We start from the raw sequence: 57,000 nt of genomic DNA, 5'->3' as shown, positions 1-57,000 counted from the left end.
GTCGCCTGCATCACAGGGGGCAAGATGAGGATTAACGATGCCCGCAGGTAGCATTCTCGTAGCTGATGACGATACCGCCATCCGCACCGTTCTCAATCAGGCACTGTCCCGCGCCGGCTACGAAGTGCGGCTCACCGGCAATGCCGCAACCTTATGGCGTTGGGTCAGCCAGGGAGAGGGCGATCTCGTCATCACCGACGTGGTGATGCCCGACGAGAACGCTTTCGACCTCTTGCCGCGGATCAAGAAGATGCGGCCCAATCTGCCCGTCATCGTCATGAGCGCACAGAACACGTTCATGACGGCGATCCGCGCCTCCGAGCGCGGCGCCTATGAATATCTGCCGAAGCCCTTCGACCTGAAGGAGCTGATCGCCATCGTCGGCCGCGCGCTCGCCGAACCGAAGGAGCGGGTCTCGACGCCGGACGACGACGCCGAAATGGAGGCGATCCCGCTGGTCGGCCGCTCGCCGGCGATGCAGGAGATCTATCGCGTGCTGGCGCGCCTGATGCAGACCGACCTCACCGTAATGATCACGGGCGAGTCCGGCACTGGCAAGGAATTGGTGGCACGCGCGCTGCACGATTACGGCAAGCGGCGCAACGGCCCCTTCGTCGCCGTCAACATGGCGGCGATCCCGCGCGACCTCATCGAATCCGAGCTGTTCGGCCATGAGCGCGGCGCCTTCACCGGCGCCAACACCCGCGCCTCGGGCCGGTTCGAGCAGGCCGAGGGCGGCACGCTGTTCCTCGACGAAATCGGCGACATGCCGATGGAGGCGCAGACCCGCCTGTTGCGCGTGCTCCAGCAGGGCGAATACACCACCGTCGGCGGCCGCACCCCGATCAAGACCGACGTGCGGATCGTCGCGGCTTCCAACAAGGATCTGCGCGTCCTGATCCAGCAGGGCCTGTTCCGCGAAGACCTGTTCTTCCGCCTCAACGTCGTGCCGCTGCGGCTGCCGCCGCTTCGCGAGCGTATCGAGGACCTGCCGGATCTGGTGCGGCACTTCTTCACGCTGGCTGAGAAGGACGGATTGCCGCCGAAGAAGCTCGACGCGCTGGCGCTGGAGCGGATGAAGCAGCACCGCTGGCCGGGCAATGTGCGCGAGCTCGAAAACCTCGCCCGGCGCCTGGCCGCGCTCTATCCGCAGGACGTGATCACGGCCTCGGTCATCGACGGCGAGCTCGCGCCGCCTTCGGTCAGCCCGGGTGCGGCGGTCCAGCAGGGCGTCGACAATCTGGGCGGCGCGGTGGAGGCCTATCTCTCCTCGCACTTCCAGGGCTTCCCGAACGGCGTGCCGCCGCCGGGTCTCTATCACCGCATCCTGAAGGAGATCGAAGTGCCGCTGCTCACCGCCGCGCTCGCGGCCACCCGCGGCAATCAGATCCGCGCCGCAGACCTGCTCGGCCTCAACCGCAACACGCTACGCAAGAAGATCCGGGATCTGGACATCCAGGTCTACCGCAGCGGCGCATAGTCGTGCTGGACGGACGGTGGCTGAGCTCCCCCTACCAAGGCAGAGCTGAGCCTGTCCGGATCGCGCTGGCCGTTGTGGCTGACGCGGTGGGCAGAAGTCCGCATCGGACTGAAATGTTCCGCTCGCACGTACAAATTGGTCATTCGGCCGCAACGCGCTGCATCATCTACCTGACAAGTCGGCTGGATGCCGGCGTCACGCTGGCGACATTCACCAGCGGCTGCTGAAGGCCGAGCCCGTTGACCAGGAGGTCGGCGGCCACGATCAGCAGAAGCACGGCCGAGACCATCGTCGCGAGAAAAAATCTATCCATCCCCGTCAAGCCGGGACGGCGGGAATCCGTTCCCGTCCAAGCGGAATCTGCTTGTGGATGTGCCGTCCGTCGCGGCGGAGACGCCGCGGAATTGTCGCAATTCGGCAACAATGTGGTACGAATACATCAGTATCCGCGCGCCCGCGGACCCGTTTTTCAGCAACCCATTGCCGGAATGACCAGCGCAGATACCTCGGCCGCATCCTTTGACACGGCCCCAGCCGAAGAGCCCAAGCGCTGGTCGCTGCGGCGCTGGCTGGCACCCTTCGCCGTGGCCCTGGCGCTGCTGTCGGCCCTCCTGACGTTCCTGGTTCTGACCGGCCTCACCAAGATCGAGCCGACGCCGGAGGTGGTCCGCTCGTTCTATCTGATCAATGCGGCCACGATCCTGCTCCTGGTCGGGATCATCGTCCGGGAACTCTGGCAACTGATCCTGGCGCGACGGCGGGGCAGGGCGGCAGCGCGCCTCCATGTCCAGATCGTCAGCCTGTTCTCGATCGTGGCGGTGCTGCCGGCGGTGCTGGTCGCCGTGGTCGCCAACGTCACCATCGAGCGCGGCCTCGACCGGCTATTCTCGGGGCCGACCAAGGAGGTGATCCAGAATTCGCTGACGATCGCGCGGGCCTACATGCAGGACCATGCGCAGCTGATCCGCGGCGACATTCTCGGCATGGCAAACGACATCGCGCACGCCCGGCCGCTCTACGACCAGGACCGCCGCTCGTTCCGCGAGATGCTGACCGCCAGCGCCGGCTCCCGCAATTTGCCGGGCGCGATGATCATCGACAAGAACACCAACATTCTGGAATCCGCCGACACCGGCATGCGGCTCGCCTATTCGCCGCCGGCGCCCGACTTTCTCAGCAACGTCAACGAGTCCGAGCCTGAGATCGCGGTGCTGCCGGACGCGAGCTTCGTCGCCGCGGTGATCCGCCTGCGAGCCTTCAGCGACACGTTCCTCTACGTCGCCCGGCCACTCGATCCGAACGTCGTCAACCAGCTCAAGCAGACCGAGGTCAGCGTCGCCGAATACGCTCAGATCGAGTCGCGACGGCTCGGTATCCAGGTCGCGTTTGCGCTGATGTTTGCGGTGATCGCGCTGACCATCCTGATGGCCTCGGTGCTGATCGGCCTCAACTTCGCCAACTCGCTGGTCTCGCCAATCCGACGGCTGATGAATGCAGCCCACACGGTCTCGACCGGCGATCTGCATGTCCAGGTGCCCGTGCACCAGTCGGAAGGCGATCTTGCCCAGCTCGGTGAGACCTTCAACAAGATGACGCAGGAATTGCGCAGCCAGCGCGACGAGCTCGTCAACGCCAGCGACCTCATCGACAGCCGCCGCCGCTTCATCGAGGCCGTGCTGTCATCGGCAAGCGCCGGCATCATCGGCGTCGACACCTCCGGCAGCGTCGGCATCCTCAACCGTTCCGCCGAGAAGCTGATCGGGCACTCCGAAGCGGAGACGCTCGGCCACCCGCTCTCCGACGTGCTGCCCGAGCTCGACGAAATGATGAAGACGGCACGGGAAGGGACCCAGCGCCTGGTGCAGGGCCAGATCACGATCACCCGCGACGGCACCGAGCGCAATCTCTCGGTCCGCGTCAGCGCCGAGAAGACCAGCCAGCCGCGCGACAGCTACATCATCACGCTCGACGACATCACCGAGCTCGTGTCGGCGCAGCGCACCTCGGCCTGGGGCGACGTGGCGCGCCGCATCGCCCACGAGATCAAGAACCCGCTGACGCCGATCCAGCTCTCGGCCGAGCGCATCCGCCGCAAGTTCGGCAAGACCATCACAGAGGACAAGGACAAGCAGGTCTTCGACCAGTGCACCGACACCATCGTGCGCCAGGTCGACGACATCAGGCGCATGGTCGACGAGTTCTCCCGCTTCGCGCGGATGCCGAAGCCGGTGATGGAAGGCGAGGACGTCGCCGACACCGTGCGGCAGGCGGTATTCCTGATGAAGGTCGCCCATCCCGAGATCGACATCGAGGCCGAGTTCAAGGAGGATCCGCTGCGCGCCCAGTTCGACCGGCGACTGATCTCCCAGGCGGTCACCAACATCGTCAAGAACGCAACCGAGGCGATCGAGCAGGTCCCGCCGGAGGAGCTCGGCAAGGAAAACGGAAAGGGCCGCATCGACGTCGTGGTGTCGCGCGAGGGCGAGGACGTGCTGATCGACGTCATCGACAACGGCATCGGCCTGCCCAAGGTCGCGCGCTCGCGGTTGCTCGAGCCCTACGTCACGACGCGCGCCAAGGGCACCGGCCTGGGGCTGGCGATCGTCGGCCGCGTGCTGGAAGACCACGGCGGACGCATCGAGCTGAAGGACGCTTCCGACTTCCGCGAAGGCCAGCGCGGCGCCTGGATGCGGTTGCGCTTTGCGATCTCCGGACAACCCGCGAAGTCCGAGACGGCCGAGCCGGCGGCCGCGGCCAAGGAAGCAACCAAGCCGGACAACAAGCAAGCCGTTACGGAATCCATCAAGGACCCGGAAACGAAAGAGCCGGCCGCCGGAACCAAAAAGCCGACTGAAAAGACCAATGATTCAACGAAAATCGAAGCCTCAACAGGTAGCTGACAAGGCAGGCGCGACCCATGGCAAGTGAAATTCTGATTGTCGATGATGAGGCCGATATTCGGGACCTCGTTGCCGGCATACTCGAAGACGAGGGGTTCGTCACAAGGACTGCGCGCGACAGCGATACGGCCCTGGCCGAGATCGCCAACCGCAGACCGCATCTGGTGTTCCTCGACATCTGGCTCCAGGGCTCCAAGCTCGACGGCTTGCAGCTCCTGGAGCAGGTCAAGAAGGACAACGCCGATCTGCCGGTCGTGATGATCTCCGGCCACGGCAACATCGAGACCGCGGTCGCAGCGATCAAGCGCGGCGCCTATGACTTCATCGAGAAGCCGTTCAAGGCCGACCGGCTGATCCTGGTCGCGACCCGAGCGCTGGAGAACTCGCGCCTCAAGCGCGAGGTCAAGGAGCTGAAGCAGCTCGCGCCGAGCGCCAGCCAGCTCGTCGGCCGCTCGCCGAGCATGAACCAGCTGCGCCAGACCATCGAGCGCGCGGCCAAGGCCAACAGCCGTATCCTGATCGTCGGCCCCGCCGGCGCCGGCAAGGAGCTGACGGCGCGCACGTTGCACATGGCCTCGGGCCGCGCCGACGGACCCTTCGTCGTCATCAATGCAGCCGCTATCACGCCCGAGCGGATGGAGCATGAGCTGTTCGGCGTCGAGCAGTCCAACGGCGAACAGCCGCGCAAGGCCGGTGCGCTCGAGGAAGCCCATGGCGGCACGCTGTTCATTGACGAAATTGCCGACATGCCGCGCGAGACCCAGAACAAGATTCTGCGCGTGCTGGTCGAGCAGTCGTTCCAGCGCGTCGGCGGCACCGCCAAGGTGCAGGTCGACGTCCGCATCATCTCCTCCACCGCGCGCAATCTCGAAGAGGAGATCGCGGCCGGTCATTTCCGCGAGGACCTCTATCATCGGCTCTCGGTGGTGCCGATCCGGGTGCCCGCGCTGTCGGAGCGGCGCGAGGACATTCCGGAATTGATCGATTACTTCATGGAGCAGATCTCGGCCGGCAGCGGCCTGCCGAAGCGTCAGATCGGGCAGGATGCGATGGCGGTGCTGCAATCGCACGTCTGGCCGGGCAATGTGCGCCAGCTCCGCAACAATGTTGAGAGAGTCATGATTCTGGCTGCGGGCGGGCCCGAAGTCATCATCACGGCCGACATGTTGCCGCAGGACGTCGGCTCCATGGTGCCGGCGATGCCGACCAGCAACAATGGCGAGCACATCATGGGGCTGCCGCTGCGCGAGGCGCGCGAAGTATTCGAGCGCGACTATTTGATTGCACAGATCAGCCGTTTCTCGGGAAATATTTCTCGCACGGCCGAGTTTGTTGGCATGGAACGTTCAGCGCTGCACCGGAAGCTGAAGGCGCTTGGTGTCGGCTAGCGCGGCCAGGTGGCGGTCAGAGATCAAAGATAAGCGAGGAAAATCATCGATTTCCGTAGTTTTTCGGGGCAATACGGCTGGGGCTGCCGCGTGAAGCGGCTTGCCTAATAGGCCCACCTGTCCTCTAATTGCACAGCTGTTCCTTCCGAGGGGGATCTCATGAGGCACGGCAACCGGAAGAGGCTCCGAATTTCAAAAGAGGGCCGCAACCGGCGCAATAAAAAGAAACTCAAAGCGAGATAAAAACAATGGCGGCAGACCGCGCACAAAACCTGCAGGACACCTTCCTTAATCACGTTCGCAAAACCAAGACGCCACTGACGATCTTTCTGGTCAACGGAGTGAAGCTCCAGGGCATCGTGACCTGGTTCGACAATTTCTGTCTGCTGCTTCGGCGCGACGGTCACTCGCAGCTTGTCTACAAGCATGCGATATCGACCATCATGCCGGGTGCGCCGATCCAGTTGTTCGAAGGCGGCGAGGATCAGCCGGCTTGAGAGTGATCTGATTGGAACCCCGAAATTTCGACGGGGATGCCGACCGTCCGCGGCCGGCAGGGGCTAAGCAGACGGGGCGGGTGCTTGTCATCGGCCCCTACTTGCGTGTGCGCGCGGGCAGTGCCGACGTGCAATCGGAAAACCATGGCTTGTCTAATCAAGTCCTGCGTAACGCCGAGGCCCGGCTCGATGAAGCCGCGGGCCTCGCGCGCGCGATCGATCTCGTCATTGCCGACGCCATTATCGCGCCGATCAGCCAGATCAGGCCGGCGACCTATATCGGCAAGGGCAAGGTCGAGGAGATCGCGGGGCTGATCAAAAGCCTCGATGTCGAGCTCGTGGTAATGGATTGCGCGCTGGCGCCGATCCAGCAGCGCAATCTCGAGAAGGAGCTGCACGCCAAGGTGCTCGACCGCACCGGGCTTATTCTGGAAATCTTCGGCCGCCGCGCCAAGACCAGGGAAGGCTCGCTCCAGGTCGAACTCGCCCATCTCAACTATCAGCGCTCGCGCCTGGTGCGCTCATGGACCCATCTCGAACGCCAGCGCGGCGGTTTCGGATTCATGGGCGGTCCCGGCGAGACGCAGATCGAAGCCGACCGCCGCCTGATCCAGGAGCGCATCTCCAAGCTGGAGGGCGAACTGAAGAAGGTGCAGGCGACGCGCCGCCTGCACCGGGCCGGGCGCCAGCGCGTCCCGTATCGCGTCGTCGCGCTGGTCGGCTACACCAATGCCGGCAAATCGACGCTGTTCAATCGCCTGACGCGCGCCGACGTGCAGGCCGCCGACATGCTGTTCGCGACGCTCGACCCGACCCTGCGGGCGCTGAACCTGCCGCACGGCGGCAAGGCGATGCTGTCCGACACGGTCGGCTTCATTTCCAATCTGCCGACACAGCTCGTCGCCGCCTTCCGCGCCACGCTGGAGGAGGTGTTGGAGGCGGACGTCATCCTGCATGTCCGCGACATCTCGCATGAGGATGCCGAAGCGCAGCAGAGCGACGTCGACGCGGTGCTGCGCCAGCTCGGCATCAACCCTGATGATTCCGGCCGCATCATCGAAGTCTGGAACAAGATCGATCGTTACGATGCCGAACAGCGCGAAGAGCTTTTGAACATCGCCGCACGCAGGCCGGAGGACCATCCGGCGATGCTGGTCTCCGCCGTGTCGGGCGAAGGGGTGGAAGCACTGCTCGCCGCGATCGAGCAACGGCTCGCGGCCAAACGCACCACGCTGGATCTCTCCATCGACGCCGCCGACGGCGCCGGCATCTCCTGGCTGCATCGCAATTCCGAGGTGCTGTCCAAGAAGCTGCACGACGGCCGCTTCGACATGACCGTGCGGGTCGACGAGACCAAGCGGGATATCGTGGTGTCTAGGTTCGATGCGGTGCCGCATCTCTCAGCGTAGACGCTGTCGTCCCGGATCTGCGCGCGCTTGAGGCGCGCTTGTCCAGGACGACATTTTGGTTAACGGCGAACTTCTTTGCGTCCCTCCGACGCCGGCTTTTCGTCGACCTTCGCCTCGTTCCATAGCGCATCCATTTCCGCGAGCGAGGCCTGCTCCAGCGTGCGCCCCTGCGCCTCCAGCGCGCGTTCGATATAGGCGAAGCGCCGCTCGAATTTTGCATTCGTCGCCCGCAAGGCGCTTTCCGGATCGGCATCGACATGGCGGGCGAGGTTGACGAGGGCGAACATCAGGTCGCCCGTCTCCTCCGCTAATTCCTGCTTGTCGTTGCGGTCGAGCGCGGCCTCGATCTCGTCGGCTTCCTCGCGGATCTTTTGCAAGACCGCGCGCGGATCGTTCCAGTCGAAGCCGACGGTGGAGGCCGTGCGCTGAAGCTCCATGGCGCGTGTCAGTGCGGGCTGGCCGGCCTTCACGCCCGACAGCAGTGATTTGCGCGCCGGCGCGTCCTCCGGCGGCCGGCGCGCGGCGCGCTCGGCTTTCTCCTCGGCCTTGATGCGGTCCCAGACTTCCTTGACGTGAGAGGAGGCGAGATTTCCGTCCTTGTCGGCGAAGACATGAGGATGGCGGCGGATCATCTTGCGGGTGATGGCTTCGACGACGTCGCCAAACGCGAACGCGTTCTGCTCCTCAGCCATCTGGGCGTGGAACACGACCTGCAATAGGAGGTCGCCGAGCTCCTCGCGCAGATCGTCGAGGTCGCCCCGTGTGATGGCATCGACCACCTCATAGGCTTCCTCGATCGTGTAGGGCGCGATGGTCGCGAAATCCTGCTCGAGGTCCCAGGGGCAGCCGGTCACCGGCGTGCGCAGCGCCGCCATGATCTCGATCAGGCGGGAGATGTCGCGGGAAGGGGTCATTGCGGGGCAGTCTCCTGGCTCCAAACCTTATGCCAAAAGCGGGCGCCCGTTCCCAGCGGAGCGCGGCGGAACAGGCTGATTTCCACCGATTGGCGGGCGGTCTGCGCGGTGCTAAAGCGCGGACCATGAGTAGCGCATTTTCATCACAGACCGCCTTGGTGCTGTTTTCCGGTGGCCAGGATTCCACCACCTGCCTCGCCTGGGCACTCAGCCGTTTCGCCCGCGTGGAGACTCTGGGGTTCGACTATGGCCAGCGCCATGCCATCGAGCTCGCCTGCCGCGACCGCCTGCTCGAGGGCATCAAGGGCCTGCGCGCGGATTGGGCCACAAGGCTCGGCGACAGCCACACGCTGTCGATCCCGACGCTGGCGGCCGTGTCCGAGACGGCGTTGACGCGGGACGTCGCGATCGCGATGGGCGCCGACGGGCTGCCCAACACCTTCGTACCCGGGCGCAATCTGGTGTTCTTGACCTTCGCCGCGGCGCTGGCCTACCGGCGCGGTATCAGCCACATCGTCGGCGGCATGTGCGAGACCGATTATTCCGGCTATCCCGATTGCCGCGACGAGACCATCCGCGCCATGCAGGCCGCGCTCTCGCTCGGCATGGCGAGAGCCTTCGAGCTGCATACGCCGCTGATGTGGATCGACAAGGCCGCGACATGGAAGCTGGCCCACGATCTCGGCGGCGACGGCCTCGTCGATCTCATCCGCGAGCAGTCCCACACCTGCTATCTCGGTGAACGCGGCGCGCAGCATGAGTGGGGCTACGGCTGCGGCGAGTGCCCGGCCTGCAGCCTGCGTGCGAAGGGGTGGCGGGAGTTTGCGGCGGGGCGCAAATAGCGGCTCCCGCACCACTGTCATTCCCCGCGAAGGCGGGCAATCCAGTACGCCGCGGCTTCTCCGTTCCCACAAGCGTCTCTGGAATACTGTCATCACCGCCTTCGCGGTTGATGACAGCTGTGTTTGGGGATGCACTGCCCGCGCCACGCACGAAGCACTACCCCTTAAAATCCTCCGGCCGCAGCTCGATCGGCTTGCCATGCGGCGTGCGATCGGCGGCGTGGTCCCAGGCGTTGCGGTAGCGGTGAAGCGTCTCCGTCGAGGCGACGCCCTTGCGTGCGACGAGGCCTTCCAGCGTGGCGAGCCAGTGCAGGTAATAGGTCTCGCCCGTATCGGGATCGCCAGCGGCCTGTGCGCGCTTGATCTCGTCGGCCAGTGCGGCGGCCCATTCCGGCCAGGTGAACACGCCGCGTTCGTGCAGGGTGAGCGCCATCGCAAACGCATGCGCCTCCCAGGGCGCGCGGAACACCGGGCCGTCGTCGTCACGGGGAATGCTCGGAATGGCCGCCGTCGCGGCGGCCGCAAGCGTACGGCTCATCACGCCGGATCCAGATAGGGCTCGAACGCGTCGATCGAGACCTTCGAGTTCGGATCGCCGTCCGCCCCCCAGAGATCGCGGCCCTCGAACACGACCGTGTAGAGCCATTGCGGATTTTCGCCGCGCTCCATCGCCGCCGTGTCAGGAAACACGTGGCAGCCATGGTTGAGCTCGACGACGCCGACATGGCCGCGCACATAGCGCGGCAGCCGTGTATGCGTCGCCGGATGAATGTTCTTGGCGCGCACGCGATCGCCGATCGCAAATTTCGCCGGGGCCGGGGCAGGGCGGGCGAACTTGCCGCGCACTATCACGCGCTCGACATTGGCGAGATCGAACTTGCCGTGCTTGAGCGGCTTTGCGGGCTGCATCGCGTGGCCGGCAGCGACCTCCTCCCTGGTGAGATAGCCCTTCTCGATTAGCATCTCCTCGAGCCCGAGAAACCACTTCTTGTAGTAGGAGCTCGACAGATAGACGTCCGGCGGCAGCGTCTCGCGATAGTACCGCGAGGTGTCGATGTTGAAGGCACCGGCCGCGCCCATCGCCCGCACCATCGCGAGGACACGCGATTCCCAATCGGCGTGGAACATCGGCTCGTTCGGCTCGGGCTCGACCTTACCGAACCCGTCCATGCCGCCCATGTCGTGCACGCCGTTCACGACGGCGCTCCCGGCGTCTTGGGAAAGCCGGTGCCGATCATGGAGTCGCGGGTGACGAGCTCGGCGAGCTGCTCTTCGCTCCAGCCTTCCGTGCCTTCGGGGCGCATCGGCAGCACCAGGAAGCGCGTCTCGGCAGTAGAATCCCAGACACGGATTTCGATCTTCTTCGGCAACGTGACGCCGAAATCGGCGAGCACGCCGCGCGGGTCCTTCACCGCACGGGAGCGGTAGGGCGCGGCCTTGTACCAGACCGGCGGCAATCCCAGCATTTCCCAGGGATAGCAGGAGCATAGCGTGCACACGACCATGTTGTGACGCTGCGGCGTGTTCTCGACCACGACGAGATGGTCACCGACGCGGCTGACATGCCCGAGCGTGCCGATGGCTTTTGAGCCGTCCTCCAGCAGCGCCTGTTTGAACGCCGGATCGGTCCAGGCCTTGGCGACGACGCGTGCGCCATTATGCGGGCCGATCTTGGTCTCGTAGGCCTCGATGATGGCATCGAGCGCGGCCGGCTCCACGTAACCTTTTTCGGTCAGGATCGTCTCGAGAGCGCGCACGCGCAGCTCGGTTTCCGATAGTTCGGAATGATCGTGATCGTGGTGATGGTGGTCGTGATCATGGCTCATGGGACGAAAGATAGGCGCAAAGGTCCCCGCCTGTCGAGGATGCGTGCTGGCGCCACGGTAGGATGCAAAGTGAGGTCGATGCCAGGGCCGCAGGTCCGGATTCGCCGTGCTCGGATCAGACGACAGCCCGGCAGATGATTTTTCTTCGCCAAAGAGCGATCGGGAAAACTTTGACCAACTGCCGCCGATATCTGAGATTGCAAGAAGGGTCTGAAAGGGCGATGGTGCGTGCTGCGATGCAGCGCGCTTTCTGAGCCCTCATCGCAGTTCCATCTCCGTCGCGCGATGCGACCCGGTTTGCGGGCAAGCGACCATTGTGCATGAAGGCCGCCGCCATGAACGCCCACCAATCGCTTGCGATCGGACAGCCGATCCAGACGTCTGAAGCGATTTCACCCGCCATGACCGAGCCGGACGCGATGGTCCGGTTCGCAGGCATCTCAAAAACCTATCCGGCCTATCGCGGCAAGCCCGGGGTTAGGGCGCTGCAAGACATCGACTTCGCGATTCCGCGCGGCTCCATCACCGGCGTGATCGGCCGCTCCGGCGCCGGCAAATCGAGCCTGGTCCGGCTGATCAATGGGCTGGAGAAGCCGACCACGGGCCGCGTCATCGTCGATAACAGAGACATCTCGGCGCTTGCAGGGCGCGAGCTGCGGCTGGCGCAGCGCTCGATCGGCATGATCTTCCAGCACTTCAACCTGCTGTCGTCGCGCACCGCGGCCGATAATATCGCGCTGCCGCTCGAAATCGCCGGCTGGGGCAAGGCCGACACCAAGGCCCGTGTCGCCGAGCTGCTGGCGCTGGTTGGGATCGCCGACAAGCACGATCGCTATCCCGCGGAGCTCTCCGGCGGCCAGAAGCAGCGCGTCGGCATCGCGCGGGCGCTGGCGACGCGGCCGAGTGTGCTGCTGTCGGACGAGGCGACCTCCGCGCTCGATCCGCAGACCACGCGCGCGATCCTCGACCTGCTCGCGAGCATCAATCGCGAGCTGGGCGTGACGATCGTGCTGATCACGCACGAAATGTCGGTGGTGCGTCAGCTCGCCAAGGAAGTGGTGGTGCTCGACGCCGGCCATGTGGTCGAGAGCGGCCACGTCGCCGACATCTTCACCCATCCCAGGCACCCGATCACGCAATCCTTCCTGGCGGAGGTGATCGGCGACAGTCTGCCTGTGTCGCTGGCGAGCCGCATTGTTCCGGAGCCGGTCGCAGGCGGGCAGGCTGTGATCCGAGTCCAGGTCCGCGGCGCCGGCGCCGGCGATACACTGGTGGCGCGGCTTGCCCGTGAGCTCGACCTCGACGTTGCACTGCTCTCGGCGCGCATCGACGAGATCAGCGGTCAGCACGTCGGCTCACTCGTTCTCGGCATTCCCGTTGGCATTTTTGGCGGAGAGGACGCGGTGATGCGGACGCTCGCCTGGCTTTCTCGATATCAATTCCCGGCGGAGCGTCTCGGCCATGTCGCCTGAACTCATCAACCTGATCGTCCAGGCCACGGGCGAAACCCTGTTCATGGTCGGCACCGCGGCGCTGCTCGGCACCGTCTTCGGGCTGCCGCTCGGCGTCTTTCTCGCGACCAGCCGCAAGGGGGAGCTGTTTGCAGCGCCTGCCATCAACGGCGTGCTCGGCATCATCGTCAACGCGACGCGTTCCACGCCCTTCATCATCCTGGTCGTCGCCATCATCCCGTTCACGCGCCTCGTCGCCGGCACCTCGATCGGCTCGACCGCGGCGATCGTGCCGCTGACGATTGCCTCGACACCGTTCATCGCACGCCTCGTCGAAGCCGCCATCCGCGAGGTCGATGGTGGCCTGATCGAGACGGCGTCCTCGTTCGGCGCCTCGCCAATCCAGATCGTGCTCAAGGTGCTGATCCCCGAGGCGCTGCCGGGGCTGCTGCTGGCGCTGACACTCGCGGTGGTCAGCCTGCTCGGCTATTCCGCCATGGTCGGTGCCGTCGGGGGCGGGGGTTTAGGTGATCTCGGCATTCGCTACGGCTATCAGCGCTTCATGCCGGAGATGATGCTCGCCGTCGTCGTCGTGCTGATTGCGCTGGTACAGCTCGTTCAGAGCGCGGGCGACTATCTGGCGCGCCGCGTCAACCGGCGCCTGCGGCATCGCTGACGCCGTTTCGAGATATTCCCGACAGGCCGTTTCTTGTCTGCCTGGAAACATTCCAAATTCCGAATCGCGACTGAGCGCATTCGCCGCACTTGCTGCGCACACGTCTGGAGAGATTCTAACGCTGTTCCTATCGCACTCCGAAACAGCCTGAGTTAGGCCGGGGCATCAAAAACGATACCGGCAAAGCCGGCAGTGCGTGGGGCCTTGAGCGACGTGACCGACTTCCGACTTCCTTCGCGTTCCGATACGCGTCTTCGACAGATTCAGGTGCTTTTCCTCGGAGCGGTCAGCACATTCTCTTTCGCCGTGCCCTTCAGTTCCGTGCAGGCGCAGACTCAGATTCCCGCTGTCACCGTCGACGCGCCGGCGCAGCGCGGCCGTCCGGCCGCGGTTGCCTCGTCCCGGCGGTCGTCGGCAACACGCACCGCACGTGCCAATCGTCGCGCTCCGGCGCAACAGGCTGCGCCAACCCAGTCGGCATCGGCATCGAATGGCGGTACCGGCGAACGCGCCAATGGCCCGGTGCGCGGTTTCGTTGCCACGCGGAGCGGCACCGCCACCAAGACGGATACGCCGCTGATCGAAACCCCACAATCAGTATCCGTCGTCACCACCGATCAGGTCAGGAATCAGGGTGCGGTCTCGATCGGCGAGGCGCTGCGCTACAGCGCGGGCATCAGCGGCGACGTCAATGGCGGATCGGACACGCGCTTCGGCGCCCTCCAGATCCGCGGCTTCGACACGACCATGTCAGGCCTCTACGTCGACGGCTTGCGGATTCCATCCAGCAACTACGTGCACTTCAACGGCCTCGATCCCTACGGGGCCGAGCGCATCGAGGTCCTCAAGGGGCCGTCCTCGGCGATGTATGGCGGCAGCGGCACGGGCGGCATCCTCAACTATGTGATCAAGCTGCCGACCGCGCAGCAGTTCGGCGAGGCCTCGATCTCGGGCGGCAGCTTCAATCGCTATCAGGGCCAGTTCGACATGGGCGGCCCTGCCAACAAGGAAGGCACCGTGCTGTGGCGCCTCACCGGTGTGGTCCGCGACGGCGAGACCCAAGTCGACTTCACCAAGGACAACCGCGTCTTCATCGCGCCCGCCGTCACCTTCAAGCCGAACGAGGACACGACGATCACGCTCCTCGCCAACTATCAGAGGGATCGGGCAGGGTGGGGCCTTCAGTTCCTGCCGGCTTCGGGCACGGTGTGGCCGAACAACGGCCGCACCATCCCGGTCTCGTTCTTCGCGGGAGTGCCGAGCTTCAACGCGTTCAACACCGAGATTGCGACCGCCGGCTACCAGCTCTCGCACAATTTCACCGACAACATCACGTTCCGCCAGAACCTGCGCTACGCCTATCAGCACAACGAGGAAAAGACCTTCTACGGCACGGGATACACTGACGAGGCGGCGGGGCAGCTGGGGCGTTTCGGCAGCTACAGCAACTCCTACATCAATTCCTTCGCGGTGGACAACCAGCTCCAGGGCAAGTTCACCACCGGCATCCTCAGCCATACCACGCTGGTCGGGATCGACTATCGCAACACCGCATTTCGCGACACAGCCTTTGCCGTCACGACGTCGTCGCCGGAGGTCAACGTCTTCAACCCGGTCTACAGCTACGATTGGACCCTCGGCGGCATGTACGACAACACCGGCGTCAAGCAGTCGCAGGTCGGCCTCTACGCGCAGGATCAGATCAAGCTCGGTCGGCTGTCGTTTCAGCTCGGCGGCCGCCAGGATTTCGTGACGACGCAGCTCGACAGCGGTATCACCAACACGTCGGTCTCGAAGGATGCTTCGGCCTTCACCGGCCGCGCCGCCGTCATGTACAATTTCGACAACGGCATCGCCCCTTATTTCAGCTATTCCGAGTCGTTTCTGCCGGTGCTCGCGACAGGACCGGCCGGGCAGATGCTCAATCCCGAGACGGGCGTCCAGTACGAAGTCGGAGTCAAGTACCAGCCGATCGGATGGAATGCGCTGTTCACCTTCGCCGCTTTCGACCTGACGCGCGACAACGTCGTCACCTACGCGCCTGGGATCGTCTTTGCCGAACAGACAGGTCAGGTGAAATCGCGCGGCATCGAACTCGAAGGCACGATGTCGCTCGCGGACGGCTGGAACCTGCGCGCGGCCTATGCCTATGTCGACGCCATGGTCACGCAGGATCCGGTGAATGTCGGCAAGGCCCCCGTCACCGTGCCGCTCAACCGCGCCTCGCTGTGGAGCGATTACACGCTTCAAAACGGGCCGCTCGCAGGCCTGCAGTTCGGCGGCGGCATCCGCTATGTCGGCGCGACCTGGGGTGACGATGCCAACACGTTCAAGGTGGGATCCTCGACCGTGCTCGACGCGCTGCTCGCCTACACCCGTGACAATTGGCGGCTGTCGCTCAACGTGACCAACCTTGCCGACACGCGCTATGTCGCTGCGTGTTACAGCCTGTCGGGCTGCATGTATGCCGAGGGGCGCAAAGCGATCGGCAAGTTGACCTACCGCTGGTGAGTTCGCACCGAGGTCCGGGAATGGGGAGCCGGACCTGATGGATGAGAGTGGGAGACGATGAGAGCGATATTCGGCAGGTTGCATCGCTGGGCGGGACTGCTCACCGCCGGCTTCCTGTTCTTCTCCGGCATCACCGGGGCGATCATCTCCTGGGATCACGAGATCGACGATGTCCTGAACAGTCACCTGTTCGACGTCAGCAGCAAGGGTCCGGCGATTCCCTCGATCGAGCTCGCCAAGATGATCGAGCAGCGCGATCCCCGCGCGCGCGTCGTCTATCTCTTCATGACGCCGGAGGAGGGCCACTCGCTGTGGTTCTTCGTCATGCCGCGGATCGATCCCGCAACCGGCAAGCGTTACCCGCTCGACTACAATCAGGTCTTCCTCGATCCCAACACCGGCGCCGAGCTCGGCCGGCGCTATTGGGGCGCGGTATGGCCGGTGACGCGGGAGAATTTCGTCTCCTTCCTTTACAAGCTGCACTACACCATGCACATCCCGGAATTCTGGGGCAGCGACCGCTGGGGCATGCGCGTGCTCGGCGTGATCGCCATCATCTGGACCATCGATTGCTTCGTCGGCTTCTATCTGACGCTGCCCTCGCGCAGGCGCGCCAAGGCGGCGCGGGCGCCGGAAGTCACGCGCCAGCTCGAGCGCGGTTTCTGGGCGCGCTGGGCGCCAGCCTGGACCATCAAGACTTCGGGCAGCGCCTACCGGATCAATTTCGACATCCACCGTGCCTTCAGCCTGTGGACCTGGGGCGTGCTGTTCGTCATCGCCTTCACGGCATTCTCGCTGAACCTCTATTTCGAGGTGTTCTCGCCGCTGATGAAGATGGTGTCGAACTACACCCCGACGCCCTATGAGCAGCGGCCTTATCGCGATCTCGACGATCCCATCGAGCCCAAGGTCACCTTTGCCGAGATTGCGGCGCGCGCGGCGGCCGACGGCAAGGGGCGAGGGTGGACCACCCCGGTCGGCGCGATCAGCTACGGCCCGGCCCATGGCGTCTATGCCGCCGCTTTTTTCCATCCTGGCGATGATCACGGCGCCGGCGGCGTCGGCCCGGCGCAGCTTTATTACGACAGCGAGGATGGCCGCCCCATTGGCGCACGGCTGCCCTGGGTCGGCACCGCCGCCGACATCTTCGTGCAGGCGCAATTCCCGCTGCATTCGGGCCGCATCGTCGGGCTGTTCGGCCGCATCCTGATCTCGATCATGGGCCTCGTCGTGGCGGCACTCTCGGTCACCGGCGTCGTGATCTGGTGGCGCAAGCGCCGTGCCCGCGTCCGCGCGCGCGAGACCGCGGCGATGCGCCTCGGCCAGCAGCAGCTCACGCCAGCAGAGTAGGGCGTGGCATCGCCCAGCTATGCGGCCGCGCCGAGCGGCATTATCTCGACCTGCGCGAAATGCTTCGCCAAGGAAGCGCCGAGCCAGAGCTGGTTCGCGGCGGGCGTCAAGAAGGGCGCAGAGCCAGCTCGATCAACCGCCGCTACGCTAAGGCGCTGCCGCCAAGATTCCACCCGCGGCCACCTTCGCCGAAAATTTCGTAGCCCGTCGACGTCACCGCAACTGTATCCTCGAGCTTGATGAAGCCGCGCCTCGGATGCTTCATTGTGGTCTCGATCGAGACCACCATGCCGGCTTCGAGCGGTTGACGGGCGTCGGTGTCGTCGTAGGGAATCGGACCTCTGGCGGTCAGGCGAGGGGCTTCGTGGCTGACGAGCCCCATGCCGTGGGCGAGGAAATCGGTGCAGTCGCGCTGGGTGATCTGGGCGAGCTGGCGTTCGGCCGCGACGTAGATGTCGCCGCCCAAGGCGCCCGGCCGGACGGCCGCGAAGGCGGCGCGCTGGACCGCCTCGATTTCGGCCAGACAATCCTTCAGCTCCGCATCCGGCGCGCCCAACACGGCCATGCGGGCGACGTCGCCGATATAGCCGTGATAATTGCCGCCGGAGTCCAGCGACAGCACCTCGCCTTGCTCCCAGTGCTGCGCCGATGGCGCCCGGTTGTGGCTGCTGCCGCAGGCCAGCAGGCAATACTCGAAGGTCAGGCCGCGGTTGGCTTCGGCGAGGCGCAACGCCTCCGACAATTGCCGCTTGGTCGTGCCCCGACCGTGCCCGGCGATCACCGCCAGCATGGATGCGACGACGAGCTCGGACGCCGTCTTCAGCTTCGCCAATTCCTCCGCCGACTTGACTGCCCGCAGCCGCTCCAGCACCAGCACCGCATCCTTGAGCTCGGCACCGGGCAGGGTGTCGGCCAGCGCCTTCCCGGCGTCCATCGGCATGAACGGCATCTCGATACCGATCCGGTTCAATGGCACGCCGGCCTGCCGAATCAGGCCCGCAGCCTGCGCAATGGCGTCCACCGAACCATTGGATTCGGTCCGGACCTGCGGCACCCAGGGCGGCGCGACCGCGCGCTGATGGGTCTCCAGCCGGTGGCCGACATAGACCGCTTTCTCAGGTGCGCCCTTGGGATAGACCAGGACCGGCAAATAGCGGCTGACGCCGAGCGCGTCCATGTAGCCGAAGAAGATCGCGCGCTCGGCGCCCAGCAGATACTGCACATTGTGCTTGGAGGTCGCGATCAGGACGTCGAGGCCGGCGGCCTCCATGAGACGGTCGAGCTTGGCGGCATCGAACGGAATGGCGCCCGAGGTGGCGGCGCCGGCAACGGCAACGGTCTCCTGCATGACGAACCTCCCATGGTCGCGGCGGTTTGATCTGCCTGCGAATTCCTGATCATGACCATCCGACTTAATAGCCGGGTGGTCAGTTGGCTCCTGATGTTAGGGCCGGAAGTAGGGTCCGAATAGCTCGGAGGTCAGGCGCCCCAACCCGCGCACGCCCATATCCACGATTCGCATAAGGTATATTATGGAATATCTTTATGTATAATTAGATCAGTCATTTAGATGAAATTCCTGCCACTACACCTTCGCTCCGGGGCCATTTTCGGGTTTGCGCCGGCCGCCGCACCGGCTCTTTGGCGGCTACTGTGCATGGGGTTGTTTTCGCATTTTTTGTGCGGCCATCTCTCCGAAAGCCGGATATTGCCGCGACGTTGTCCGACTGCAATAAGCGAGCCTTCACGAGATCGCAGATGACCTTCTGACCCGGCGTCCGTATAGGTTTGCATCTCACAACAACAACAAACTCCGAGGAAGCAGACCCATGAGCTTTTCCCGACGCACGCTTCTCAAGGCCTCCGCCGCGACCGCGGTCCTGGGCGGCCTCAGTGCGCCCCATGTGGCCCGCGCCCAGAGCGCCGAGTTCACCTACAAATACGCCAACAACCTGCCGGACAGCCATCCGCTGAACGTGCGCGCCAAGGAGATGGCCGCGGCGATCAAGGCCGAGACCAACGGCAAGTTCGACCTCCAGATCTTTCCAAACAACCAGCTCGGGTCCGACACCGACATGCTGAGCCAGATCCGCTCCGGCGGCGTCGAGTTCTTCACGCTGTCAGGGCTGATCCTCTCGACCCTGGTGCCGGCGGCGTCCATCAACGGCATCGGCTTCGCGTTCCCGGACTACGACACGGTCTGGAAGGCCATGGACGGCGATCTCGGCGCCCTCGTCCGCGGCGAGATCAAGAAGGCCGGGCTCGAGGTCATGGACAAGATCTGGGACAACGGCTTCCGCCAGACCACATCGTCGACCAAGCCGATCACCGGTCCGGACGATCTCAAGGGATTCAAGATCCGCGTGCCGGTGTCGCCGCTATGGACTTCGATGTTCAAGGCATTCGATGCAGCGCCCGCCTCGATCAATTTCGCCGAGGTCTATTCGGCGCTCCAGACCAAGATCGTCGAGGGCCAGGAGAACCCGCTGGCGATCATCTCGACCGCAAAGCTGTACGAGGTGCAGAAGTACTGCTCGCTGACCAACCACATGTGGGACGGCTTCTGGTTCCTGGCCAACCGCCGTGCCTGGGAAAAGCTGCCGCAGGACGTACGCACCGTCGTCGCCAAGAACATCAACGCCGCTGCCGTCAAGGAGCGTGAGGATACCGCCAAGCTCAACGCCAATCTCCAGCAGGAGCTGGCGGGCAAGGGCCTGACCTTCAACCAGCCGGCCGTGGCCCCGTTCCGCGACAAGCTGCGGTCCGCCGGCTTCTATGCCGAATGGAAGGGCAAATACGGCGATCAAGCCTGGGACCTCCTGGAAAAGGCGGTGGGCAAGCTGTCGTAACGCGTTAGGCCTCGTCATGCCTCATGTCGAAGTCGAGGTGACCGAAGTGGCGGGCGAGGCGACTGTTCAGTCCCCTCGCCGACCTTCGTTGCTGGCTTCGCTGGAGCGCGCACTTGGCCTTCTTGTGGAGATCCCGGCGGCGATCCTGGTCGTCGCCGAGATCGCGATCCTGTTTGCCGGCGTGGTTGCGCGCTACGGACTGCATCGGCCGCTGATCTGGTCAGACGAGCTCGCCTCGATCCTGTTCCTGTGGCTCGCCATGCTGGGCGCGGCAGTCGCATTCCGCCGCTCCGAGCACATGCGCATGACCGCGGTCGTCGCCAGTGCCCGGCCCGCGTTGCGGGCCTATCTCGATCTGATCGCGACATCGGCCGCGCTGGCGTTCCTGGTGCTGATCGTCTGGCCGTCCTGCGACTATGCTTATGAAGAGAGCTACATCACCACACCGGCGCTCCAGATCTCGAATATGTGGCGTGCTGCGGCGCTGCCGGCCGGCATCGGCTTGATGGCGGCGTTCGCCTTGCTGCGGCTGCTGCGCGCCGCCGATTACCGGATGGTTGCAGCCGCCGTATTGTCGGTTGCGGTCCTGATCGGCGCATTCTGGCTGGCGGAGCCATCGCTGCGCCCCCTCGGCAATCTCAACCTGGTCATCTTCTTCGTCGGCGTTGCCGGCTTCTGCGTCTTTGCCGGCGTTCCCATTGCGTTCGGCTTCGGGCTCGCGATCTTCGGCTATCTGGCGCTGACCACGCGCACGCCGGTGATGGTGCTGGTCGGCCGGATGGATGAGGGCATGAGCCACCTCATCCTGCTCTCGGTGCCGCTGTTCGTGTTCCTGGGGCTGCTGATCGAGATGACCGGCATGGCGCGGGCCATGGTGGCGTTCCTGGCGAGCCTGCTCGGGCATGTCCGCGGCGGCCTGCATTATGTGCTGGTCGGCGCGATGTACCTGGTCTCCGGCATCTCCGGCGCCAAGGCCGCCGATATGGCGGCGGTCGCGCCGGTGCTGTTCCCGGAGATGAAGCAGCGCGGCGCCAGGCCCGGCGACCTCGTCGCGCTCCTTGCGGCGACGGGGGCCCAGACCGAGACCATTCCGCCCAGCCTCGTGCTGATCACCATCGGCTCGGTCACGGGCGTGTCGATCGCCGCCCTCTTCACCGGCGGTCTATTGCCCGGCGTGGTGCTGGCGATCACGCTCTGCATGCTGGTGTGGTGGCGCTACCGCCACGAGGACATGAGCCACGTCCGCCGCGCCAAGGCATCCGAGGTCGGCAGGACTTTCATCATCGCCCTGCCCGCACTCGCGCTGCCCTTCGTGATCCGCTACGCCGTGGTCGAGGGCATCGCGACCGCCACCGAGGTCTCCACCATCGGCATCGTCTACGGCGCCCTTGTCGGCGTTCTGGTGTACCGCCGCTTCGACTGGCGGCGGTTGTTTCCCATGCTGGTCGAGACCGCAGCGCTGTCGGGCGCAATCCTGCTGATCATCGGCACCGCAACCGGCATGGCGTGGGGCCTGACCCAATCCGGCTTCTCGCGCTCGCTGGCGGCGGCCATGACGGGATTGCCCGGCGGGGCGGCGACCTTCATCGCCGTCTCGATTCTGGCCTTCACCATTCTCGGCAGCGTGCTGGAGGGCATTCCGGCAATCGTGCTGTTCGGGCCGCTGCTGTTCCCGATCGCCCGCGCCGTCGGCGTGCACGAGGTGCACTATGCGATGGTGATCATTCTCGCCATGGGTATCGGGCTATTCGCCCCACCCTTCGGCGTCGGCTATTATGCCGCCTGCGCCATTGGACGCGTCGACCCGGCCGAAGGCATCAGGCCGATCTGGGGCTATCTGCTGGCGCTGCTCGTGGGATTGATCATCGTCGCGATCTTCCCCTGGATCTCGATCGGATTCCTTTAAGGCGCTTTCAGGAGGTGTCGATGAGTGAGCGGCAGAACCAGTACAATATCGGCCTCGACAAGACCCCCGCCAATTATGTGCCCCTCAGCCCGTTGAGCTTCCTCGCGCGAAGCGCCGCCGTCTATCCCGATCACGTCAGCAGCGTCTATGAGGGCCGCAGCTTCACCTGGGCGCAGACGCACGAGCGCTGCCGACGCTTTGCCTCTTACCTGACAGGCAAGGGCATCGGCGTCGGTGACACCGTTGCTGCGATGCTGCCGAACGTTCCGGCGATGAACGAGGCGCACTTTGCCGTCCCCATGACGGGCGCCGTGCTCAACGCGCTCAACATCCGCCTCGATGCGCCTTCCATCGCGTTTCAGCTTGACCATGGCGGGGCCAAGATCATCCTGGTTGACCCGGAATTCTCCGGTGTCATCAGTGACGCACTCGCACACATGACCGGGCCAAGGCCATTCGTGATCGACGTCGACGATGCCGCCTTCAAGGGCGGCAAGCGCATCGGCGAGATCGAGTACGAGGACGCCGTCGCGCAAGGCGACCCGAACTTCGAGGCCGTCCTGCCGACCGACGAATGGGATGCGATCGCGCTGAGCTACACCTCGGGCACCACGGGAAATCCCAAGGGCGTGGTCACCCATCATCGCGGCGCGTATCTGAATGCCGTCAGCAACATCCTCGCCGGCAATCTCGGTCAGCACCCGGTGTATCTCTGGACGCTGCCGATGTTCCATTGCAACGGTTGGTGCTTCCCCTGGACCATCGCAGCCTCAGCCGGCATCAATGTCTGCCTGCGCAAGGTCGAGCCGACCAAAATCTTCGAGCTGATCAGGCAGCACGGCGTCACCCACATGTGCGGCGCGCCGATCGTCTACAACACGCTGATCAATGCGCCCGACGCGCCAAAGGGCGAGGTCGCGCGCCGCGTCGTCGGCCTGATCGCAGGTGCGGCGCCGCCCGTCGCCGTGCTCGAAGGCGCCGAAAGCATCGGCATCAAGCTGACGCATGTCTACGGGCTGACCGAGGTCTACGGCCCCGCCTCCGTCTGCGCCGAGCAGCCCGGCTGGGACGAGCTTCCGCCCGCCGAACGCGCGCGCATGAAGCGCCGGCAAGGCGTGCCCTACCCGCTTCAGGAAGCCGTCACCGTCATCAATCCGCAGACGATGCAAGAGGTGCCGCGCGACGGCGAGACCATCGGCGAGGTCATGTTCCGCGGCAACATCGTGATGAAGGGCTACCTCAAGAACGAGAAGGCGACCAAGGAAGCCTTCGAGGGCGGCTGGTTTCACACCGGCGACCTCGGCGTGCTCGACGAGCACGGCTACGTCATCATCAAGGACCGGTCCAAGGATATTATCATCTCCGGCGGCGAGAACATCTCATCCGTCGAGGTCGAGGACATCCTCTACAAGCACCCGGCCGTGCTGTTCGCCGCCGTGGTCGCCAAGCCCGATCCGAAATGGGGCGAGGTGCCCTGCGCCTTCGTCGAGCTGAAGGACGGCGCCAGCGCGAGCGAGGCTGACATCATCGCCTTCTGCCGCAGCCACATGTCTGGGTTCAAGACGCCGAAAGCTGTCGTATTCGGGCCGATTCCAAAGACTTCGACCGGCAAGATCCAGAAATTCCTGCTGCGCAACGAGGTCGGCTCGGCCAAGGCGATCTCGGCCTGAGGTCACCTCGCGCAGCCTGCGAGTAAATCCTGCTCCCACGCCTGTTTGGTGGGGCAGGATTTTGCTTTGTCCTCACATCTTCTTGTAGGCGTCGATCAGCGCCTGGCCATCGGGTCCGGCCTTCTTGAGCCAGTCGGCGGTGAGCTGCTCGCCGATCTTCTGGAAGCCGGCCTTGAGGGCGGGGCTCGGCGGCTCCACCGTCATGCCTTTGGCCTTGAGCTGTTCGATGTACCAGGTGCTCTTGTCTTGCCAGGCCTTCCAGCCGCGGGTTTCCGCCGTCGCAGCCGCCTTGAGGATCGCCTCCTGCGTCGGCTTGTCGAGCGCCTCGAACGCGGCCTTGTTCACGAAGGTGTAGTCCTTCGGAATCCAGGCCTGCACGTCGTAGAAGTATTTGAGCGACTCCCAGGCCTTCGCATCGTAACCCGTGCCGCCCGACGACATGAAGGAGTTCACCACGCCGGTCGCAAGTGCCTGCGGCAGTTCGGCAGCCTGGATCGTGACCGATTGTGCGCCGACCAACTCGCCGATGCGCGCGGTGCCGACATTATAGGCGCGCCACTTCAGGCCCTTCATGTCTTCGATCGTCGCGAGCGGCTTGTTGACGTAGACGCCCTGCGGCGCCCACGGCACGGCGAACAGCAGCTTGAGGCCCTGCGCATCGAGCTTCTTGGCGATCGCGGACTTGGAGGCCTGATACAGCTTCATCGCGTCGGGGAAGCTGGTCGCGAGGAACGGCACGACGTCGACACCGAAGAGCGGGTCCTCGTTCTCGTGGATCGACAGCAGCACCTCACCCATCTGCGCCTGCCCGGTCACCACCGCGCGCTTGATGTCGGGCGCCTTGAACAGCGAGGCCCCCGGATGAACGGTGATCTGGAGCTTGCCGGACGTGGCGGCCTCGACGTCCTTGGCGAAGGCGATCAGATTTTCGGAGTGCGGATTGTCGGCAGGATAGGCGGCCGGCAAATTCCATTTGGTCTGGGCCAAAGCAGGTGCCGCGGCCATCACGACGCCGGCGATCAGGCACGCGCGGACTAAACGAGACATCATCGGGCTTCTCCTTAAGGTCAATCTGAAAGACGGGTATGCTCAGTCTGGGAAAGCAAGCTTCGGCAAGAACATCACGATCTGCGGATACTCCGTGATGATGAACACGGCGGCCAGCAGCAGGACGAAGAATGGGAAGGCCGCCCGTGCAACGGTGAACGTATCGCGGCCACTCATGTTCTGGAGCACGAACAGATTGAAGCCCACCGGTGGCGTGATTTGCGCCATCTCGACGTGGATGATGAGATAGACGCCGAACCAGACCAGATCGAGGCCCGCCTGCCTGACCATGGGCAGTACGATGACGGCGGTCAGGACGATCATCGAAATGCCGTCGATCAGGCATCCCAGGATGATGTACATGATGCTGAGATAGAGGGCGAGCATGCCGGGTGTGAGCTGCTGCCCCTGGACCCAGGTGGCGAGCGCCGCCGGAATACCCGTATAGGCCATCGCAGCCGTCGTATAGGCCGCGCCTGCCAGGATTAGCATGATCATGCAGGTCAGGCGCGTCGCGCTCATGATGCTCTCGAGGAAGTTCTTGCGCGTGAGCGTGCCGCTCCACCACGCCAGCAGCAGCGCGCCTGAGACACCCCACGCAGCGCATTCCGTCGCCGTCGCGAAGCCGAGCACGAGCGACAGGAAGACCGTCAGGATCAGCAGCAGGCAGGGCGCCAGCTTGGCCGACTCGCGGAGCTTCTGCCGGAACGGCATCGGCGGATCGCGCGGCGGAATTTTCTTTGGGTTGAGCAGCGACCAGATGATGATGTAGCCGGAATAGAGCACAATCACGAGCACGCCCGGCAGGAAGCCGCCGAGGAACACCTGGAGCACGGAGACATTCGCCGTGACGGCATAGACCACCATCGGGATTGAGGGCGGAATCAAGAGCCCGAGCGTGCCGGAGCCCGCGAGCGATCCGAGGCTCAGGCCCTTGTCGTAGCCACGCTTGTCGAGTTCCGGCAGTGCGATCTTGCCGATGGTCGCACAGGTCGCGGCCGACGAGCCCGACACCGCCGCGAAGATGCCGCAGCCGATCACATTCACATGCGTCAGCCGTCCCGGCAGCCACTGCACCCAGGGTGACAGGCCGCGGAACATCTCTTCCGATAATTTTGTCCGGAAAAGTATCTCTCCCATCCAGATGAACAGCGGCAGTGCAGCCAGCGTCCAGGACGCGCTCGCGCTCCAGGTCGTGGTGGCGAGCACCGTACCGAGCGGCAAACTCGTCGTTAGCGCCATCGCCACGAAGCCGACGAGCCCGAGCGAGACCGCGATCCAGACGCCGCTGCCGAGCAGCAGGATCATGACGCCGAGCAGGATGAACGACAGCTCGATCATGCCGAGATTGGCCATGCTCAACCTCCGCCGCCCTGCGAGATGCGCTCGATGAATTCGTCGGGCGTCTCGTCCGGCGAGCCCTTCTCGTAGCTCGGCCGGTTGCCGCCGACGACATTGACCATTTCATCGATCAGCGCGATCGACAGGATCGCAAGGCCGCCAGCAAAGCCGAGCTGCGGAATCCAGAGCGGAAGCGCGACGACGCCCTGCGCCACGTCGTTAAAGCGCCAGGAATCGTAGGTCATCCGCACGGCATGCCAGGTGAAATAGAGGATGAACGCCGCGGCAATGCCGAGCGCAACGATCTCAGCCACCTGCTTGGTCCGCCCGTGCAGACGCTCCAGCAGCAGGCCGACACGGATCATCTCTCCGCGCTTGAAGGTGTGCGCGAGTCCTAGGAAAGCCATCGCGGCCATGCACCAGGACGCGAAATCGTCGCCGGCGGGAATGTTGATCGCAAACTGACGCCCGACCGACATGACCATCATGATTGCAAAGATCGCAACCAGGAAGACGCCCGCGGCGTAGCCCGCGCCGAGATAAAGGAGGTCCAGAGCGCGTCGCACCAGTCCTCGAGCCGCTACATCGTCCGCTGCCAACGCAATCCCCATCTTCACATGAGGCGATTCAACCGACCCCGGCGATTGCACGTCAAGTGCTGGTCCTGCTTGAATATCGCCCTGTCCGACGCCTGTCTTTCAGACGTTAGATCAACATGATGAGGCGGCCACAAGCAAGGTGTATGCCGGCTGCCAGGAGAATTTCCACCGCGGGTTTAGTGCGTCTCCAGTCGCAGCCCGTCATAGGCCGGCACCACGCCCGCGGGCAGCGACTGCCTGATGACCTCGTAATCGACGTCGGCGGTCATGTTGGTGATGACCGCGCGCTTCGGCTTGAAACGTTCGATCCACGACAGCGCATCGTTGATGCTGAAATGGCTGACATGACTGGTGTAGCGCAGGCCGTCGACGATCCAGAGGTCCAGATTTTCCAATGCGCCCCAGCTCTCGCGCGGGATGTCGTTGAGGTCGGGTGTGTAGGCGGCATCCCCGATGCGGTAGCCGAGCGCGGGAATATTGCCGTGCTGCACCAGGAAGGCGGTCATCGTCACCGCGCCGCCCTTCCCCAAAATCGTCTGACTTTCGCCCGCCTCGATCGAATGCCGCGTCAGGATCGGCGGATAGTCGCTGCCCTCCGGCGAGATGAAGCAGTAGGAGAACCGCGACAGGATGTCCTTCGCGGTCGACTGGTTGAAGTAGGTCGGGATGCGCCGTCGCATGTGCATGACGACCGAACGCAGATCGTCCATGCCATGGGTCTGGTCGGCATGCTCGTGGGTCAAGAACACGGCATCGATGTGGTCGACGTTGGTGGAAAGCAATTGCTCGCGCAGGTCCGGCGAGGTGTCGATCAAGATGCGTGTGGTGCCGTGCTCGGACTTTCGTTCGACCAGCAGCGAGCAGCGGCGACGGCGGTTCTTGGGATTGTTGGGATCGCAGGCGCCCCAGCCGAGCGCCGGGCGCGGCACGCCGGCGGAGGAGCCGCAGCCCAGGATCGTCAGCGTCAGTGTCATGCGGCTCCCAGTCTCAAGCTTTCACCTTCGAGAACAGACGGAAGAAGTTTTCGGTGGTCTGGCGCGAGATTTCCTCGGTCGACACGCCGCGTGTCTCGGCGAGCACCTTTGCGACTTCGACCACATAGGCCGGTTCGTTGCGTTTGCCCCGGAATTTTCCGGGCGCAAGATAAGGCGAGTCCGTCTCGACCAGAATACGATCGCGCGGCAGTTCGGCCGCAAGCGCGCGCAGGGATTCCGACTTCTTGAAGGTCAGGATACCCGTGAAGCCGATATACAGCCCGAGCGAGACCGCCTTCAGCGCCAGCTCGCGCCCGCCGGTGTAACAATGCAGCACCGCGCGAAACGATCCGCGTGCGGCCTCATCCTCCAGGATGCTGGCACAGTCCTCGTCCGCCTCGCGGGTGTGGATCACCAGCGGCAGGCCGGTGGCGCGGGCGGCGGCAATGTGGGCGCGAAAGCCCCTCGCCTGCGCCTCCGGTGAGCCGTTGTCATAGAAATAATCGAGCCCGGCTTCACCGAGCGCGACGACCTTGGGATGCTGCGTCAGCGCGATCAGCTCGTCCGGCGCGATGCCGTCCTCCTCATCCGCATTGTGCGGGTGAGTGCCGACCGAGCAATAGACATCGTCGTAGCGCTCGGCAATGGCGACGAGATCGTTCAGCTTCCGCACCCGCGTCGAGATCGTGACCATGCGTTTGACGCCGGCTGCACGCGCACGCGACACGATCCCGTCGAGATCTTCCGCAAAGTCCGGAAAATCCAGGTGGCAATGACTGTCGACCAGCATCGCGCGACCGCCTCAGGCCGCCGGCTCGACGTAGCGCGGGAACGCCGGTTTCGGCGCCGGCAGCGTCGAGCCCGGCGCGATGCGCGAGGTGCCACCCAGGGTGGCGAAGCTGCGCTCGGCTTCCGGGATGCCGAGGCTGTCGAGCAGCAATCCCGAGGCGGTCGGCATCGCCGGCTGCGTCAGAATCGCGATCTGGCGCACGACTTCCGCGGTGACGTAAAGCACGGTCTTCTGCCTGGCGGGATCGGTCTTGGCGAGCGCCCACGGCGCCTCGCCCGCGAAATAGCGGTTGGCCTCCGCCACCACGGCCCACACGGCGTTGAGCCATTGGTGGATCTGCTGCGTGGCCATGGCTTCACGCGACGTGGCGATCATGCCGTCGGCCATCGCCAAGATTGCGTTGTCGTTGTCGCTGAACTCGCCGGGCTCCGGCAGCACGCCGCCGAGCTGCCTGGCGATCATCGACAGCGAGCGCTGCGCAAGGTTGCCGAGATCGTTGGCGAGATCGGCGTTAATGCGCGCGACGATGGCCTCGTGATTGTAGTTGCCGTCCTGGCCGAACGGCACCTCGCGCAGGAAGAAATAGCGCATCTGGTCGACGCCATACTGGTCGGCGAGGTTGAAGGGATCGACGACGTTGCCAACCGACTTCGACATCTTCTCGCCCCTGTTGAACAGGAAGCCGTGGGCATAGATCCGCTTCGGCAGCGGAATGCCCGCCGACATCAGGAACGCCGGCCAATACACCGCATGGAAACGGATGATGTCCTTGCCGATGATGTGCACGTCGGCGGGCCAGTAGCGCCAGTTCTCGTCGCTCTCGTCGGGGAAGCCGATGCCGGTGATGTAATTGGTCAGCGCATCGACCCAGACATACATCACGTGCTCTTCATCGCCGGGCACCTTGACGCCCCAGTCGAAGGTCGTGCGCGAGATCGAGAGATCGCGCAGGCCACCTCTGACGAAGCTTACCACCTCGTTCTTGCGGGAGTCGGGCCCGATGAAATCGGGATGATCCGCATAAAGCTTGAGCAGCTTGTCCTGGTACGCCGATAGGCGAAAGAAATAGCTCTTCTCCTCGACCCATTCGACCGGCGTGCCCTGCGGTCCGAGTCGCAACCCGTCATCGTTCAGGCGCGTCTCGTCCTCGGCGTAATACGCCTCGTCACGGACCGAGTACCACCCCGAATAGGTATCGGCATAGATGTCGCCGTTCGCTTCCATGCGCCGCCAAATCTCCTGGCTGGAGCGATGATGCTGCTCCTCGGTGGTGCGGATGAAGCGGTCGAACGACACGTTCAGGCGCTCATCCATCTCCTTGAAGCGGCCGGCATTGCGGGTCGCGAGCGCGGACACGGACATGTTTTCACCGGCCGCCGTCTGCACCATTTTTTGACCGTGCTCGTCGGTGCCGGTCAGGAAGAACACGTCCTTGCCATCGAGCCGCGCAAAGCGCGCCAGCACGTCGGTCGCGATCGCCTCATAGGCGTGGCCTATATGCGGGCTTCCGTTGGGATAGGCAATGGCGGTCGTGATGTAGAAGACGTTATCGCGCGCGGGGGTGGCAACGGGCGCGGCCGTTTGCGGCGCTGCGACGGGCTTTGGCGCACGCGGCGCCTTCAGCTTGGCGGCTCTTTGAGGAGCGGCGACAGGAGCTGGCGCGGCGATCACGGCAGGCGCAGTCACCCTCGCCTTCTTGACCACGTTCTTCGCCGGAGCCTTGGCCGGCGTTTGGGCGGCGGTTTTCTTCGAGGCCTTTTTGGCGACGACCTGCTTCTTCGCCGCCCGGCCGGCCTTCTTTGCCGTCTTCCCTGCGCTCTTCTTCACGCCTTTTTTGGCGACAACCTTCTTGGTCTTCTTGACCGTCTTGGCACCTTTGCGCGCACGCGCCTTCACAGCCTTCTTCGTGGCTTTCTTGACCGCTTTCTTCGCAGCCTTCTTCTTGCCCTTGGCGGTTTTTTTAGCTCGCGTTGCCACCACGAATTCCTTTACCGGCTTCTCGAAAATTGGAAACGAACCTGCGCCTAGCGCGTTGCGTCCGCCAGCCAGCCGAACACCGAGAAAACCAAGGGCTTGCGCTCCAGATTGTAGGTTTCGGTGTCGCGCGCGGCGCGGACGATCTTTTCCCATACCTCAGCTAGACGCGCAAGGCGCGGCAGATTCTGGTTCGTATTGGCTTCGTCCGCATGCAGGCGTTCGGCGATCCAGCGATCGATGCCGTCGATGAAGGCGGCAAGCGCGACGCGGTCGCTGGTCCCGAGCGAATCGCCGAGCGTGTGCAGTTCGCGCGGATCGACCTGCGGCAGACGCGCGAGCAGTGCCGCGGTGCGCTGCTGGAGCTTGAGCGCGTCACCGCCGAGCAGCGTCAGTGCCCGCGCCACGCTGCCCTCGGAAGCCTCCGCCGCCTCGTGCAGCGCCGGATCATTCGGATCGAGGTCGCCGGCCGAAGCCGCCGCACTGATCACGTCATCGGTGGCGAGCGGGCGCAGGCGCAGCTTGCGGCAACGCGACTGGATGGTGGCGAGCACGCGTGCCGGCGCGTGGCTCACCAACAGGAATAGCGATTGCTGCGGCGGTTCTTCGAGGATCTTCAAAAGCGCGTTGGCCGCGTTTGGATTGAGCTCGTCGACCGTGTCGACGATGCAGACGCGCCAGCCGTCGGCGGCAGCCGTCGAGCCGAAGAAGCCGATCGTCTCGCGCGTCTCGTCGACGGTGATCACGGTGCGCATCACGCCGCGATCATTCGCGGTGCGCTCCAGCGTCAACAGCCCGCCATGCGAACTCGCCGCAACCTGCCGCGCCACGGCATCGTCGGGATCGATCGCAAGGTCTTCGGCGCGCTGCACGGACGGCGCCAGCGGCTGGCCGTGGGCGAGCACGAAGCGCGCCATGCGGTAGGCCAGCGTTGCCTTGCCGATGCCTTGCGGTCCGCCGATCAGCCAGGCATGCGGGATGCGCCCGCTGCGATAGGCTGCGAGCAGCGCGGTCTCGGCCTCGCGATGCCCAAACAGCTTCGATGTCTCGCGCGGATGCGGAATGGCGGTTTCGCGCTCGGTCCGACGCGGGCTCATGCGGAAATCACCGCGGGCGTGGCAAGGAGACGTTCGCGCAGCGCCGTCCAGACGCGCCCGGCAACCGTGTCAGCATCGGAATTGGCGTCGATCAGCGCACAACGCGCGGGATCTTCCGCGGCGATCTTGCGATAGGCGTCGCGCAGGCCTTGGTGGAACTTGAGATCCTCGCCCTCGAACCTGTCGGGTGCGGCGCTGCCGCGGCGCGTGGCTGCCCGCTGCAAGCCGATCTCGACCGGCAGGTCGAGAATGATGGTGAGATCCGGCTTGAGATCGCCGATCGTGACCCGCTGCATCGCGTTGATCAGGCCATCCGGCACGCGGCCGAGGCTGCCCTGATAGGCCCGCGTCGAGTCGGCGAAGCGGTCGCACAGCACCCAGACGCCCTGGCTGAGCGCGGGCTGGATTACGGTGCGGACGTGGTCGTCGCGGGCAGCGGCGAACAGCAACGTCTCGGCTTCGGGGCCGAGCAGCTTGCCCATGCCTGACAGCACCAGATGTCGCATGATCTCGGCGCCAGGCGAGCCGCCCGGCTCGCGCGTGACGAGGATGCGCATCCTTGCCGCCGTGAGGCGGTCGGCGAGCTTCTTGATCTGGGTCGACTTGCCCGTCCCTTCGCCGCCCTCAAAGGTGATGAAGCGCCCGCGTCCCGACGGCCAGCGTACCGCGCTTTCACTCATGATCAGAGCTTCTCGGCGCCTGCGCGGAACATACCGATCACGAGCTCGCTGGCGCCGTCGATTGCGCGGCGCATGGTCGAGCCGGTGCCGATCGCTTCGGCGGCATAGACCGGCGTCTCAACCGCGATGGTGCCGCTGCGCCAGACCTTGACCACCCCGACCTGCTGGCCGGCCTCGACCGGCGCGCGCACCGGGCCGCGATAGACGATGCGGGCGATCAGCTTGTCGCTGCCGTTCTTGTGGACCATCACTTTCACGGGCGTCTTGGCCACGAGCTTGACCGAGCGGCTCTCGCCGCCGAACACCTTGGCGTAGCCGACGGGCTGTTCGGCTGCGATCAGGGTGCGGGTCTCGAAATTGCGAAAGCCCCATTCCAGCATCTTCTTGGCTTCCGTGGCACGGTCCTCGGGATCATCGAGCCCGTTGACGACAACGATCAGTCGCGTGCCGTTTTGCACGGCCGAGCCCACCATGCCGTAGCCGCCTTCCTTGGTGTAGCCGGTCTTGAGCCCGTCAGCGCCTTCCATCGAATTGAGTAGCGGATTGCGGTTGGGCTGGCGGATCTTGTTCCAGGTAAACTCCTTCTCGCCGAACAATTTGTAGAACTCGGGGAAATCAAGGATGATGTGGCGGGCAAGGATGCCGAGCTCGCGCACCGTCATCTTGTTGCCGGGATCGGGCAAGCCGTTGGAATTGGCGAAGGTCGATCTGGTGAGGCCGAGCTCGCGTGCGCGCTTGGTCATGAAGTCGGTCGCGAAAATCCGCTCGTTGCCCGCGATGGCTTCGGCGAGCGCGATGCAGGCATCGTTGCCGCTCTGGATGATCGCGCCATGCAGGAGATCACTGACCGAGACCTTACTGTTGATCGCGGCGAACATGGTCGAGCCCCCGGAGGGCGCGCCGCCCCGGCGCCAGGCGTTCTCGCTGATCCGATATTCGTCGGTCAGCTTGATGTCGCCCTTCTTGATGGCGTTGAAGACGACCTCTGCGGTCATCAGCTTCATCATGCTGGAGGGCGCGCGCAGCTCGTCGGCGTTCTTCTCGAACAGCACGCTGCCCGAGGAGGCCTCGATCAGGATCGCAGTCGGGGCGTCGCCGTCGAAGCCGGTGTCTTCCGCCTTCTTGGCGCCCTGCACGCTCTGGTTGGCGGCGTAGAGCGCCCCGCCCCATCCGATGCCCGCGACCAGAATCGCCGCGATCAGCCCGCGCGCCAGCGCACCGGCGGTGAACCGGGGGCGACGAAGCAAAGAAGGACGAAATGTCATGGCCAAGCCCTGAGAGCGGCGTTCTACCAGTTGGAACAGATGCGAACAACACGGAGGTGGACGCCTGTCCCTGAGATTGCACGATTCTCCTCGCGCCCCTATCGTGGCATCTTATATTTGCCGACCAAACCCCTGAAGCAAGGCGGAAACTTGAATGTCCTCAACCCGTATGATCAAGGCCAACGGGATCGAGCTCTTCATCCGCGAGCAGGGCCAGGGTCCGCTGGTGGTGCTGTGCCATGGCTGGCCGGAACTGTCCTATTCCTGGCGCCACCAGATCCCGGCACTCGCGGCCGCCGGGTTTCATGTGGTCGCTCCTGACATGCGTGGCTACGGCCAGAGCGCGGCGCCCCCTGATGCGGCCGCCTACTCCATCTTCGACACGGTCGGCGATGTCGTCGGCCTGGTGCAGGCGCTGGGCGAGAGCAAGGCAATGGTGGTCGGCCACGATTGGGGCGCTCCGGTCGCCTGGCACGCCGCGCTGTTCCGCCCCGACATCTTCACGGCGGTCGCGGGCCTGAGCGTGCCGCCGCCGTTCCGCGGCCGCGGCAAGCCGCTCGATCTGCTGCGCCAGGGCGGCATCACCAATTTCTATTGGCAATATTTCCAGACGCCGGGCGTCGCCGAGGCCGAGCTCGAGCGCGACGTCGCCCGCACCATGCGCATCGTGCTCGGCGGCCGCGGCCTCGCCGATCCCTCGGCGGCCATGTTCGTGCAGGAGGGCAAGGGCTTTCTCGGCCATGCGGGCGCCGAGGAGCCACTGCCCCGCTGGCTGAGCGAGGCTGACCTCGCCTATTTCACCGAAAGCTTTCGCAAATGCGGCTTCCGCGGCGGGCTGAACTGGTACCGCAACATCGACCGCAATTGGGAGCTGACGGCGCCCTGGCAGGATGCACAGATCCAGCAGCCGTCACTGTTCATCGCCGGCTCGAAGGACGCCGTCATCACCGGCCTGATCGGGGCGAAGCGCGTCAACGAGCTCGAGCGCGTGCTGCCCAATCTGAAACACAAGCTGATCCTCGAGGGCGCCGGCCATTGGGTGCAGCAGGAGCGGCCCGAGGAGGTGAACGCAGCGCTGGTGAAATTCCTGACGGCGAGCACAACTCAGTAGAGGCCGCGGCCACTCAGGATGCTGCGGGCCTCGGCCGCGCCATCCGAGGCGTAGGCGCCGGACAGCGCGCTCTCGGTCGCATAGCGGCCGTCGTCGTCATAGGACACGGCACGGGCGTTCTGGTGGCCCCGGCCCCGGCTGCGGCTCGAGGCCGACATTTCCGAGGTCGCGTTGAGCGAGGCCATATCGGCCGAGCTGTTGCCGAGATTGTAGGGCCGCCCCTCCGGCATCGGAACCTCGCCGCGAATGGCACCGCGGCTCGACGAGGGCAATTCCGGCACGAAAGGCTTGGCCGAAGCGACCCGTACCATTGAGGGGGTCGGCGCCGGAACGCCGGTACGCAAGGTCGCTATCAGCTGGCGATCGTCGGAGCCTTCCAGCGGCGCCCGGCCAACATACTCGACCCGGACCTTGGCGACGCCATTGCCTTTGAATTCAAGGAGTTCGGCGGCCTTGTTCGAGACGTCGATGAGCCGGTTGCCGTGATAGGGCCCGCGGTCGTTGACGCGGACGATCAGCGACTTGCCGTTGGAAATATTGGTCACCCGCGCATAGGACGGCATCGGCAGGGTCGGATGCGCCGCCGTGAGCGAGGTCATGTCGAACACCTCGCCATTGGCGGTCAGGCGGCCGTGAAAATCATCGCCATACCAGGACGCCATGCCCTCGGCACGATAGTTGACGTCCTCCTCCGGCACGTAAGTCCGGCCGGCCACGATATAGGGCTTACCGACGCGGTAGGTGCCGCCGCCCTTCGGGACCGGATCACCCCAGGCCACCACCCTTGGGCTTGAGGACACGCCATATTTCGGATCGACGCGGCTGGCGAACTTGTTCGACGAGGCGCAATTGGCGAGCGCAAGGCAGGTCGCGACCACCGCAACACCGCGCGCGGCCCGCAAAACCGAATCTGACCGTCGGATCCCCATTTGCCCCAAATACCATTCCGCCGGCGGCATGCCCAACCTGCATTGGCTACGGGAGCGCCGTCCGGTCCTTTGATCCGAGGCGGCCCACCACCGCATCGGAAGCAATAACGATAACGCAACCCGAACACGGCGGAAATGGGGAGCCCACAGCGATCACGCCGGCATGGTAAACGGGACGTTTGCTTCTCCCCGTCGATCTACGGAACGCAGCCGCCCTGCTCTGTGCCAAGGCTGGACATTCTGTTGCGCCAAATCCTCACTCCATCCCCATTGTCACGCCGCTCAGGGAAATTCTTTTGACTGTGCAAGGCCGCACGCGTTCTCTCGGATACAGGGCGGGATTTGGAATTTAGCGATGATCGAGACGGTTTCGGCACTGATGGGTCTGGTAAGCGCGGCGATCTTCCTTGCCCATGCGTTTGAAGGTTACCGCACGAGGGCCTGAAGGCACTCGCGCGGGACGGCAAGCATTCACCTCTTTCAAGGCGGCACGTTCGGACAATTTTAATCGATCCGATCGAGCATCGAGGACGAGAGCGGCAGGTGTCCCATGCGCAACCATGACCTCGTATCCGACGGCTTCCTGGCATTGACCGCAGGCGGCTTGGTCCTGCTCTGCTCGAGCCTCGTGGCACTGGCCTTCGGCTAATCTCGGGCGCGACCTTCGCGCTTTCCCGACGACGACCACACTTCGCTGCAAACAGTGTTTGCCCGGGATTGTCCCGCTCCCGTTTAGTTGATTGAATTTCCGCATTCGGCGCCTCGACTTAATTTCAAGAGGCCATCACCAACCAGGGTGAGTCACATGCTTGCCGAGAAGTTTTTTCTTGTTCTTGAATCCCTGATCCGCGGCGATCGCACCTATCCGGACGGAAGCCCCAGGGTCATCAGCACCTCCCCGCACGTACCGGTGAAGCTGCCGAGCCGGAAATAGCCCGCTCGCTTTTCCCACTCACCCGCCGCTCAGCGCAGGCCGAGCAGCGAGCGCCGGTAGCGGCCGTCCCGAGCCTCGTTCAGGCAGACGAAGCTGCCGTCAAAGCCCTGGCGATATCGCTTCTGGCCTCTGGTGTAGTAGACGCCCTTCCTGAAATCGAGCCAGACCACCTGATCCTGCGGACAATGGCGCTGCGCCTGCGCCTCATAGCGGAACGGGGTTAGTGGCGTTGCCGACACGTCCGCGCCGCCGGAGCCGGCCATGATCGCGGCTGCGAGCGCGATCCCACCCGCCCATGTCCCGCTGCGAAACACTCCCCGCCTCCCGAACTTGATTCCGTGCTGGCCGAGCGCGCGACGGCCGCCCGGCACGGTAGCACGAAACGGCGCGATCCCTGGCAAACGACCGGCTTGCGCCGCGTCTTCCGCCGGCCATCTTGCCGGGTTACATGGCAGCAAGATCATCTCCATGCGAGGATGCTGCCTGAATGTCGGTTGAGCCTGGATTCCAGTCCGAACGCCGCATCGAATCCCGACCGCCATTGCCGCGTCTGGGCCTGCTGCCGATGGTCATCTTCGGCTCGCGCTGGCTGCAGCTGCCGCTGTATCTCGGACTGATCGTGGCGCAGTGCGTCTACATCGCGCTGTTCCTCAAGGAGCTCTGGCATCTGTCCTGGCACTCGCTCGACCTCACCGAGCAACAGATCATGATGAGCGTGCTGGCCCTGATCGACGTCGTGATGATCTCCAATCTCTTGGTGATGGTGATCGTCGGCGGCTACGAGACGTTCGTCTCGCGGCTCGATCTCCAGGGTCATCCCGACGAGCCGGAATGGCTCGGCCACGTCAATGCCAGCGTTCTCAAGATCAAGCTCGCCATGGCCATCATCGGCATATCCTCGATCGCGCTGCTGCGCACCTTCATCGAGGCCGGCAATCTCGGCTCGAACCGCGCCGGCTTTACCGAGACTGGCGTGATGTGGCAGGTGCTGATCCACCTCACCTTCGTCTTCTCGGCGATCGGCATCGCCTATGTCGACAGGCTCAGCGATGCCGGGGCGCGCAAGCACGCCGAATGAGGCATAATGGCCAGCCTCTCATGTGCCAGCTTCGAGCTGCTGCATGACCTGGCGCAGGTATTCCAGAAGCTTCTGCGCGACCTGCTCGCGCGCCACGCCCTTGGCGGCGAGATCGGCGGACACCTTGCTCACGATGTCGTCGATGGTCTGCCTCTCCAGATTGTCCGTGACCAGCGCCGTTGCGTAGCTTGCCGCGTCGTCGTTGCTGAGGCCGAGCTGGCTTGCGGCCCAAAGCCCGAGCAGCCTGTTGGACCGGGCCGTCGCCTTGAACATCAGCTCCTCGTCGTGGACGAACTTTGCTTCAAAGCCCTGCTCGCGCTTGTCGAACGTGGTCATGGTCAGCTCCATTCTCGTTTCGCTGATGTGACATACTGGCTGGGAGCGAACGTCTCCGTGGTTCACGTCAGGTGAGGTTCACCCTAAGCTTCCTCCCGGAAGGCAAACGCCGTCAAGCCCGCCGATGGGCGTGGGACCGGGCGCGCGCAAGCTGGTCTTGAGCGAGGGGAACGCCAACCGGCGTGAGACGCCGGCGGCATCGGTTTGAAAGATCGGTATGGGAGATTGTTGGCGCCGACCGCTTTTGGTCAGCCCTTCGCCGCGGCCGCTTCCCGCGCGAGGCGTTCGGCCTTCAGCCGTTCCTTGTTGGCGTAAAACGCCTTCTGCGCCGCCTCATGATCGCGCATGGCCTTTTCGGCCTCGAGCCGGCGCGCTGCATCACGTGCCTGGCGCTGCTCGGGAGTCAGAGGCTTGCGTCGGAAGGAAAGGTCTTCAGTCATGGCAACACAACGTGGCGGCGAGGAAAAAGTTCCGTATGCTTGAGCTGAAGCATAGACGCTGACCAACGAAGTTTGCGAAAACAACCCCATGCACAGTAGCTAAGTCTTGTTGGCACAACGCCTTTTGCATTCGCGCAAAAGCCGGTTGACCCGTCGGGCAAAACAGTGGCATTCTGCCATCTTCGGAAAATCGGCAAGAAGGCTGATCGGGATCCCTTCTCGAACGCTAATGATCCGGAAAAGTGCGCAGCGGTTTTCCGAAAAGATCATGTCAAGGCAACAACCTAAAGCGCGATGACGATTCGTCCTAATCTCATCGCGCTTTGGGGAAAGCGGCGAGCGAGAAGATCATCTTCCCTCGGGAAAATATTCAGATCTCTATTTCTGCAATCACCGGCAAATGGTCTGAATAGGCTCCTGCCTCCCGGTCGGTCCACACTTTCCCGAACCGGGCGTCGGGCGTCGCATAGATTCTATCAAGGCGTAGAACGGGCAAGCGCGCAGGGAAAGTCCGCAAGCGTGTCCGGTTTGGGCAAACCTGCGCGAGCACCCGCCGCACCGATTTGACCCAAAACCAGTCATTGAAGTCGCCGAGAACGACGGTCTTTCCGGGCTTCACAAGGCTGACCAGGGCCTGAGCTTGCGCATACCGCTCATGGATACTCAAGCCGAGGTGAGTAGCCACCACGCGCACATGGCCGACAGGTGTCAGCAGTCCCGTGGCAATCGCCCTACGGGGCTCCCGCTCCCGATACGACACGTCGACGATCTCGGGCGCATCAGAGAACGGAAAGCGGCTCAGGAGCATCTGACCGTAGTCGCCATCCTGAGTGACAATCGACTTCGCGTGAACGCGGTGGTCGCCGACAGCAATCGCCAACTTCGCGAATGGATCGTCTGACCGCGATCGCGAATCCACCTCCTGAAGCGCGACGACATCGGGGGCCCACCGGCGAACGATCGAGCAAACACCCTCCAAATCGAACTTCGTATTGAGATTGAACGTGCCATGCACATTCCATGTCATGAAGCGCATCGCCGCCATCAGCGCCTCCCGGCGAGCCAGGTCGCGACGAATTGTGCGCCTACGCAGATTCCGAGCCAGCTCAAAAACGCCAAGACCAATAGCAATATGTTGCTCCAGGAAGCATCTCTGGCCAAATCTGCGATTTGAGCCCCCAGAACTGCCATGGCGAGAATACCGGGCATCATGCCCAGCAGAGTTCCAACCATGAAGTCGCGGAGAGGCAGCGTGCTCGCACCAGCCACGACATTCACCACCGAGAACGGTGCTATCGGAATCATCCGGATGACGACGACAGCCAGAATACCCTTGCCTAAGACGCGTTCCTGGATGCGCGCTGCACGTCGTCCGAGTAAACGCTGGAGTCGCTGTCGTCCGAGTGCCCGCCCGATCGCAAAAAGCACGAGGGCGCTGATCAAGACGCCGGCCATTGCGGTGATGAAGCCTAGCCAGGGCCCAAGAGCGGCAGCAGTTGCTGCAATGAGTACGAGAACCGGAAACACGACCAGCCCGCCGACGACGAAAGCTGCGATCGCGAATGGCGGCCCCCAGTTAGACTGCGAGTAGGCAGACAGGAACGTCGAAATACGACCCGCGTCGGCGAAATCGCTCAAAGACGTGTACGACCAAGCCATCGCCAGTCCAAAAAGCGCCACGGCTATCGATACGATCCCTATTAGAGTCTTCGTGCTCCACATGCGAGATGCCGCCCGCTCGAGATGGAGAGGCCGCTCAGGGTCGGCCACCGGCTGAACCATTGTGGCCAGAGTACTGGTCAGAACCGAAGACTCCACTTCCCGCAGCGCCTTCGCCCCATCAGCTCTCGACACGTCGTCCAGGAGCGCAAAAAGACGATCCTCATTTCGCGTTATGGTCTGTTCGTCGAGATCGCAGAAATGGGCAATCAGGCGACGGCGGACCGAAGCGATGAAGTTTCTATGCTCGTCGGATGCAGCTTCAAAAATAAGGTCACACTCACTATCGGCACCCATCGACCGATTGTTCAGGTTAGCCGAGCCGATTCTCAAGATCCGATCGTCGACGGTCATGAGCTTGCTGTGCACCATCACGGCAGCTTCGGTATCCCCGCTGGGTGAGACCGGGTAGACGAAGCGGATACGATCTGCCACTCCGGCCTGATTGAAGCAGTCGATGAAGGCACCACGGCCGTTTTGCATGGCTTGGGATTCTACCCAGGACGAATGCAGTTTGGGAGTGACAACGAGAACCCGAAGCGAAGGCGCGCGAAGCATCTGCTCGGCCAATTCCCGCGCTATCTTGATAGCGCTGGTAAACTGATTTTCGATGTAAACGAAGCTCGTCGCTGACCGGATCGCTGCAACCAGCGAGCGCTCGACCTCCTTGATCCTCGAACCTGCAGGACACACGATCTCTGTCCTGGCGATACCCACCGGCACGTGCTCCGCCTCAACCGGCACATTCGCCGGCCACCGAATGCTCTTCAGCGCGCGCCGAGGATGAACCTGTTGACCTGCCGCACGCCAGCGTTCCTCCGCGAGGTCGGATAGCCATGCCGCAGCATCCCCGTCGACCATGCATTGAACATCATGAAACGGTGGGTATGGCTTACCCGCAGGGTCGCAGCGCAACGCGTGATCGGCGCGATGGTCGCTCGTGTCCCAGCGCCTGATCGTCAGGTCGAGCCCGCCAACGAACGCCAATGAACCGTCGACACAGACGATCTTCTGGTGTTGGGCGGAACCAAACGGAAGTGTGGAATCCAGATGAAATCGGACGCGGCCACATGTTCCGGCGGTGAATTTTGCCGCGGAATTCCATTCCCTTTCGGACGCGTAAAACGAGACGAAGTCCCAGATCAGAATATTGATCCACAGGGCGGGACGGCGTTGAACGAGCGCGCGGAGGAATGGGCCAAGCTGTTCCGGCAGACCATCATCCGCTCGTCCGGAAGCTCCGACCAGCCTGGTCTCACTATGGATATCCCATCCGATCACATAAACTTGGTCTTGCGCCTCCAGCAGCGCGTCCCGCAGGGCCGCGAAATAAGCGGCAGCATCATTCAGAACCGCGACGCGGCGCGCTTCGCACCGCCGCCAGACGGTATTGCCGGGGATCAGGGTCGATGAACTCTGAAGCAGGTGGACCTCGCAAGTCGCGTTCGTGTCTAAAACGCTATGAATGCTCAACGGGTTCCGCGTCCTCGGAGACGGGCTACGCTTCGGTGTGAGAATGCTGAACCACAGAGCTTACGCGGCACAAGCGCACTCGCGTTATTTGGTTCGGACAGTCTTTGCGCCGGCGCCCCTCAAGACGTCTGCGATCTTTTCAGGGGCATCGCCGTGGAAATCCACGGAGACCTCGATCAGACCTTCCAACTTCTGGTGACCTTCCGGCGCGGGCGCGGATTTGACGTCAGCACCGGCCGGATGTGTCCCCGCCGTGTTCGCGCCGCCGGCCGGTTGGACGAAGACGTCGCTTCGGGATACGCCGCATTCCTGGACGACGTGCTCAATGGCAAGCTCGGCGCTGCGGCGAGTGTCGAATTCTCCGATGATTGTGCTTTCCAAGACATCTCTCCGTAGGTGGACGAGAGTGCGTACAACAGGCCAGCACTGGCCAAGTTCCAGATGCTGGCGACCTGCATCTCAAATGCGTGGAGGGTGGATCTGGACCACGCGCCGGGGGTTCAGAACCGGACTATCCCGAGCAGGAAGAGGAGCGCGAGAGTGATCAAGCCGGAGATCAGCAACGAGCCGAGACACCCGAGCCGGTTCGAGAAAAAGAAGAACATGCCTGGCCCGCTGTGAAGCTTCCTGCCGGGCTAATTTTTCAAGTTCGACAGCGTTCCGGATGCGCTCTCGTTCGTCCTGATTGTCGAGCGGCTCCCATCTACAGACGGCGATTGGACTGGTGCTTCTAGAAGCGACGGATAAGAACCAATCTTTGAGCGAGACGTTGAACCCACGATGTCCGACGCTTTTGACTATTTCCGAGCGCACGCGGTTCGAGCCCTTTGCAAGGCCCGGACGATGCCCCGCGGGCGAATGAAGCATCTCCAAATCGTAGTAGCCCGGATCTACCACCTGCTCACCAAGGAGGCCGCGTACGGGCCAAACCTGCAGCATCTGGACGACTTCCGGGCAGCCCAAAAGCTTGAGAGGTCAATCGATTGAAGGCCTGGAGCGAGGTGAGTGGCGGTCGCTGACACCCCAAGGGTGACTGAACTCCTGAGGGAATACGCGCAGCGAACTGCGCTGCGTGGAGGCAACCCCTATCGTGCGAAGGCGTATGCCCGCGCCGCCGATAATCTTGCCGCGCTCGTCGTCCCGCTCCATGTACTGATCGAGGAAGACCGCCTCACCGAGATTCCCGGGATCGGCGAAGCCATCGCGGACATTATCACCAAGCTGTATCGCACGGGGACTCATCCGAGCCTTGAGAAGCTGCGCAAGGAAATTCCCGCGGGGGTCCTGGAACTGCTGACGGTGCCGGGCTTAAGGCCTGAGAAGGTGCTCAAGCTCTACAAGGATCTCGGGATCACCTCCCTGTCCGAATTGGAAACGGCAGCCGAGCAAGACCGCATCAAGAAGGCCAAGGGGCTTGGGGCCGCGCTGCAGACCAAGATCGTGGAGAACCTTGCGATCGCCAAAAGCGGCAAGGGTCGCCTGCACCTGCATCGCGCCGCGGCCCTGCTCGAGCATGCAACGGACTCGCTGCGGAAGGCGCGGCCCGAACTCAAACGGCTCAGTATCGCCGGCGACTTCAGGCGTGGTTGCGAACTCGTCGCCGACCTCGCGATCGTCGCCGAGGCCGCCGGGAGCGGCAGCGTTATCGAATCAGGCGGGCTGCAAGTCCACCTCGCCGATCGCAAGCATTTTGGCGCCGCCCTGCTCCACGCGACGGGCTCACCCGTTCATCTGGATCAGCTTCGGGCGCTCGCGGACAAGAAAGGAATGCGCCTTGAGCCGGACGGGCTGCACAAGGGACGGAGCGTTGTCGCAGAAACCGAGGAAGACATCTACCGGGCGCTCGGCCTTCCCTTCATCGCGCCCGAACTGCGCGAGGGCCGCGGCGAGATCGAGCGGGCGCTGAAGAAAAAGCTGCCGAGGCTCGTCACCGACCAGGACCTGCGCGGCATCCTGCACTGCCACACCGACGCCTCGGACGGGACCGAGACGCTCGAGACCATGGCAAAGGCCACGCTGAAGCGCGGCTTCGAATATTTCGGTGTCGCCGACCACTCGCAGTCGGCGCACTACGCCGGGGGTCTCTCGCTCGAGCAGATCAAGGAGCAGCATCGGCAGGCCGAGCGGCTCAATAGAAAGTTTGGCAAGGACTTTCGGATCCTGAGGGGCATTGAGTCCGACATCCTGGCGGACGGATCGCTGGACTATCCGGACGAGGTGCTCGACGGCTTCGACTTCGTGGTCGCCAGCATCCACGGGCGTTTCAGGCTGGATCGGAAGGCACAGACCGAACGCCTGCTGCGGGCTGTCGCCAATCCCTACACCACCATCGTCGGCCACATGACCGGCCGCCAGCTTCAGCGCCGTCCAGGCTACGAGATCGATGTCGAGAAGGTGCTGCGCGCCTGCGCCAAGCACGACGTCGCAGTCGAGATCAACGCTCATCCTTGGCGGCTCGATCTGGACTGGCGCTGGCATCAGGCTGCGCTCAAATATGGCTGCATGTTGAGCATCAATCCGGACGCGCACTCGATCGCCGAGCTCGATCACATGCATTGGGGCGTCGAGATGGCGCGAAAAGGCGGCGTCCCCGCAGAGCGGGTGCTGAACGCAATGCCGCTCGCCGATATCGAGCGATACTTGCGCCACAGGCGTCGCTCGTTTGCACGTGCAGCTTGAGACACCTGGTCCTTCAACGAAGGCTCGCCGGTCCACGCGCAGCCGTTTGCGCGAGAAAGAACGACCCCAGGCCTGGATCAAGGACCCAGGGCTGGGGCCGCTCGGGCTACGCTTAGATAGCCTGATGCGCCTAAGCGCATGCGGATCAAAGTACGTGGGCCGTAAGCGTTCCTATTTTTGCAACGGCCTCCACCGGAGCTAAAGCGCAATGCGATTGGCAATAATCGTCATCGCGCTTGACGTTGTGTTTGATCCCGATCTTTTCGGAAAACCGCACTTTTCCGGCTCATGCTCAGGAACGCTTGCTGAGCTTTCGCGTCTTCTGAAAAATGAGACGTGCCCATGCCTCCAGCCACGCCCCCGAGCCAAACCCTGTTCCGCTGCCCCAAATGCCGCGATCCGCTCAGTCTGGCGGAGAAGCTATGGGACATGAAGGCAGCCCGCTTCATCCGGGTGTATCAATGCCGGTGCGGTGAACTGCTCTGGGATGATCAATCGTCCGCGCAACACAGCTAAGGCGCACCAGACCCCCTCGCCTGGAGTTGCTACCGATCTCGAGCGGCGCAGCGAGTCCGACAAGATTTCGTGTCGCTTCAACTCATCCGCGATTGCGCCCTCAATGTCGAGCTCAGCTGAGCGCGGTAACGAACCGCATCTAAGCGGTTGATTTTATTGGATTGTGGCGGAAGGGGTGGGACCGCCTGCCCTTGTGCCTAAGCCTTTGATCTTGGGTGAAAAATTCTTAGAGATCGGATGCTTACCGTAGCAACTGTCTGTAGCACCGTCGAGAGAGCAACGAATGCTTTTTCCCTATCGAGGAGGCTTGTTCTTCATGTTCGTAGCTGAGGGTACTCCACCTGCCCCCCGAAGATGTCATCGGTGTACCCAGGAACGGTGACATCAACTTTTTTGAAGAGGGCTTGTTGAACGGATGTACTGTCTGGCTCCGCTCGTCGGAAGCCCTGCCAGACTGCCTTGGTCATCAAAATCGGCGGCGTGCTTGCCTTCGTCTCGACGGCCTCGCTCATCAGAAAAAAACTCCCGAAGTCCGCTCTTTTGTGAACTATTCGACTGGGGACGTAATGAACCTCTAGCTGCGACAGGAAGACTGGCAGGCTTTCTTTCACCCACTCCCAACTATCGCTACCGCTGCTTGCGCTGTTCAGAGCGCCGAACGGACTGACACCTGTAAGCGCGGCACCGAGCACTCCTCCCATAGGCTCTGGAGAACTGAGAGCCCCGAGACCCAGCATTCCTGATGCGGTAAGGCCCAAAAGGTTCGGTCGTGCGCGTGTCTCGTATGCCACGTTGACCTTTTCCACCGTCGCATACTCGGCCGGCTTGTTTGCCGCATCCGTGAGCTTCGAGGCGACATTCGCTGGACGACCGAGCCAAACGAGGTTTTTGTAGCTGCCCTGTTCGCTCCCATGGCGTCGTATCCCAGCCTTGGTCACCAGCATCCTGCCGTGGTCGATCCCGATGCCGAAACGGACCTCGTTTGCCTTGAAGTGCTTGTTGATGATGTGCTGCGCCACAGTGTTCATCGCGATGGCACAATGAACAGCGTTCGCGAAACAATCCTCCACGTCGAACAACACCATCACGCGGTCTCCGATGATGCCTCTAACGTGCCCCCCGTACTGCCGTGCAGTTCGCGTCATGGCTCTCACAAAGGCAGTGTACAGCTTCGCAACAGTCTGCGGCCGGTGGGCGAAACTGAGATCGGTTGACTTCCGCATGTCGATGTACAGCACGCAAGTCGTGATCAGTTTCGCTCCTTGGGTCTGTGTGTCGAGGTTTGGGAAGGTGATGACCGGGTCATCAGGCTGAGGTACGGTCTTCGTTTCGGTGATTGCGATCGAAAACTGACCGTCGAAGATCGCGGCCACTTCCTCAACAAGCTCATCGCGGAGGTCCTTGAGCGACATCTTCGATCCTACTTCGCCCAAAACTGATCGTAGGCGAGGATAATGCCGCTTACGGTCATTCCTAACAACGCCAACATGACCAGCCCAGCGCCCCAATTGAAGATGGTGAATTTGCGCAGTGTGATCTTGCTGTTCGCGAAGACTTGAATGGCTAGGTCGTCAAGGTATTCGTCCGAGATGGTCTGCTCGGCATCTGTACCGTACCGCTGACGAAAGCGTTGGACATAGGTCGCTGCCTCGTACTCGGCGATCTCCCCGAAGTAGAGAAGGCTCCTATCTCGTTCCGGGTCCCTGTCGAAGATGTTCAGCCTCACCTTCGGGAGAAACGAGCAGAGCGCCACGACCGCCGCTAACGCGAAAAAGAGAAGCGATACAGCGGCTGAGATACGGATCGAATGGGACAACGCCCGACCACTGGCCAGCAAATTCACCAGAGCTAAAAGCCATGCAGATGCGAATGTCAGCAGCGCCGCGTTCTTGGTCTCAGCGAACCGAAGGAAGTCTACTGTTCTCGACAATGTGCCGGAGAGCGCCTTCTCCAGCGTCTCCTGCTGCTGTTTCGTACTCATGAGTATCCTTGGTCCTCACCGTCTGGTTGAAGCGTGTCACAAAAACACTAGCTCCGCTACATGGACCATCATGCCGCCCAGCTCGTCAATGCTGCTTCCGCTGCAGCCCGGTCATCCCTAATGCGGTAGATGGTTTGCCGACTGAGGCCGGTGGCTGCAGCGATCTCCCCAACCCCAGTCGATAGGTCGAGCAAGTTGCACACGGTTGAGAGTTGGTCGCGCGTGTAGCTCGGCTTCCGGCCCCGATACTTCGTATCTGCTCCATTGGCCTGCGCAAGGGCGATGCCACCTCGCTGCGCTTCTTTGACGGCTTCAGCGTTTGCTTCTGCCGTTGCCGCCATGAAGGCAATTTGGGCGTCCCTAACAGCCATCTGCATTGGGTCCTTCGTTGCGCCGTCGAACGTCATGCCGTTGATGACCGTGCGAATGATGACGCCGCGCCGCATGAACTCCCGGATGGCGTCGCAGACATCACTGTAATTCCTGCCCAGACGATCAACCCATCGCACAACCAAGGTGTCGCCACTGCGCAGAATGTCGAATAGACATCGGCTGGCGGAATGACCTCGGAGGCGTCAGCCTCGACCCTGCTAACGATGTAGTCGAAGGCGGTTTCTGCATGCCCCTTGAGCGGCTTCGGGATCGGAAGCCATTCTCCGATGGATGCGCCGGGGAAGACCCTCCCCAACAGCGCAGGAATGCCCGAGCCCTTGTGCGCGATGATGAATGCTCGGCTGGCAGGACAGCTACCGTTCTGGAGACGCCGAACTGATCCTCTACAGAGGGCCTGCAGAATGCCGTGCGCATGTTCGCCGCGCCGGACCTTGTCAGTCCACTCGAAGGCACCGGAGGCGGACGGAAGTGCCGCAGAAGCTCTCCCGGTGGCCTCGTAGACCGGCTCGGGCTTGAACAGCACACCCGCCAAGATGACGTTCGGGATGCGTGCGAAGTCGTTCGTCGCGTCGTGCCGACCCCATGTCACGAACTTCACTTTGCCCGCGTCGGTGGACAGACGCTGCTTGACCAGCTTCTCGAAGTCGTAGCTCGCGGTGGCCTTGTGGTGAACCACAAGCCAATCCTCATTAGGCCTTTTCATGATCGTCTTGGCCACGCCTTCCGCGATGGTCTGGGCGTCATAGTAAAAGGCATCCTTGCCGCCGCCACGATCCCAGACGCCGATGGTTAGTCCGGCGTAGCTCTTCGTCGCAGACGGCAACCGCACCATGCCGCCTCTGTGCCGCTCCCAGAGATCGTACGTGGTTCGGACACGGGCCGAAGCATCCAGCACCAAGACGGGCTGCAGGTCCGCTGGGAGGCTCTCTCGGTAGTCAAGGATCGAAACCCGGTGGCGACGCCGCACGGTGACAGTGCGCCCGAACAACTGCCAGACCGCCTCGATGGCCTTTGCAGCTCGTCCCGTGGTCATCTTCAGAGCGTCCCACTCGGAGACCTCATGAATGCGCGGAAGGCTCGGTAATTCGATGCGATCACCCTCATCCGCCCAAGGCTTGGATCACATCGCGGGACAGCTTCGCTCGCCTCAGGGCGTCACGATAGTTGTGCCGCAGGGAATGGAAGGTCACGCGGGGCTGCTTGACGCCAGCCTTGGACAAGAACCGTCCGAACCACTTCGACATTGTCGAGAAGTATCCGTACCTGTCGCGGTCAAGCTCTGGAAACAGGCGAACGCCATTGCAGCTCCGAACGAAGTCGAGAAAGCCCATCGCGATCAGTTCCGCATGGAGTGGAACGAACCGCTCACCGGCATCGGTCTTGATCCGTTTCCTGTCTTCGACCTCCATCTCGTCAGGGTCCCCTTCGGAGAGCATGAGGCACCAGATGCTGCCGATCTGCCGAACGTCCGTCTTGTGGAGCTGACACGCTTCGCCTTGCCGCAGCCCATGGAAGAGCGCCAGCAGTGGCACCCAGAAGCGACCACGCCTTGGATGGTTCGGGCCACGCTTCGCATAACCGTTCTCGTCGTCCACACAGCCGGTGTAGAGGGGCATCTGGAACAGCTTTGGTAGATCGCCCAGTGGCACCGGCTTGCGCTTGTTCTTGTCCTTGACCGGGTCGGCTAACAGCAAGTCCGCAGCCGGGTTGCGATCTGCCAGTTCCTCTTTGACTGCCCAGTTGAAGAGTGACGACTGATTGATCAGGTACGAGTTGATCGTTCCGACAGACATGAGCGGCTTGCCGTCGATCTTGGCCAGTCGAGCGGCTTCCTGCAGGGATTTGCCGGGGTAGACCTTCCGGGCGTTCTTGGGGATCGTCTGCAGGAGAGACCGAACTCGCTTACAGTCCGCTCGGTTCACATCTCGGACCAGCTTGTCCGGCCCAACAAGCTCCTCGATAGCGTCGAACACGATGCGATAGCTGAGCAGCGTCTTCTCACCGCGCTTGACGCTGGGATCGGCCAAGTAGTCGTCCATGAGCTGCCGCAGGCTGAGACCAGCGGGCTTCTTGTGCGCTTCTCCAAACCTCTTCACGAGATCGTCGGTGCCATAGTCGTTCTTGGCGCGACGTAGGAGCGTAGTGGCAGCGTCACGGATGGTGTCACGCAAAGCAGGCAGGAACCGGACCCGTGTGTCTTCGTCGATCTTCCCGACGGTCGAGGAGCGACTGAGTAACTCCGCGAGATGCGGACCTATCTCTGTTTCCAACTCCGCCGGGCTCTCCGTCCGCGACATCTTGTCAATGAACTTCTCGTAGATGACAGGGCCACCGGGTTGGTCTCCCCATTGCCGCATGGCGAACTCGTAAGCCTTCCCGCACAGCCGGACGATCTCACGCTGAGATAGGTTCGCTGGTGGACCTGCGTCGGTCGCCCTGAGGCGGTCCATCTCGGCATCGAAGTCCGAACTGGCGGCGCGGACCCTCCGCACGGCTTCACGGTAGTCAGCGGTTCCGAGTGACTTCCACCGCTCCTTGCCCTTGAACAGGTGCGCCAGATCGGCGGGATACGAGGCTCGAAGGTAGTAAGTGTTCTTGCGCTTATGCAGTCGAGGATGAGGCACGTCTTCCATGGGCTCGCTGTAGCAGTTCACCGTAGCACCCATCAACTGGAAGCCATTGGAACTGCAGAGTTTTTGGAAGATCAACGACTTAGAACGGGACTGGCGGAAGAGGTGGGATTCGAACCCACGGTACCCTTGCGGGCACGCCGGTTTTCAAGACCGGTGCCTTAAACCACTCGGCCACCCTTCCAGACTGGAAATTGTTTAGCTTTTCGTCGCTTCGGTTCGCTTGTTTATGGCGGCTCGCATGGCAACGTCAACAGCCGCGGCCGCTTCGCCCTGCATGTTCGGCATCAGATGGCTGTAGATGTCCATCGTGATCGCGATCGAGGAATCGCCTAGCGCTGCCGCACGATCTTGGGATGGATATTCGAGGCCAGCATATGGCTGGCGTCGCTGTTGCTAACCGAATGCGTCTGATCCGCCGCACTGTGGGTGCTCCACCGGTGGGCCGGGCATCGCGCCTAGCGCCAGGGAAATCGCGGGCTAAGCCGCTGATCTGACTCCGCTTTGCTCCGAATCCCGGCAAAGGATTCGCGACTCGGATCCTGGCCGCCGGTTCACGCTGGCGGGTCTTCTTCACGACGCGTGTCAGCCTAATGAACGGTTAACGAAGAACCAATAGAATATTCCGCCGTTGACTTGCACCCCCACCCGAGACGAGGTGGGTCTAGGACATGCCGATAATGGCGGACCTCAAAAAAAGATTGGACAAACTCCGCGCCGATGCCGCGGATTTGGCCCTTATGAGCAGGCGGGCAAGCGATCCGCAAAAGCGCGAACTCTTCGGACGCTTGGCAGATGAGCTTGCAATAGAAGCTCTTGAACTCGAGCAGGTGGTGAAGCAACAAGGTAGGCAATCAGCTTCCAGCGACATGGACAGAGTTGTGAGCTTCCGGACGCGCCTGGAGAGGAACTGAGCACCATTGTCGAGATTCCCGGCTCGCAACGTCAGAGCGGACGAAGCGAGCAAAAATGATGAGTGAGCGAAGCAAGGCCAACCCGGCTGGCCTAGGAACGTGCCTAGCGATCAGCGTTCATTTTCCAGGTCGAAGCAGACTGCTATTGCCCTGTAGTCTCTAGGCGCCCCTAGCGTTCGGCATGGCTGCGCTGGTTTCTTCTTCACTTGCTGAAGAGCGCCGCCTCAGTCGGCGGCCGCTCAATGGTCCCCCAGCGCGGCCGGTCGCAGGGGCCCGGTTGGTCATATGGGGCCCGAAAGCTTCCCGAGCGGACCCTTTTCCCATGACGAGATCGCCCGCTCCTAGGAGCTTAATTCCTACCGACCATTTTCAGAGTAAATTTCAAGACCGGTGCCTTAAACCACTCGGCCACCCTTCCAAGCCTGGAATGGGTGTCGCTTAACGCGTCGACCGCGCAAGGCAACGCGAAGTTCGCACTCTCGCCTCAACCTCTTCAGCCCCGCCCTTTGTCAGGCGAGTGTCAGCCTGTTCCCCTAGCTTGGCGGCAGGTTCGGCGCCGCCACGCGCCGACGTCTCGGCAATCCCGGATACCGGCGACATCTCCCAGGGCGTTGCCGGTTGCGAGGTCCGGTTGGATTCGTCTCCATATCCGGGCCTCGCTTGCTGATGCGCAAAAGAAAGCGGCGCCCCGCAAGGAGCGCCGCGCGAGACTGTCTTCATTGCGTCAGCTCAGTACCCGCAGGACGCGCAGCCCATCTGCACGGGCGCGTAATACGAATAGCCCGGCGACACCATCTCGACGCGCTGGCGCGTGGCATATTGCGGGGGGATGCGCTCGTACTGGACGCTGGGCGGCGCCACCATCACGGTCTGCGGCACCATTACGGTGCGATACTGCGCCGGCGTGCGATGCCCGACCACAGAACCGGGAGACACCATCACGGTTTCGTCGACAGCGCGGTATTGCGGCGCGACGTATTGCTGCTGGTAGCAGGTCGTGCACGGCGGCGGCGCATAGCAATTGTAGCAGCCGGCGGAGGCTGCGCCCATCATGGAAATCGCGGCGACGGCGGTAGAGAAAACGACGGCGAGAGTACGAGACATTGCGTGGTGCCCCAGTTGCCCGAAATGGATTTGCGAAGGTCGCTAGCAGTATACGACGCAAAATCCTGGGCTGCCGAACTTCGTCGGGGCATCCTTAATGCGAACAGCCAGTCGCAGCCGACAGGTAAGAACTCATTGACCACGCGCATCAACACGCGACGTGCGTTTGGCGTTCATCCGCCTTCGCTCGAGCTTCACCGCCTCGCTGCTCTTTCCAAAAACTCCAGCAGCGAGGGATCGGTCTCCTCGAATTCGACAAAGCGGCGGCGCAGTTCGTCTGCGACTTCTGCCGTGGCATCTCGCGACCATCCTTCCGCGGTATTGAAAGCCACGACACGTACCGGATGGAGATATTGCCCCTCGACGAGATTCCTGAGCAGGGTCGCCCGATTGGCGTCCTCCTCAGCCGTCTCACACCAGGCGCGGCCCAGCCGCCGGCCGAAATCATCGAGCACGAGATAGACGTCCCGGTCTGTCGCAATGTGCGGCACGAGCGATGGAGAGTGACTCATGGCTTACCCCGCTACTGGCAATCCGGACCGTTGCGGAGGATACGGCGTCCGCCCGGCCGGATTCGGAAAAATGGATTTCGGCTATTTTCTTAGGATGGCGCGATTAAATCACAAACAAAGTACAAATAAATAAAAATTAAATGGCAAAATGGGCGCAAAGACACTAAATTCACAGGGGCCTGGCGGGCGAGCCCGCACGTTGGGCGCCCACTTCGCAAAACGGCTTCCGCCTCCACCCCCAAAAGCCCACACCCCAGGAGGCGGGGCCGTTTCTTTTGCGACCGCTTGTCCCGGCTCTGTCCTGCAACAGTGCGCCCGCCCGCTCGCGCGGAGACCGCGGGTCGTTCCGGAGGAATCCGCCCAGCCTGTGGCGCGTCGATCAGGCGCTATCTCGAACGCCGCTTCACCTCGCGCACGGCGCCGCGCGCGGCGCTGGTGGTGAGCGCGGCGTAAGCCTGCAGCGCGGTCGAGACATTGCGCTTGCGGTTCTGCGGCTGCCAGGCGGCATCGCCCTTCGCCTCCTCCGCGGCGCGGCGCTTGGCCAGCTCCTCGTCGGAGACCTCCAGGCTGATGCTGCGGTTGGGGATGTCGATGGCGATACGATCGCCGTCGCGCACGAGACCGATATTGCCGCCTTCGGCCGCTTCCGGCGACAGATGGCCGATCGACAGGCCGGACGAGCCGCCGGAGAAGCGGCCGTCGGTGACGAGCGCGCAGGCTTTGCCGAGGCCCATCGATTTCAGATAGCTGGTCGGATAGAGCATCTCCTGCATGCCGGGGCCGCCGCGCGGGCCCTCATAGCGCACGACGACGACCTCACCCGCGACGACCTTACCGCCCAGGATGCCCTCCACCGCTGCGTCCTGGCTTTCGAACACGCGCGCGGGGCCGGAGAATTTCAGGATCGAGGCGTCGACGCCGGCGGTCTTCACGATACAGCCGTCCTGCGCGAGATTGCCGTAAAGCACGGCGAGGCCGCCGTCCTTGCTGAAAGCGTGCTCGAGGTCGCGCACGACGCCCTTCTCGCGGTCGGCATCGAGCTCGTCGTAGCGGCGCTCCTGGCTGAAGGCGACCTGGGTCGGGATGCCGCCGGGCGAGGCCCGATAGAAGGTGCGCACCGCCTCGCTCTTGCTGCGCTTGATGTCCCAGCGCTCCAGCGCATCGTTCATGGTCGGGGCGTGCACGGTCGAGACCGAGGTGTCGATCAGCCCGGCGCGGTCGAGCTCGCCGAGAATGCCCATGATGCCGCCGGCGCGGTGCACGTCCTCGACATGCACGTCGGCGACGGATGGTGCGACCTTGCACAGCACGGGCACACGACGCGAGAGCCGGTCGATGTCGCGCATGGTAAACTCGACCTGCCCTTCATGGGCAGCGGCGAGCAGATGCAGCACGGTGTTGGTCGAGCCGCCCATCGCGATGTCGAGAGTCATGGCGTTCTCGAAAGCCTTGAAGTTCGCAATGTTGCGAGGAAGCACCGATGCATCGTCCTGCTCGTAATAGCGGCGGACGAGATCGACGATGGTATGGCCGGCCTCGACGAACAGGCGCTTGCGGTCGGCATGGGTTGCGACCACCGTGCCGTTGCCGGGCAGCGCGAGACCGAGCGCCTCGGTCAGGCAGTTCATGGAATTGGCGGTGAACATGCCCGAGCAGGAGCCGCAGGTCGGGCACGCCGAGCGCTCGATCACCTTGACGTCCTCGTCGCTGACCTTGGAATCGGCCGCGGCCACCATGGCGTCGATGAGGTCGACGGCTTTGGTCTTGCCCTGGAGCTTGACCTTGCCGGCCTCCATCGGTCCGCCCGAGACGAACACGGCGGGGATGTTGAGCCGCAGCGCGGCCATCAGCATGCCGGGCGTGATCTTGTCGCAATTGGAGATGCAGACGAGACCGTCGGCGCAATGCGCGTTGGCCATGTACTCGACGCTGTCGGCGATCAATTCGCGCGACGGCAGGCTGTAGAGCATGCCGTCATGACCCATGGCGATGCCGTCATCGACCGCGATGGTGTTGAACTCCTTGGCGACGCCGCCGGCCTGCTCGATCTCGCGGGCCACGAGCTGGCCGAGGTCCTTCAGATGGACGTGGCCGGGCACGAATTGGGTGAAGGAGTTGACGACGGCGATGATCGGCTTGCCGAAATCCGCATCCTTCATGCCCGTCGCGCGCCAGAGGCCGCGGGCGCCCGCCATGTTGCGGCCGTGGGTGGTGGTGCGGGAGCGATAGGCTGGCATGGCGGTTTCCGTCCTCGGGTTGGCTTGGAGCCGGGCGGAAAAATGGAAGCCGCCTCAGAGCTTTCCGGCCGGATAGCGCACGCGGGGAACGCGCGCAACGGGAACTTGGTCCGGACAGGGCTCCCCTGCTCCCGGCGCGGCCTCTCGCGAACGTTCCCCAGCGCGAGGTTGTGCAAACGCCGCCTGCAGAACCGGGAGTCGAGAAGTCGAGGCCCTATTGCAAGATCGGATCGAGCCGGTCGCGCAGCCAGTCGCCGATCACGGAGACGGCCAACGTCGTGACCACGATCGTGGTGGCCGGCGCCAGCATGATCCAGGGCGCCCGGGTCAGGTATTCGCGGCCATAGCCGACCATGTTGCCGAGGCTGGTCATCGGCGGCTGCACGCCGAGGCCGAGGAACGACAGGCCGGATTCCATCAGGATCACCTCGGGAAAGACCAGCGTGGTCGAGACGATCAGGGTCGAGGCGATGTTGGGCAGGATGTGCCGGAGGTAGATCCGCGACGGCGCCGCCCCTAACTGGCGGACGGCGGCGGCATACCCTTGCGCATTGGCGGAGATGGCGAGGCCCCGCGCGATGCGGGCGTAGCGCTCCCAGCCGAACAGTCCCATCAGAGCGATGAGCAGCGGCAGCGAATTGCCGAAGAAGGCGAGCACCGCGAGCGCCATGATCAGGAAGGGCATGCTGGCCTGGAAGTCGGTCAGCATCAGCACGAGCTGTTCGATGGCCCCGCGGAAATGCGCGGCCAGGAAGCCGAGCGTGGTGCCGACCAGCGCCGAGATCGCGGTGGCGCCGAACGCGATGAGCAGTGAGATGCGGATGGAGACGAGGAGCCGCGACAGCACGTCGCGGCCGAGCTCGTCGGTACCGAGCCAATGCGCGGCATTGCCGGGAGCCGCCAGGCGATTGCGCAGGTCGAGCTGGGTGAAGCCGTAGGGCGCGATCTTCTCGGCGAACGCGGCGATCAGCAGCATGGCGATGATCCAGGTGATTGCGAGCGCGACCGAGACCGGGATCGCCGCCAGGCTGATGCGGCGGCGGAGGCTAGATTCTAGTTTTGACGCGTTTCTTTTACGCGAACCGGAATCCACTTCGCTTGAAAACGCTTTGGCATCCTTCAGCGTCGCATCGGTCATGCATGCGCCCCTTTGGCGCGCAGGCGCGGATCGAGGAAGCCGTAGAGGAAGTCGACGACCAGGTTGGACGTCACCATGGTCATCGCGACCAGCAGCAAGATGCATTGCACCACGGCGAGGTCGCGGTTGGCGACGGCGACCACGAGCAGGCGCCCTACTCCCGGCCAGGCAAACACGCTCTCTACGACGACCGCGCCGGCGATCAGCGTTCCCACCATGAAGCCCAGAATGGTGACCGTCGGGATCGCGACGTTCGGCAGCGCATGCGACGTCACCACCTGGCGCCAGGGCACGCCCTTGGCGGAAGCCGTGCGAATATAGGGCTGGCCCAGCACCTCCAGCATCGCGCTGCGGGTGAAGCGCGCCAGCACCGCGGCGCCACCGAAGCCGAGCGTCGCAATGGGCAGGATCGCGTGCCGCCAGCTCTCCTGGCCGCCCGATGGCAGCCAGCCGAGCTGAACCGCGAACACCAGCACCAGCACCAGCGCGAGCACGAAACTGGGGACGGTGAAGCCCGCGACCGCCATCATCATCACGGCGCGGTCGATTCCCGAGCCACGATGCAGCGCGGCATAGATGCCGGCAGGAATGCCGAGCGCCACCTTGAAGGCAAACGCCGGCAGCGTCAGCGCCAGCGTCGCCGGGATCCGCTCCAGCACCAACTCGAGCGCGGGGCGTCCGTCGCGCATGGAGCGGCCGAGCTCGCCCTTGGCGATGGTGCCGAAATAATCAAGATACTGGGACCAGATGGGATCATCGAGGCCCCAGGCCTTGCGGAACGCCGCGAGCACCTCCGGCGGCGCCTCCGGTCCCAAAATCATCAGCGCGGGATCGCCCGACAGACGCAGCACGACGAAGGCGAAGGTGACGACGAGGACGATCGTCAGCGCCGCGCGGCCGAGCCGGATGGCGAAATAGCGGCCCATCACGCCGCGTCCCGCGTTTCGGCACCCGTGACCAGGTGGCAGGCGACCTGCCTGTTGCCGCCGATGCTTGAGAGTGCCGGCACCTCGCTCGCACAGCGCGCGATGGCGCGCGGGCAGCGCGGATGGAAAGTACAGCCTTGGGGGCGCGCCGCCGGGTTCGGCGGATCGCCAGCGAGCACGATGCGGCCCGCGCTGCGGCGGCCCGGTGCGGGCGAGGCCGAGACCAGCGCCTGCGTGTACGGATGCTCGGGCCGCGCAAACAGATCATCGGCGCTGCCGATCTCGACGATGTGGCCAAGATACATCACGGCAACGACATTGCTGATCTGCCTGACGACGCGGAGATCATGGCTGATGAACAGCAGCGTCAGCGACAGCTCGGCCTGGAGATCGGCGAGCAGGTTCACCACCTGCGCCTGGATCGAGACATCGAGCGCGCTGACCGGCTCGTCGCAGACCAGGAAATCCGGCTTGGTCGCCAGCGCCCGCGCGAGCACGATGCGCTGGCGTTGGC

51 protein-coding genes, 1 tRNA gene and 1 pseudogene (2 of these 53 cut by a window edge) are annotated in these 57,000 nt (G+C 63.5%); 20 read left to right on the top strand and 33 right to left on the bottom strand.

From position 1 onward, the window contains the following. Positions 1–28: the 3' end of a nitrogen regulation protein NR(II) gene (locus IVA96_RS23955; protein WP_247419531.1), read on the top strand. It extends 1,142 nt beyond the left edge of the window; 28 of the gene's 1,170 nt are visible here — the last part of the coding sequence; the start codon falls outside the window, past its left edge; its stop codon occupies positions 26–28. A gap of 9 nt (positions 29–37) precedes the next feature. After that, positions 38–1,480, top strand: coding sequence for a nitrogen regulation protein NR(I) (ntrC, locus tag IVA96_RS23950; RefSeq protein ID WP_247281084.1), 1,443 nt, complete (start codon positions 38–40; stop codon positions 1,478–1,480). Between the two features lie 166 nt (positions 1,481–1,646). Here ntrC and IVA96_RS23945 read toward each other — a convergent pair whose 3' ends face one another. After that, positions 1,647–1,793: a hypothetical protein gene (locus IVA96_RS23945; RefSeq protein ID WP_247419530.1), complete on the bottom strand. Its 147-nt coding sequence runs from the start codon at positions 1,791–1,793 to the stop codon at positions 1,647–1,649. 175 nt (positions 1,794–1,968) lie between these two features. Here IVA96_RS23945 and IVA96_RS23940 point away from each other — a divergent pair, with 175 nt between their 5' ends. The 4 genes from IVA96_RS23940 to hflX all read left to right on the top strand — a co-directional run bounded on the left by IVA96_RS23940 (position 1,969) and on the right by hflX (position 7,674). Beyond that, positions 1,969–4,380 (top strand): PAS domain-containing sensor histidine kinase, encoded by a 2,412-nt coding sequence (locus tag IVA96_RS23940; protein WP_247419529.1) that lies wholly within the window; start codon positions 1,969–1,971, stop codon positions 4,378–4,380. 17 nt (positions 4,381–4,397) lie between these two features. Then, positions 4,398–5,768: a sigma-54 dependent transcriptional regulator gene (locus IVA96_RS23935; protein ID WP_247281087.1), complete on the top strand. Its 1,371-nt coding sequence runs from the start codon at positions 4,398–4,400 to the stop codon at positions 5,766–5,768. A gap of 248 nt (positions 5,769–6,016) precedes the next feature. Next, positions 6,017–6,265, top strand: coding sequence for an RNA chaperone Hfq (gene hfq, locus IVA96_RS23930; RefSeq protein ID WP_007591126.1), 249 nt, complete (start codon positions 6,017–6,019; stop codon positions 6,263–6,265). An 11-nt stretch (positions 6,266–6,276) separates the two neighbouring features. After that, the gene (gene hflX, locus IVA96_RS23925; RefSeq protein WP_247281088.1) at positions 6,277–7,674 is read left to right on the top strand and encodes a GTPase HflX; all 1,398 of its coding nucleotides are present in this window, start codon (positions 6,277–6,279) and stop codon (positions 7,672–7,674) included. A 59-nt stretch (positions 7,675–7,733) separates the two neighbouring features. Here the strand turns inward: hflX and mazG are convergent, their stop codons facing one another. Next, a complete protein-coding gene (gene mazG, locus IVA96_RS23920) occupies positions 7,734–8,588 on the bottom strand; it encodes a nucleoside triphosphate pyrophosphohydrolase (protein ID WP_247281089.1) in 855 nt (284 codons plus the stop codon). Between the two features lie 125 nt (positions 8,589–8,713). On the opposite strand from mazG, the gene queC reads away from it, so the two are divergent. Next, positions 8,714–9,430, top strand: a complete 717-nt coding sequence (gene queC, locus IVA96_RS23915) for a 7-cyano-7-deazaguanine synthase QueC (protein ID WP_247419528.1) — start codon at positions 8,714–8,716, stop codon at positions 9,428–9,430. Positions 9,431–9,587: 157 nt separating this feature from the next. Here queC and IVA96_RS23910 read toward each other — a convergent pair whose 3' ends face one another. Genes IVA96_RS23910 through nthA form a run of 3 tightly spaced genes read right to left on the bottom strand, consistent with a single transcriptional unit; the run spans position 9,588 to position 11,256 of the window. Then, positions 9,588–9,968: a nitrile hydratase accessory protein gene (locus tag IVA96_RS23910; protein ID WP_247419527.1), complete on the bottom strand. Its 381-nt coding sequence runs from the start codon at positions 9,966–9,968 to the stop codon at positions 9,588–9,590. Continuing rightward, positions 9,968–10,627, bottom strand: coding sequence for a nitrile hydratase subunit beta (gene nthB, locus IVA96_RS23905; RefSeq protein ID WP_247419526.1), 660 nt, complete (start codon positions 10,625–10,627; stop codon positions 9,968–9,970). Before nthB ends, IVA96_RS23910 begins: the two co-directional genes overlap by 1 nt. Beyond that, positions 10,624–11,256, bottom strand: coding sequence for a nitrile hydratase subunit alpha (gene nthA, locus IVA96_RS23900; protein ID WP_247281093.1), 633 nt, complete (start codon positions 11,254–11,256; stop codon positions 10,624–10,626). Before nthA ends, nthB begins: the two co-directional genes overlap by 4 nt. Positions 11,257–11,576: 320 nt before the next feature. On the opposite strand from nthA, the gene IVA96_RS23895 reads away from it, so the two are divergent. The 4 genes from IVA96_RS23895 (at position 11,577) to fsrB (ending at position 17,244) form a co-directional block, all read left to right on the top strand. Beyond that, positions 11,577–12,728 (top strand): methionine ABC transporter ATP-binding protein, encoded by a 1,152-nt coding sequence (locus IVA96_RS23895; protein ID WP_247419524.1) that lies wholly within the window; start codon positions 11,577–11,579, stop codon positions 12,726–12,728. Next, positions 12,718–13,383: a methionine ABC transporter permease gene (locus IVA96_RS23890; protein ID WP_247419522.1), complete on the top strand. Its 666-nt coding sequence runs from the start codon at positions 12,718–12,720 to the stop codon at positions 13,381–13,383. The genes IVA96_RS23895 and IVA96_RS23890 overlap by 11 nt, the downstream gene beginning before the upstream one ends. A 522-nt stretch (positions 13,384–13,905) precedes the next feature. Continuing rightward, positions 13,906–15,894: a TonB-dependent siderophore receptor gene (locus tag IVA96_RS23885; protein WP_247281130.1), complete on the top strand. Its 1,989-nt coding sequence runs from the start codon at positions 13,906–13,908 to the stop codon at positions 15,892–15,894. 57 nt (positions 15,895–15,951) lie between these two features. Then, a complete protein-coding gene (gene fsrB, locus IVA96_RS23880) occupies positions 15,952–17,244 on the top strand; it encodes a siderophore utilization protein FsrB (protein ID WP_247419519.1) in 1,293 nt (430 codons plus the stop codon). 142 nt (positions 17,245–17,386) lie between these two features. On the opposite strand, the gene IVA96_RS23875 is transcribed toward fsrB, so the two are convergent. Then, positions 17,387–18,592, bottom strand: a complete 1,206-nt coding sequence (locus IVA96_RS23875; RefSeq protein WP_247419516.1) for a Xaa-Pro peptidase family protein — start codon at positions 18,590–18,592, stop codon at positions 17,387–17,389. 481 nt (positions 18,593–19,073) lie between these two features. On the opposite strand from IVA96_RS23875, the gene IVA96_RS23870 reads away from it, so the two are divergent. The 3 genes from IVA96_RS23870 to IVA96_RS23860 are packed head-to-tail and all read left to right on the top strand — an operon-like array spanning position 19,074 to position 23,669. Next, positions 19,074–20,093 carry a TRAP transporter substrate-binding protein gene (locus IVA96_RS23870; RefSeq protein WP_247419514.1) on the top strand — a complete coding sequence of 340 codons (1,020 nt, stop codon included), beginning with the start codon at positions 19,074–19,076 and terminating at the stop codon, positions 20,091–20,093. A gap of 16 nt (positions 20,094–20,109) precedes the next feature. Continuing rightward, on the top strand, positions 20,110–21,999 hold the full coding sequence (locus IVA96_RS23865) for a TRAP transporter large permease subunit (RefSeq protein WP_247281098.1): 1,890 nt from the start codon (positions 20,110–20,112) through the stop codon (positions 21,997–21,999). 20 nt (positions 22,000–22,019) lie between these two features. Then, complete coding sequence (locus tag IVA96_RS23860) at positions 22,020–23,669, top strand: acyl-CoA synthetase (protein WP_247281099.1); 1,650 nt, start codon at positions 22,020–22,022, stop codon at positions 23,667–23,669. A gap of 72 nt (positions 23,670–23,741) precedes the next feature. Here the strand turns inward: IVA96_RS23860 and IVA96_RS23855 are convergent, their stop codons facing one another. From IVA96_RS23855 to IVA96_RS23815, 9 genes are all read right to left on the bottom strand, one after another. Further along, positions 23,742–24,719, bottom strand: a complete 978-nt coding sequence (locus IVA96_RS23855; protein WP_247281100.1) for a TRAP transporter substrate-binding protein — start codon at positions 24,717–24,719, stop codon at positions 23,742–23,744. A 39-nt stretch (positions 24,720–24,758) separates the two neighbouring features. After that, a complete protein-coding gene (locus tag IVA96_RS23850) occupies positions 24,759–26,072 on the bottom strand; it encodes a TRAP transporter large permease subunit (RefSeq protein ID WP_247281101.1) in 1,314 nt (437 codons plus the stop codon). 2 nt (positions 26,073–26,074) lie between these two features. Next, a complete protein-coding gene (locus IVA96_RS23845; protein WP_247281131.1) occupies positions 26,075–26,668 on the bottom strand; it encodes a TRAP transporter small permease in 594 nt (197 codons plus the stop codon). Positions 26,669–26,832: 164 nt separating this feature from the next. After that, complete coding sequence (locus IVA96_RS23840) at positions 26,833–27,630, bottom strand: MBL fold metallo-hydrolase (RefSeq protein WP_247281102.1); 798 nt, start codon at positions 27,628–27,630, stop codon at positions 26,833–26,835. Positions 27,631–27,643: 13 nt separating this feature from the next. Continuing rightward, positions 27,644–28,420, bottom strand: coding sequence for a TatD family hydrolase (locus tag IVA96_RS23835; RefSeq protein WP_247281103.1), 777 nt, complete (start codon positions 28,418–28,420; stop codon positions 27,644–27,646). A gap of 12 nt (positions 28,421–28,432) precedes the next feature. Continuing rightward, the gene (gene metG, locus IVA96_RS23830) at positions 28,433–30,397 is read right to left on the bottom strand and encodes a methionine--tRNA ligase (RefSeq protein ID WP_247419511.1); all 1,965 of its coding nucleotides are present in this window, start codon (positions 30,395–30,397) and stop codon (positions 28,433–28,435) included. A gap of 47 nt (positions 30,398–30,444) precedes the next feature. Continuing rightward, a complete protein-coding gene (locus IVA96_RS23825) occupies positions 30,445–31,491 on the bottom strand; it encodes a DNA polymerase III subunit delta' (protein WP_247281105.1) in 1,047 nt (348 codons plus the stop codon). Further along, the gene (gene tmk, locus IVA96_RS23820; RefSeq protein WP_247419508.1) at positions 31,488–32,171 is read right to left on the bottom strand and encodes a dTMP kinase; all 684 of its coding nucleotides are present in this window, start codon (positions 32,169–32,171) and stop codon (positions 31,488–31,490) included. Before tmk ends, IVA96_RS23825 begins: the two co-directional genes overlap by 4 nt. A 2-nt stretch (positions 32,172–32,173) precedes the next feature. Next, on the bottom strand, positions 32,174–33,436 hold the full coding sequence (locus IVA96_RS23815; protein ID WP_247281107.1) for a D-alanyl-D-alanine carboxypeptidase family protein: 1,263 nt from the start codon (positions 33,434–33,436) through the stop codon (positions 32,174–32,176). 154 nt (positions 33,437–33,590) lie between these two features. On the opposite strand from IVA96_RS23815, the gene IVA96_RS23810 reads away from it, so the two are divergent. Beyond that, positions 33,591–34,547 carry an alpha/beta hydrolase gene (locus IVA96_RS23810; protein WP_247281108.1) on the top strand — a complete coding sequence of 319 codons (957 nt, stop codon included), beginning with the start codon at positions 33,591–33,593 and terminating at the stop codon, positions 34,545–34,547. Here IVA96_RS23810 and IVA96_RS23805 read toward each other — a convergent pair. Further along, on the bottom strand, positions 34,541–35,476 hold the full coding sequence (locus tag IVA96_RS23805) for a septal ring lytic transglycosylase RlpA family protein (RefSeq protein ID WP_247419506.1): 936 nt from the start codon (positions 35,474–35,476) through the stop codon (positions 34,541–34,543). The two genes, IVA96_RS23810 and IVA96_RS23805, sit on opposite strands and share 7 nt — an antisense overlap. An 805-nt stretch (positions 35,477–36,281) precedes the next feature. Here IVA96_RS23805 and IVA96_RS35645 point away from each other — a divergent pair. Beyond that, positions 36,282–36,410, top strand: a complete 129-nt coding sequence (locus IVA96_RS35645; protein ID WP_256465491.1) for a hypothetical protein — start codon at positions 36,282–36,284, stop codon at positions 36,408–36,410. Positions 36,411–36,439: 29 nt separating this feature from the next. Here IVA96_RS35645 and IVA96_RS23800 read toward each other — a convergent pair whose 3' ends face one another. Further along, positions 36,440–36,673 carry a hypothetical protein gene (locus tag IVA96_RS23800; protein ID WP_247281132.1) on the bottom strand — a complete coding sequence of 78 codons (234 nt, stop codon included), beginning with the start codon at positions 36,671–36,673 and terminating at the stop codon, positions 36,440–36,442. Between the two features lie 224 nt (positions 36,674–36,897). Between IVA96_RS23800 and IVA96_RS23795 the strand changes: the two genes are divergently transcribed. Beyond that, complete coding sequence (locus IVA96_RS23795; RefSeq protein ID WP_247419504.1) at positions 36,898–37,488, top strand: TIGR00645 family protein; 591 nt, start codon at positions 36,898–36,900, stop codon at positions 37,486–37,488. Positions 37,489–37,506: 18 nt separating this feature from the next. Here IVA96_RS23795 and IVA96_RS23790 read toward each other — a convergent pair whose 3' ends face one another. From IVA96_RS23790 to IVA96_RS23770, 5 genes are all read right to left on the bottom strand, one after another. Continuing rightward, complete coding sequence (locus IVA96_RS23790) at positions 37,507–37,824, bottom strand: DUF1476 domain-containing protein (RefSeq protein ID WP_247419502.1); 318 nt, start codon at positions 37,822–37,824, stop codon at positions 37,507–37,509. 248 nt (positions 37,825–38,072) lie between these two features. Continuing rightward, positions 38,073–38,264 carry a hypothetical protein gene (locus IVA96_RS23785; protein WP_247281133.1) on the bottom strand — a complete coding sequence of 64 codons (192 nt, stop codon included), beginning with the start codon at positions 38,262–38,264 and terminating at the stop codon, positions 38,073–38,075. Positions 38,265–38,634: 370 nt separating this feature from the next. After that, complete coding sequence (locus tag IVA96_RS23780) at positions 38,635–39,309, bottom strand: endonuclease/exonuclease/phosphatase family protein (RefSeq protein WP_247419501.1); 675 nt, start codon at positions 39,307–39,309, stop codon at positions 38,635–38,637. Then, positions 39,309–41,456, bottom strand: a complete 2,148-nt coding sequence (locus IVA96_RS23775; protein ID WP_247419500.1) for a VTT domain-containing protein — start codon at positions 41,454–41,456, stop codon at positions 39,309–39,311. The genes IVA96_RS23780 and IVA96_RS23775 overlap by 1 nt, the downstream gene beginning before the upstream one ends. Before the next feature lie 84 nt (positions 41,457–41,540). Beyond that, entirely contained in the window at positions 41,541–41,837 is a 297-nt protein-coding gene (locus IVA96_RS23770; RefSeq protein WP_247281114.1) for a hypothetical protein, read from the bottom strand. A 399-nt stretch (positions 41,838–42,236) separates the two neighbouring features. Here IVA96_RS23770 and IVA96_RS35885 point away from each other — a divergent pair, with 399 nt between their 5' ends. Continuing rightward, positions 42,237–42,443 (top strand): hypothetical protein, encoded by a 207-nt coding sequence (locus IVA96_RS35885; RefSeq protein ID WP_346347910.1) that lies wholly within the window; start codon positions 42,237–42,239, stop codon positions 42,441–42,443. Positions 42,444–42,461: 18 nt separating this feature from the next. Continuing rightward, on the top strand, positions 42,462–44,135 hold the full coding sequence (locus tag IVA96_RS23765) for a PHP domain-containing protein (protein ID WP_247419499.1): 1,674 nt from the start codon (positions 42,462–42,464) through the stop codon (positions 44,133–44,135). Between the two features lie 830 nt (positions 44,136–44,965). Here IVA96_RS23765 and IVA96_RS23760 read toward each other — a convergent pair. From IVA96_RS23760 to IVA96_RS23740, 5 genes and pseudogenes are all read right to left on the bottom strand, one after another. Beyond that, positions 44,966–46,063 (bottom strand): adenylate/guanylate cyclase domain-containing protein, encoded by a 1,098-nt coding sequence (locus tag IVA96_RS23760; RefSeq protein ID WP_247419498.1) that lies wholly within the window; start codon positions 46,061–46,063, stop codon positions 44,966–44,968. Between the two features lie 8 nt (positions 46,064–46,071). Then, the gene (locus IVA96_RS23755) at positions 46,072–46,632 is read right to left on the bottom strand and encodes a Pycsar system effector family protein (protein WP_247419497.1); all 561 of its coding nucleotides are present in this window, start codon (positions 46,630–46,632) and stop codon (positions 46,072–46,074) included. 68 nt (positions 46,633–46,700) lie between these two features. Further along, positions 46,701–47,177: pseudogene (locus tag IVA96_RS23750) on the bottom strand (recombinase family protein); the annotation flags it as partial. Between the two features lie 948 nt (positions 47,178–48,125). Next, on the bottom strand, positions 48,126–49,658 hold the full coding sequence (locus IVA96_RS23745; RefSeq protein ID WP_247419496.1) for a site-specific integrase: 1,533 nt from the start codon (positions 49,656–49,658) through the stop codon (positions 48,126–48,128). A gap of 91 nt (positions 49,659–49,749) precedes the next feature. After that, a tRNA-Ser gene (locus IVA96_RS23740) sits at positions 49,750–49,839 on the bottom strand. Positions 49,840–50,335: 496 nt separating this feature from the next. Between IVA96_RS23740 and IVA96_RS23735 the strand changes: the two genes are divergently transcribed. Beyond that, positions 50,336–50,569: a hypothetical protein gene (locus tag IVA96_RS23735; RefSeq protein ID WP_247281116.1), complete on the top strand. Its 234-nt coding sequence runs from the start codon at positions 50,336–50,338 to the stop codon at positions 50,567–50,569. A gap of 729 nt (positions 50,570–51,298) precedes the next feature. On the opposite strand, the gene IVA96_RS23730 is transcribed toward IVA96_RS23735, so the two are convergent. From IVA96_RS23730 to IVA96_RS23705, 6 genes are all read right to left on the bottom strand, one after another. Further along, complete coding sequence (locus IVA96_RS23730) at positions 51,299–51,622, bottom strand: hypothetical protein (RefSeq protein WP_247419712.1); 324 nt, start codon at positions 51,620–51,622, stop codon at positions 51,299–51,301. Positions 51,623–51,867: 245 nt separating this feature from the next. Further along, positions 51,868–52,185: a hypothetical protein gene (locus tag IVA96_RS23725; RefSeq protein ID WP_247281117.1), complete on the bottom strand. Its 318-nt coding sequence runs from the start codon at positions 52,183–52,185 to the stop codon at positions 51,868–51,870. A gap of 386 nt (positions 52,186–52,571) precedes the next feature. After that, positions 52,572–54,422: a dihydroxy-acid dehydratase gene (gene ilvD / locus IVA96_RS23720; RefSeq protein WP_247419495.1), complete on the bottom strand. Its 1,851-nt coding sequence runs from the start codon at positions 54,420–54,422 to the stop codon at positions 52,572–52,574. Between the two features lie 214 nt (positions 54,423–54,636). Continuing rightward, positions 54,637–55,560, bottom strand: coding sequence for an ABC transporter permease (locus tag IVA96_RS23715; protein ID WP_247419494.1), 924 nt, complete (start codon positions 55,558–55,560; stop codon positions 54,637–54,639). After that, complete coding sequence (locus IVA96_RS23710) at positions 55,557–56,486, bottom strand: ABC transporter permease (protein WP_247419492.1); 930 nt, start codon at positions 56,484–56,486, stop codon at positions 55,557–55,559. The genes IVA96_RS23715 and IVA96_RS23710 overlap by 4 nt, the downstream gene beginning before the upstream one ends. Beyond that, positions 56,486–57,000, bottom strand: partial view of an ABC transporter ATP-binding protein gene (locus IVA96_RS23705; protein WP_247419489.1) — the 3' portion only. Its footprint extends 472 nt past the window's final position; 515 of the gene's 987 nt are visible here — the last part of the coding sequence; its start codon lies beyond the right edge, outside the window; it ends in the stop codon at positions 56,486–56,488. The genes IVA96_RS23710 and IVA96_RS23705 overlap by 1 nt, the downstream gene beginning before the upstream one ends.

This window comes from Bradyrhizobium sp. 159, from assembly GCF_023073795.1.
Classification (GTDB): Bacteria; Pseudomonadota; Alphaproteobacteria; order Rhizobiales; family Xanthobacteraceae; genus Bradyrhizobium.
This window is presented reverse-complemented; position numbering and strand designations above follow the sequence as displayed.

What these genes read in the sequence shown, in the direction of transcription:
- IVA96_RS23860 (WP_247281099.1), top strand. Translation starts at nt 22,020, where the DNA reads ATGAGTGAGCGGCAGAACCAGTACAATATCGGCCTCGACAAGACCCCC.
- IVA96_RS23935 (WP_247281087.1), top strand. Translation starts at nt 4,398, where the DNA reads ATGGCAAGTGAAATTCTGATTGTCGATGATGAGGCCGATATTCGGGAC.
- IVA96_RS23785 (WP_247281133.1), bottom strand. Translation starts at nt 38,264, where the DNA reads ATGACTGAAGACCTTTCCTTCCGACGCAAGCCTCTGACTCCCGAGCAG.
- tmk (WP_247419508.1), bottom strand. Translation starts at nt 32,171, where the DNA reads ATGAGTGAAAGCGCGGTACGCTGGCCGTCGGGACGCGGGCGCTTCATC.
- IVA96_RS23760 (WP_247419498.1), bottom strand. Translation starts at nt 46,063, where the DNA reads ATGTCGCTCAAGGACCTCCGCGATGAGCTTGTTGAGGAAGTGGCCGCG.
- IVA96_RS23825 (WP_247281105.1), bottom strand. Translation starts at nt 31,491, where the DNA reads ATGAGCCCGCGTCGGACCGAGCGCGAAACCGCCATTCCGCATCCGCGC.
- IVA96_RS23890 (WP_247419522.1), top strand. Translation starts at nt 12,718, where the DNA reads ATGTCGCCTGAACTCATCAACCTGATCGTCCAGGCCACGGGCGAAACC.
- IVA96_RS23870 (WP_247419514.1), top strand. Translation starts at nt 19,074, where the DNA reads ATGAGCTTTTCCCGACGCACGCTTCTCAAGGCCTCCGCCGCGACCGCG.
- IVA96_RS23855 (WP_247281100.1), bottom strand. Translation starts at nt 24,719, where the DNA reads ATGATGTCTCGTTTAGTCCGCGCGTGCCTGATCGCCGGCGTCGTGATG.
- hfq (WP_007591126.1), top strand. Translation starts at nt 6,017, where the DNA reads ATGGCGGCAGACCGCGCACAAAACCTGCAGGACACCTTCCTTAATCAC.
- IVA96_RS23755 (WP_247419497.1), bottom strand. Translation starts at nt 46,632, where the DNA reads ATGAGTACGAAACAGCAGCAGGAGACGCTGGAGAAGGCGCTCTCCGGC.
- IVA96_RS23910 (WP_247419527.1), bottom strand. Translation starts at nt 9,968, where the DNA reads ATGAGCCGTACGCTTGCGGCCGCCGCGACGGCGGCCATTCCGAGCATT.
- ntrC (WP_247281084.1), top strand. Translation starts at nt 38, where the DNA reads ATGCCCGCAGGTAGCATTCTCGTAGCTGATGACGATACCGCCATCCGC.
- IVA96_RS23940 (WP_247419529.1), top strand. Translation starts at nt 1,969, where the DNA reads ATGACCAGCGCAGATACCTCGGCCGCATCCTTTGACACGGCCCCAGCC.
- IVA96_RS23800 (WP_247281132.1), bottom strand. Translation starts at nt 36,673, where the DNA reads ATGGCCGGCTCCGGCGGCGCGGACGTGTCGGCAACGCCACTAACCCCG.
- IVA96_RS23790 (WP_247419502.1), bottom strand. Translation starts at nt 37,824, where the DNA reads ATGACCACGTTCGACAAGCGCGAGCAGGGCTTTGAAGCAAAGTTCGTC.
- fsrB (WP_247419519.1), top strand. Translation starts at nt 15,952, where the DNA reads ATGAGAGCGATATTCGGCAGGTTGCATCGCTGGGCGGGACTGCTCACC.
- IVA96_RS23810 (WP_247281108.1), top strand. Translation starts at nt 33,591, where the DNA reads ATGTCCTCAACCCGTATGATCAAGGCCAACGGGATCGAGCTCTTCATC.
- IVA96_RS23895 (WP_247419524.1), top strand. Translation starts at nt 11,577, where the DNA reads ATGAAGGCCGCCGCCATGAACGCCCACCAATCGCTTGCGATCGGACAG.
- IVA96_RS23805 (WP_247419506.1), bottom strand. Translation starts at nt 35,476, where the DNA reads ATGGGGATCCGACGGTCAGATTCGGTTTTGCGGGCCGCGCGCGGTGTT.
- ilvD (WP_247419495.1), bottom strand. Translation starts at nt 54,422, where the DNA reads ATGCCAGCCTATCGCTCCCGCACCACCACCCACGGCCGCAACATGGCG.
- IVA96_RS23840 (WP_247281102.1), bottom strand. Translation starts at nt 27,630, where the DNA reads ATGACACTGACGCTGACGATCCTGGGCTGCGGCTCCTCCGCCGGCGTG.
- IVA96_RS23735 (WP_247281116.1), top strand. Translation starts at nt 50,336, where the DNA reads ATGGCGGACCTCAAAAAAAGATTGGACAAACTCCGCGCCGATGCCGCG.
- IVA96_RS23850 (WP_247281101.1), bottom strand. Translation starts at nt 26,072, where the DNA reads ATGGCCAATCTCGGCATGATCGAGCTGTCGTTCATCCTGCTCGGCGTC.
- IVA96_RS23835 (WP_247281103.1), bottom strand. Translation starts at nt 28,420, where the DNA reads ATGCTGGTCGACAGTCATTGCCACCTGGATTTTCCGGACTTTGCGGAA.
- IVA96_RS23865 (WP_247281098.1), top strand. Translation starts at nt 20,110, where the DNA reads ATGCCTCATGTCGAAGTCGAGGTGACCGAAGTGGCGGGCGAGGCGACT.
- IVA96_RS35885 (WP_346347910.1), top strand. Translation starts at nt 42,237, where the DNA reads ATGTCCGACGCTTTTGACTATTTCCGAGCGCACGCGGTTCGAGCCCTT.
- IVA96_RS23845 (WP_247281131.1), bottom strand. Translation starts at nt 26,668, where the DNA reads ATGGGGATTGCGTTGGCAGCGGACGATGTAGCGGCTCGAGGACTGGTG.
- IVA96_RS35645 (WP_256465491.1), top strand. Translation starts at nt 36,282, where the DNA reads ATGCTTGCCGAGAAGTTTTTTCTTGTTCTTGAATCCCTGATCCGCGGC.
- IVA96_RS23710 (WP_247419492.1), bottom strand. Translation starts at nt 56,486, where the DNA reads ATGGGCCGCTATTTCGCCATCCGGCTCGGCCGCGCGGCGCTGACGATC.
- IVA96_RS23945 (WP_247419530.1), bottom strand. Translation starts at nt 1,793, where the DNA reads ATGGATAGATTTTTTCTCGCGACGATGGTCTCGGCCGTGCTTCTGCTG.
- IVA96_RS23725 (WP_247281117.1), bottom strand. Translation starts at nt 52,185, where the DNA reads ATGAGTCACTCTCCATCGCTCGTGCCGCACATTGCGACAGACCGGGAC.
- mazG (WP_247281089.1), bottom strand. Translation starts at nt 8,588, where the DNA reads ATGACCCCTTCCCGCGACATCTCCCGCCTGATCGAGATCATGGCGGCG.
- queC (WP_247419528.1), top strand. Translation starts at nt 8,714, where the DNA reads ATGAGTAGCGCATTTTCATCACAGACCGCCTTGGTGCTGTTTTCCGGT.
- IVA96_RS23780 (WP_247419501.1), bottom strand. Translation starts at nt 39,309, where the DNA reads ATGGCGGCGATGCGCTTCATGACATGGAATGTGCATGGCACGTTCAAT.
- IVA96_RS23795 (WP_247419504.1), top strand. Translation starts at nt 36,898, where the DNA reads ATGTCGGTTGAGCCTGGATTCCAGTCCGAACGCCGCATCGAATCCCGA.
- IVA96_RS23715 (WP_247419494.1), bottom strand. Translation starts at nt 55,560, where the DNA reads ATGACCGATGCGACGCTGAAGGATGCCAAAGCGTTTTCAAGCGAAGTG.
- IVA96_RS23875 (WP_247419516.1), bottom strand. Translation starts at nt 18,592, where the DNA reads ATGCAGGAGACCGTTGCCGTTGCCGGCGCCGCCACCTCGGGCGCCATT.
- IVA96_RS23730 (WP_247419712.1), bottom strand. Translation starts at nt 51,622, where the DNA reads ATGATGGGCGCAGCCTCCGCCGGCTGCTACAATTGCTATGCGCCGCCG.
- IVA96_RS23815 (WP_247281107.1), bottom strand. Translation starts at nt 33,436, where the DNA reads ATGACATTTCGTCCTTCTTTGCTTCGTCGCCCCCGGTTCACCGCCGGT.
- nthA (WP_247281093.1), bottom strand. Translation starts at nt 11,256, where the DNA reads ATGAGCCATGATCACGACCACCATCACCACGATCACGATCATTCCGAA.
- IVA96_RS23745 (WP_247419496.1), bottom strand. Translation starts at nt 49,658, where the DNA reads ATGGAAGACGTGCCTCATCCTCGACTGCATAAGCGCAAGAACACTTAC.